General features: G+C 72.6%; 50 protein-coding genes (1 of these 50 only partly in view). 24 read left to right on the forward strand and 26 right to left on the reverse strand.

From position 1 onward, the window contains the following. Positions 1-339: 339 nt before the first annotated feature. Genes AC2EAQ_RS16230 through AC2EAQ_RS16245 form a run of 4 tightly spaced genes read right to left on the reverse strand, consistent with a single transcriptional unit; the run spans position 340 to position 4055 of the window. Positions 340-1143 (reverse strand): SDR family NAD(P)-dependent oxidoreductase, encoded by an 804-nt coding sequence (locus AC2EAQ_RS16230; RefSeq protein ID WP_484645390.1) that lies wholly within the window; start codon positions 1141-1143, stop codon positions 340-342. After that, complete coding sequence (locus AC2EAQ_RS16235) at positions 1140-1490, reverse strand: NIPSNAP family protein (RefSeq protein WP_484645391.1); 351 nt, start codon at positions 1488-1490, stop codon at positions 1140-1142. Before AC2EAQ_RS16235 ends, AC2EAQ_RS16230 begins: the two co-directional genes overlap by 4 nt. After that, a complete protein-coding gene (locus AC2EAQ_RS16240) occupies positions 1480-3207 on the reverse strand; it encodes an FAD-dependent oxidoreductase (protein WP_484645392.1) in 1728 nt (575 codons plus the stop codon). Before AC2EAQ_RS16240 ends, AC2EAQ_RS16235 begins: the two co-directional genes overlap by 11 nt. Further along, the gene (locus AC2EAQ_RS16245) at positions 3204-4055 is read right to left on the reverse strand and encodes an SDR family NAD(P)-dependent oxidoreductase (protein WP_484645393.1); all 852 of its coding nucleotides are present in this window, start codon (positions 4053-4055) and stop codon (positions 3204-3206) included. Before AC2EAQ_RS16245 ends, AC2EAQ_RS16240 begins: the two co-directional genes overlap by 4 nt. A gap of 117 nt (positions 4056-4172) precedes the next feature. Between AC2EAQ_RS16245 and AC2EAQ_RS16250 the strand changes: the two genes are divergently transcribed. Further along, positions 4173-5081 carry a helix-turn-helix domain-containing protein gene (locus tag AC2EAQ_RS16250; RefSeq protein ID WP_484645394.1) on the forward strand — a complete coding sequence of 303 codons (909 nt, stop codon included), beginning with the start codon at positions 4173-4175 and terminating at the stop codon, positions 5079-5081. A 10-nt stretch (positions 5082-5091) separates the two neighbouring features. On the opposite strand, the gene AC2EAQ_RS16255 is transcribed toward AC2EAQ_RS16250, so the two are convergent. The 4 genes from AC2EAQ_RS16255 to AC2EAQ_RS16270 are packed head-to-tail and all read right to left on the reverse strand — an operon-like array spanning position 5092 to position 8447. Further along, positions 5092-5841, reverse strand: a complete 750-nt coding sequence (locus tag AC2EAQ_RS16255; RefSeq protein WP_484645395.1) for an ABC transporter ATP-binding protein — start codon at positions 5839-5841, stop codon at positions 5092-5094. A gap of 4 nt (positions 5842-5845) precedes the next feature. Continuing rightward, positions 5846-6592: an ABC transporter ATP-binding protein gene (locus AC2EAQ_RS16260; RefSeq protein WP_484645396.1), complete on the reverse strand. Its 747-nt coding sequence runs from the start codon at positions 6590-6592 to the stop codon at positions 5846-5848. Further along, the gene (locus tag AC2EAQ_RS16265) at positions 6589-7575 is read right to left on the reverse strand and encodes a branched-chain amino acid ABC transporter permease (protein ID WP_484645397.1); all 987 of its coding nucleotides are present in this window, start codon (positions 7573-7575) and stop codon (positions 6589-6591) included. The genes AC2EAQ_RS16260 and AC2EAQ_RS16265 overlap by 4 nt, the downstream gene beginning before the upstream one ends. Further along, positions 7572-8447: a branched-chain amino acid ABC transporter permease gene (locus tag AC2EAQ_RS16270; RefSeq protein WP_484645398.1), complete on the reverse strand. Its 876-nt coding sequence runs from the start codon at positions 8445-8447 to the stop codon at positions 7572-7574. Before AC2EAQ_RS16270 ends, AC2EAQ_RS16265 begins: the two co-directional genes overlap by 4 nt. Positions 8448-8618: 171 nt before the next feature. Between AC2EAQ_RS16270 and AC2EAQ_RS16275 the strand changes: the two genes are divergently transcribed. Both AC2EAQ_RS16275 and AC2EAQ_RS16280 read left to right on the forward strand, forming a co-directional pair. Then, positions 8619-9410, forward strand: coding sequence for an IclR family transcriptional regulator domain-containing protein (locus AC2EAQ_RS16275; RefSeq protein WP_484645399.1), 792 nt, complete (start codon positions 8619-8621; stop codon positions 9408-9410). 72 nt (positions 9411-9482) lie between these two features. Continuing rightward, positions 9483-9926 (forward strand): universal stress protein, encoded by a 444-nt coding sequence (locus AC2EAQ_RS16280; RefSeq protein WP_484645400.1) that lies wholly within the window; start codon positions 9483-9485, stop codon positions 9924-9926. Between the two features lie 45 nt (positions 9927-9971). On the opposite strand, the gene AC2EAQ_RS16285 is transcribed toward AC2EAQ_RS16280, so the two are convergent. From AC2EAQ_RS16285 to AC2EAQ_RS16315, 7 genes are all read right to left on the reverse strand, one after another. Then, positions 9972-10424: a type II 3-dehydroquinate dehydratase gene (locus AC2EAQ_RS16285; RefSeq protein ID WP_484645401.1), complete on the reverse strand. Its 453-nt coding sequence runs from the start codon at positions 10422-10424 to the stop codon at positions 9972-9974. Between the two features lie 29 nt (positions 10425-10453). Further along, on the reverse strand, positions 10454-11278 hold the full coding sequence (gene aroE, locus AC2EAQ_RS16290) for a shikimate dehydrogenase (protein ID WP_484645402.1): 825 nt from the start codon (positions 11276-11278) through the stop codon (positions 10454-10456). A 46-nt stretch (positions 11279-11324) separates the two neighbouring features. Continuing rightward, the gene (locus AC2EAQ_RS16295) at positions 11325-12443 is read right to left on the reverse strand and encodes a PQQ-dependent sugar dehydrogenase (RefSeq protein WP_484645403.1); all 1119 of its coding nucleotides are present in this window, start codon (positions 12441-12443) and stop codon (positions 11325-11327) included. A gap of 45 nt (positions 12444-12488) precedes the next feature. Beyond that, entirely contained in the window at positions 12489-13703 is a 1215-nt protein-coding gene (locus AC2EAQ_RS16300) for a PQQ-dependent sugar dehydrogenase (RefSeq protein WP_484645404.1), read from the reverse strand. Positions 13704-13771: 68 nt separating this feature from the next. Next, on the reverse strand, positions 13772-15901 hold the full coding sequence (locus AC2EAQ_RS16305; RefSeq protein ID WP_484645405.1) for an acetyl-CoA hydrolase/transferase C-terminal domain-containing protein: 2130 nt from the start codon (positions 15899-15901) through the stop codon (positions 13772-13774). Between the two features lie 69 nt (positions 15902-15970). Further along, a complete protein-coding gene (locus AC2EAQ_RS16310) occupies positions 15971-17821 on the reverse strand; it encodes a hypothetical protein (protein WP_484645406.1) in 1851 nt (616 codons plus the stop codon). A 5-nt stretch (positions 17822-17826) separates the two neighbouring features. Then, positions 17827-19407, reverse strand: coding sequence for a phospholipase D-like domain-containing protein (locus tag AC2EAQ_RS16315; RefSeq protein WP_484645407.1), 1581 nt, complete (start codon positions 19405-19407; stop codon positions 17827-17829). Between the two features lie 149 nt (positions 19408-19556). Between AC2EAQ_RS16315 and AC2EAQ_RS16320 the strand changes: the two genes are divergently transcribed. Together AC2EAQ_RS16320 and AC2EAQ_RS16325 are read left to right on the forward strand one after the other, a co-directional pair. Further along, entirely contained in the window at positions 19557-20645 is a 1089-nt protein-coding gene (locus AC2EAQ_RS16320) for a hypothetical protein (protein ID WP_484645408.1), read from the forward strand. Positions 20646-20667: 22 nt separating this feature from the next. Continuing rightward, the gene (locus tag AC2EAQ_RS16325) at positions 20668-21402 is read left to right on the forward strand and encodes a hypothetical protein (protein WP_484645409.1); all 735 of its coding nucleotides are present in this window, start codon (positions 20668-20670) and stop codon (positions 21400-21402) included. A gap of 15 nt (positions 21403-21417) precedes the next feature. Here AC2EAQ_RS16325 and recJ read toward each other — a convergent pair whose 3' ends face one another. Next, positions 21418-23163 carry a single-stranded-DNA-specific exonuclease RecJ gene (gene recJ / locus AC2EAQ_RS16330; RefSeq protein WP_484645410.1) on the reverse strand — a complete coding sequence of 582 codons (1746 nt, stop codon included), beginning with the start codon at positions 23161-23163 and terminating at the stop codon, positions 21418-21420. Then, a complete protein-coding gene (locus AC2EAQ_RS16335; protein WP_484645411.1) occupies positions 23160-24074 on the reverse strand; it encodes a hypothetical protein in 915 nt (304 codons plus the stop codon). Before AC2EAQ_RS16335 ends, recJ begins: the two co-directional genes overlap by 4 nt. Before the next feature lie 70 nt (positions 24075-24144). Between AC2EAQ_RS16335 and AC2EAQ_RS16340 the strand changes: the two genes are divergently transcribed. Further along, positions 24145-25407, forward strand: a complete 1263-nt coding sequence (locus tag AC2EAQ_RS16340) for a lipoprotein-releasing ABC transporter permease subunit (protein WP_484645480.1) — start codon at positions 24145-24147, stop codon at positions 25405-25407. Continuing rightward, positions 25400-26089: an ABC transporter ATP-binding protein gene (locus tag AC2EAQ_RS16345; protein ID WP_484645412.1), complete on the forward strand. Its 690-nt coding sequence runs from the start codon at positions 25400-25402 to the stop codon at positions 26087-26089. Before AC2EAQ_RS16340 ends, AC2EAQ_RS16345 begins: the two co-directional genes overlap by 8 nt. A gap of 7 nt (positions 26090-26096) precedes the next feature. Here the strand turns inward: AC2EAQ_RS16345 and AC2EAQ_RS16350 are convergent, their stop codons facing one another. After that, positions 26097-26816: a phosphatase PAP2 family protein gene (locus AC2EAQ_RS16350; protein WP_484645413.1), complete on the reverse strand. Its 720-nt coding sequence runs from the start codon at positions 26814-26816 to the stop codon at positions 26097-26099. Continuing rightward, positions 26813-28483: a phosphoethanolamine transferase gene (locus tag AC2EAQ_RS16355; RefSeq protein ID WP_484645414.1), complete on the reverse strand. Its 1671-nt coding sequence runs from the start codon at positions 28481-28483 to the stop codon at positions 26813-26815. The genes AC2EAQ_RS16350 and AC2EAQ_RS16355 overlap by 4 nt, the downstream gene beginning before the upstream one ends. Positions 28484-28562: 79 nt before the next feature. Between AC2EAQ_RS16355 and AC2EAQ_RS16360 the strand changes: the two genes are divergently transcribed. From AC2EAQ_RS16360 to AC2EAQ_RS16375, 4 genes are read left to right on the forward strand one after another with little or no spacing between them, the layout of a single operon-like run. Beyond that, positions 28563-29225 carry a response regulator transcription factor gene (locus tag AC2EAQ_RS16360; RefSeq protein WP_484645415.1) on the forward strand — a complete coding sequence of 221 codons (663 nt, stop codon included), beginning with the start codon at positions 28563-28565 and terminating at the stop codon, positions 29223-29225. Further along, positions 29222-30499, forward strand: coding sequence for a sensor histidine kinase (locus tag AC2EAQ_RS16365; protein WP_484645416.1), 1278 nt, complete (start codon positions 29222-29224; stop codon positions 30497-30499). Before AC2EAQ_RS16360 ends, AC2EAQ_RS16365 begins: the two co-directional genes overlap by 4 nt. Before the next feature lie 23 nt (positions 30500-30522). Next, a complete protein-coding gene (locus tag AC2EAQ_RS16370; RefSeq protein ID WP_484645417.1) occupies positions 30523-31251 on the forward strand; it encodes an SDR family NAD(P)-dependent oxidoreductase in 729 nt (242 codons plus the stop codon). An 18-nt stretch (positions 31252-31269) separates the two neighbouring features. Beyond that, positions 31270-31779, forward strand: a complete 510-nt coding sequence (locus tag AC2EAQ_RS16375; RefSeq protein ID WP_484645418.1) for a 2,4'-dihydroxyacetophenone dioxygenase family protein — start codon at positions 31270-31272, stop codon at positions 31777-31779. Here the strand turns inward: AC2EAQ_RS16375 and AC2EAQ_RS16380 are convergent. Further along, positions 31776-33485, reverse strand: coding sequence for a cation:proton antiporter domain-containing protein (locus tag AC2EAQ_RS16380; RefSeq protein WP_484645419.1), 1710 nt, complete (start codon positions 33483-33485; stop codon positions 31776-31778). The two genes, AC2EAQ_RS16375 and AC2EAQ_RS16380, sit on opposite strands and share 4 nt — an antisense overlap. A gap of 254 nt (positions 33486-33739) precedes the next feature. Between AC2EAQ_RS16380 and AC2EAQ_RS16385 the strand changes: the two genes are divergently transcribed. Together AC2EAQ_RS16385 and AC2EAQ_RS16390 are read left to right on the forward strand one after the other, a co-directional pair. After that, entirely contained in the window at positions 33740-33895 is a 156-nt protein-coding gene (locus AC2EAQ_RS16385) for a hypothetical protein (RefSeq protein WP_484645420.1), read from the forward strand. A 58-nt stretch (positions 33896-33953) separates the two neighbouring features. After that, positions 33954-35060, forward strand: a complete 1107-nt coding sequence (locus AC2EAQ_RS16390) for an SGNH/GDSL hydrolase family protein (RefSeq protein WP_484645421.1) — start codon at positions 33954-33956, stop codon at positions 35058-35060. Between the two features lie 12 nt (positions 35061-35072). On the opposite strand, the gene AC2EAQ_RS16395 is transcribed toward AC2EAQ_RS16390, so the two are convergent. The 5 genes from AC2EAQ_RS16395 to AC2EAQ_RS16415 are packed head-to-tail and all read right to left on the reverse strand — an operon-like array spanning position 35073 to position 40935. After that, on the reverse strand, positions 35073-35993 hold the full coding sequence (locus AC2EAQ_RS16395; protein ID WP_484645422.1) for an ABC transporter permease: 921 nt from the start codon (positions 35991-35993) through the stop codon (positions 35073-35075). Beyond that, positions 35990-37081: an ABC transporter permease gene (locus AC2EAQ_RS16400; protein WP_484645423.1), complete on the reverse strand. Its 1092-nt coding sequence runs from the start codon at positions 37079-37081 to the stop codon at positions 35990-35992. The genes AC2EAQ_RS16395 and AC2EAQ_RS16400 overlap by 4 nt, the downstream gene beginning before the upstream one ends. After that, positions 37068-38621: an ABC transporter ATP-binding protein gene (locus AC2EAQ_RS16405; protein ID WP_484645424.1), complete on the reverse strand. Its 1554-nt coding sequence runs from the start codon at positions 38619-38621 to the stop codon at positions 37068-37070. Before AC2EAQ_RS16405 ends, AC2EAQ_RS16400 begins: the two co-directional genes overlap by 14 nt. Beyond that, entirely contained in the window at positions 38618-39946 is a 1329-nt protein-coding gene (gene guaD / locus AC2EAQ_RS16410) for a guanine deaminase (RefSeq protein ID WP_484645425.1), read from the reverse strand. The genes AC2EAQ_RS16405 and guaD overlap by 4 nt, the downstream gene beginning before the upstream one ends. Further along, positions 39943-40935 (reverse strand): LysR family transcriptional regulator, encoded by a 993-nt coding sequence (locus AC2EAQ_RS16415; RefSeq protein ID WP_484645427.1) that lies wholly within the window; start codon positions 40933-40935, stop codon positions 39943-39945. Before AC2EAQ_RS16415 ends, guaD begins: the two co-directional genes overlap by 4 nt. A 70-nt stretch (positions 40936-41005) precedes the next feature. On the opposite strand from AC2EAQ_RS16415, the gene xdhA reads away from it, so the two are divergent. From xdhA to AC2EAQ_RS16445, 6 genes are all read left to right on the forward strand, one after another. Then, positions 41006-42538, forward strand: a complete 1533-nt coding sequence (gene xdhA, locus AC2EAQ_RS16420; protein ID WP_484645428.1) for a xanthine dehydrogenase small subunit — start codon at positions 41006-41008, stop codon at positions 42536-42538. Then, a complete protein-coding gene (gene xdhB / locus AC2EAQ_RS16425; RefSeq protein WP_484645429.1) occupies positions 42535-44820 on the forward strand; it encodes a xanthine dehydrogenase molybdopterin binding subunit in 2286 nt (761 codons plus the stop codon). The genes xdhA and xdhB overlap by 4 nt, the downstream gene beginning before the upstream one ends. Next, positions 44820-45599, forward strand: coding sequence for a carbon-nitrogen hydrolase family protein (locus AC2EAQ_RS16430; protein WP_484645481.1), 780 nt, complete (start codon positions 44820-44822; stop codon positions 45597-45599). The genes xdhB and AC2EAQ_RS16430 overlap by 1 nt, the downstream gene beginning before the upstream one ends. Before the next feature lie 130 nt (positions 45600-45729). Beyond that, positions 45730-47523 (forward strand): ATP-binding response regulator, encoded by a 1794-nt coding sequence (locus AC2EAQ_RS16435; RefSeq protein ID WP_484645431.1) that lies wholly within the window; start codon positions 45730-45732, stop codon positions 47521-47523. A 234-nt stretch (positions 47524-47757) separates the two neighbouring features. Then, positions 47758-48432 carry a hypothetical protein gene (locus AC2EAQ_RS16440; protein WP_484645433.1) on the forward strand — a complete coding sequence of 225 codons (675 nt, stop codon included), beginning with the start codon at positions 47758-47760 and terminating at the stop codon, positions 48430-48432. A 53-nt stretch (positions 48433-48485) separates the two neighbouring features. Further along, positions 48486-49298: a hypothetical protein gene (locus AC2EAQ_RS16445; RefSeq protein WP_484645438.1), complete on the forward strand. Its 813-nt coding sequence runs from the start codon at positions 48486-48488 to the stop codon at positions 49296-49298. A gap of 12 nt (positions 49299-49310) precedes the next feature. Here the strand turns inward: AC2EAQ_RS16445 and AC2EAQ_RS16450 are convergent, their stop codons facing one another. Beyond that, positions 49311-49922 (reverse strand): phenylacetic acid degradation protein PaaY, encoded by a 612-nt coding sequence (locus tag AC2EAQ_RS16450; RefSeq protein WP_484645439.1) that lies wholly within the window; start codon positions 49920-49922, stop codon positions 49311-49313. Positions 49923-50112: 190 nt separating this feature from the next. Between AC2EAQ_RS16450 and AC2EAQ_RS16455 the strand changes: the two genes are divergently transcribed. The 5 genes from AC2EAQ_RS16455 to paaA all read left to right on the forward strand — a co-directional run. Continuing rightward, complete coding sequence (locus AC2EAQ_RS16455; RefSeq protein WP_484645440.1) at positions 50113-51783, forward strand: methyl-accepting chemotaxis protein; 1671 nt, start codon at positions 50113-50115, stop codon at positions 51781-51783. A 108-nt stretch (positions 51784-51891) separates the two neighbouring features. Beyond that, positions 51892-52710 carry an enoyl-CoA hydratase-related protein gene (locus AC2EAQ_RS16460; protein ID WP_484645441.1) on the forward strand — a complete coding sequence of 273 codons (819 nt, stop codon included), beginning with the start codon at positions 51892-51894 and terminating at the stop codon, positions 52708-52710. Between the two features lie 10 nt (positions 52711-52720). Further along, the gene (gene paaI / locus AC2EAQ_RS16465) at positions 52721-53173 is read left to right on the forward strand and encodes a hydroxyphenylacetyl-CoA thioesterase PaaI (protein ID WP_484645442.1); all 453 of its coding nucleotides are present in this window, start codon (positions 52721-52723) and stop codon (positions 53171-53173) included. After that, positions 53170-54489 carry a phenylacetate--CoA ligase PaaK gene (paaK, locus tag AC2EAQ_RS16470; protein WP_484645444.1) on the forward strand — a complete coding sequence of 440 codons (1320 nt, stop codon included), beginning with the start codon at positions 53170-53172 and terminating at the stop codon, positions 54487-54489. The genes paaI and paaK overlap by 4 nt, the downstream gene beginning before the upstream one ends. A gap of 18 nt (positions 54490-54507) precedes the next feature. Next, positions 54508-55367 carry the 5' portion of a 1,2-phenylacetyl-CoA epoxidase subunit PaaA gene (gene paaA, locus AC2EAQ_RS16475; protein ID WP_484645445.1) on the forward strand. It continues 133 nt past the right edge of the window, so the window shows 860 of its 993 coding nt (coding positions 1-860); its start codon is at positions 54508-54510; its stop codon lies beyond the right edge, outside the window.

Here is a 55367-nt window from a genome sequence, read left to right on the forward strand (position 1 = left end):
GCCCGGGCGGGCAGGCACGGGTTCGCGTGCGAGGGTGGCACGCCTCTTCGGTGCCTCGTGGTGGGCGGTGCGCGGCGGTGGCTCCCTGGGCCGCGGCGAGGCGCGCAGGGCCGGGGTCGGCGCGCGTGAGCGCGCTTCGTGAACTGACTCGCCGCGGCTGTCCGAGCGCAGCGAACGCAGTGAGCGAAGCGAGTTCGGCGGCGCGACCCCGGCCCGAGCACCGCAGCGAAGTCGTCGCGCAGCGACGACCGCGGACGCGGGAGCCGCCGCCGCGCACCGCCCACCACGACGCGCAGCACCACGCGCAGGCCCACAGGCCGGCAGATCCGCAGTCCTCGCTCAACCCCCCGACGCCACTACCGGCGGCACGGCCGGCAAGGCGCCGCCGAGCGCTGTCCAGCCGCCGTCCACCGCCAGCACGGTGCCGGTGATGTAGCTCGCGCGCGGCGACGCCAGGAACGCGATGGCTTCGGCGATCTCCTCGGGGCGGCCCATGCGGCCCATCGGCGTGCGGTGGTGGATCGACGTGGTGTTGAGCGCGCCCTTGGCTTCCAGCGCCTCCACCAGCGCGGTGCGCACGTAGCCCGGAGCCACCGCGTTGACGCGCACGCCCCGGTCGGCCCACTCGCAGGCCATCGACTTCGTCATCGCCACGATGCCGGCCTTGGCGGCACCGTAGGCGTTGCGCATCGGGATGCCCAGGGTCGACGCGATCGAGCCAAGGTTGACGATGGCACCGTCGCGCTGCGCCAGCATCGTGCGGCCGACCTCGCGGCTCATCAGGAAGGTGCCGCGCAGGTGCACGGCCAGCACGCGGTCAAAGGCGTCCACGCGCTGCTGCTCGGTCGTCGCGGCCTGGTCGCCGATGCCCGCGTTGTTGACCAGCACGTGCACCACGCCGCCGCTCCAGGCCAGCACCGCGCGCACGGCGTCGGCCACCGACGCCTCGCTGCTCACGTCGCAGGCCAGGCCCCGATGCTGCGGCCCGAGCGAGGCGGCACGCTGTGCTGCTGCGTCGCCGTCCAGGTCCGCGATGGCCACGCGCAGGCCGTCGGCGGCAAGGCGTTGCGCGGTGGCCCAGCCGATGCCGCTGGCACCGCCGGTGACGACGGCCACGCGGCCCGCGGTGCCTGCCGGGTTCAAGACCGCGACTCCACGCTCGGCATCGGCCGGCGACGAATCAGCCGCGTCTCCTGCGCCACGATCAGGTGGGCCGACGCCGAAAGGTAGGCCGGGAAGTCCGGGTGCGTGTCGCGCGCATGGCAGCGCTGCTCGTAGTCGGCCAGGCTGTCGTAGCCCCAGAGGTGCACGAACTGGTTCTGCGGCCCGACCAGGCTGGTCCAGAAGCCCAGCGGGGTGCCCAGCGTGCTCAGCAGGATCGGCATCGCCAGGCGGTCGAACACCTCGACGAACTCGGCCATCCGGCGCGGTGCGATCGTGTAGACGCGGTGGTCCACCAGCGCCTTGGTCAGCGACGCGTCAAGCGGCATGGCGCTGCTCCTCGGTGGTGCCGCGCGCCTGCGCGGCGATGGCACGGCCGGCGACCCAGCCGAAGGTCATGTTGGGGCCGAGCGTGATGCCCGCGCCGGGGTAGTTGCCGCCCATCATCGACGCGCGGTCGTTGCCCACCGCCCACAGGCCCGCGATCGGCGCGCCCCGCGTGTCGAGCACGCGGCCGTCGGGCGACGTGGCCAGCCCGTCGAAGGTGCCCAGGTCGCCCATCACCACCTTCACCGCGTAGTACGGGCCGGCGCCGATGGGCGCCACGCAGGGGTTCGGCCGGTTCGCCGGGTCGGCCAGGTAGCGGTTGAAGCTCGTGCGGCCGCGGCCGAACTGTCGGTCCTCGCCGTGCACCGCGCCCTCGTTGTACTCGGCCACCGTGCGCTCGAGCTGCGCGCCGTCGATGCCGCAGGCCGCGCCCAGCTCGGCCAGCGTGCGGCCCTTCATCAGGTAGCCGTTGCGCAGGAAGCGGCCCACCGGCATCGGCGCCGGCTTCACGTAGCCCAGGCCGTACTTCGACAGCGCGGCCTGGTCGCATACCAGCCACATCGCCGACTCGCGCTCGCCAGCGCAGGCCTCGATCATCGCGGCGCCCACGTCGTGGTAGCTCTCGCTCTCGTTGCAGAAGCGCCGGCCCTGGCGCGTGACGCCGATCACGCCGGGCTTGTAGCGGTCCAGCAGGTGCGGGAACACGCCCATGCGGCCGTCGCCCATCGGCACGCGCGACACCGGCATCCACGCCGACGTCGACTGGAAGCGGATGTCGAAGCGCGCGCCGGCCGCCTCGGCCAGCGCGATGCCGTCGCCGGTGTTGCCCTCGGGCACCGGCGAGTGGTGCTCGCCGCCGCGCGCCAGGTGCGGGTAGGCGCGGCCGATGCGCTGCCGGTCGTGCGGGAAGCCGCCGCAGGCCAGCACCACCGCGTGGCGCGCGCGCACGGTGACCGACTTGCCGTCGCGCAGCAGTTCGGCGCCGCGCACCGCGCCGCGCTCGGACACCAGGCGCTTCGCAGGCGACGAGGTCCAGATCGGCACGCCCAGGTCGAGTGCGGACTTGGCCAGCCGCGCCGCCAGCGCATTGCCGCTGGTGACCTGGATGCCGCGGCGGTACAGCGCCAGCTCCTTCAGGTGCGTGACGAGGCGCTTGCACACGTACCAGGCCGACGCCAGCGACTTCGTCGCATTGAAGAAGTGCTTCAGGTCGGCGTTGCTCGAGTTGAACATCATGCCGATGAAGGTGATGGTGGCCAGCGGCGGCCGCAGCCGCGCCATGTCGGCCCCGAGTTCGCGGATGTCGAACGGCGCGGCCAGGATCGATCGGCCGATGTCGACGCCGCCCGGCACCGTGGGGTGGTAGTCGGGATACAGCGTCGGCACGAACCTGACGCTGGTCTCGCGCTCGAACCATTCCACCATCGCCGGGGCGTGGTCGAGGAAGGTGTCCACCGCCGCCGCGTCGAAGAACGCGCCGCACTCGTGGCGCAGGTACTCGCGCGCCGCCTCGCGCGTGTCGGCGGCGTTCTGCCTGCGACCGTGCGACGAGCCCGGGATCCACAGCACGCCGCCGGAGAACGCCGTCGTGCCGCCAAACACCGGCTCCTTCTCGGCCACGATCACGTCCAGGCCGGCCTTGCGCGCGGTGATCGCGGTGGACAGGCCGCCGGCGCCGGAGCCGATCACCAGCACGTCGCAGTCGAGGGTTTCTTTCATCGGGGTACTCCGGTGCCGGCGTGGGCCGGGGTGGTGGTCTGGTTGAAGCCGGGGCGCGGCACCATGTCCATCAGCATGCATTGCAGGCCGCCGTCGACCAGCAGCTCGGTGCCGTTGACATACGCGGCGCGATCGGACAGCAGGAACAGCACCGGGTCCGCGATGTCCTGCGGCTCGCCGACGCGGCGGCAGGCGGTGACGGCGGCGCGCGCGGCCTCGAAGCCGGGCACCTCGTAGAACTTCGCCGACAGCGCGGTGCGGATCATGCCGGGGCACACCGCATTGCTGCGCACGCCGCGCGGTCCCCACTCGGCGGCCAGCTGCTTGTTCAGCAGCAGCACGCCCGCCTTGCTCGGGCTGTAGGCGCCGCTGCGCGTCTGCGGGTGCAGCGCGGCGATCGACGACACGTGGACGATGGCGCCGCGCCCCACGTGCAGCATGTCGCGCCCGAACTCGCGCGCGCACAGCCATTGACCGGTGAGGTTGGCCGCGAGCACGGCGTTCCAGTCGTCGAGGCTGCCCTCGTCGAGCGAGCCGGCGCGCAGGAAGCCGGCGTTGTTGACGAGGCCGAACACCGGGCCGAGGGTCTCGCGCACGCGCAGCGCGGTGTGGCGCACCGCCGCCTCGTCGGCGATGTCGCAGCCCACGCCCACCGTGGGCACGCCATGCGCGGCGGCGATGGCCTTCGCCACGTCCTGGGCCACGTCGGTCTTGCGGTCGATCACCGCCACGGCGGCACCGGCCGCGCCCAGCGCCTGGGCCGTGGCCAGGCCGATGCCGCTGGCCGCGCCGGTCACGGCACACACGCGCCCGGTCAGCCCGAGCCAGTGCCTGGAAGGGTCGCTCATCGTCGTAGTCTCCTCGGGGCGCATGGTGGGCGAGCCGGTGCGGCGGGGCAATCGACAGTTGCGGCCAATGACCGGACAATTCGTGCATCGCCGCGCCGTCGCGGCCGGGCCACGTCGATGCGAAGCATTCCCCATGTATCCCTCTACGGCGACCCGTCGCCAGCGGGCAGCGTCGACCTCGTCCACTGCGAGCGCATCCCGGAGCGATCGAGCCTGTTCAACTGGGAGATCGAGCCGCATGTGCACGACGCGATGCTGCAGGTGCTCTTCATCGAGAAGGGTGGCGGCGAGGCCGTGATCGGCGACCGGCGCTGGGTGCTGGAGCCACCGTGCCTGGTGGTGGTGCCGGCGCTGTGCGTGCACGGCTTCCGCTTCCGGCGCGACATCGACGGCCCGGTGGTCACCGCGGCGCAGCGACCGCTGGAGACCCTGCTCGACGCGCTGGCGCCCGAGCTGCGCCGACATGTGCGCGAACCGGCCGTGCTGGCGGTGGACCGGCGCGGACGCCACCGCGCCGCGCTGGTGCCGCTGTTCGACGCCATCGCGCGCGAGATGCGCACCACCGGCGTGGGCCAGGCGGCCGCCGGCGTGGCGCTGCTGGCGGCGCTGGTGGTGCAGATCGCCCGGGTGGCGGCCAGCGGCGTCGGCGTGGCCGGCGACCTGCGCTCTCGCAAGGCCGGGCACGTGGAGCGCTTCCGCGCGCTGCTCGACGCGCACTTCCGCGAGCGCTGGCCGGTGGCCCGCTATGCGCGCGAGATCGGGGTCACGCCGGGGCAGCTCGGCCGGCTGTGCCGCGACGGCATGGGCTGCTCGCCGCTGGACGCGGTCAACGCCCGCGTGCTGCAGGAGGCGCAGCGTTCGCTGGTGTACTCCACGCTCGGCATCAAGCAGGTGGCCGCCGAGCTGGGTTTCGACGACGAGGCCTACTTCGGCCGCTTCTTCCGCAAGCACGCCGGCATGCGGCCCACCGAGTTCCGCGTCGCGGGGCGGCGCCGGCTGGCCGGGCCCACCGGGCCGGGCGCCTAGCGCCCGCGCCTCAGGCCGAGGCGGGCGCTGGCGCGTGCGCGCCGCCGAGGAACAGGCGCTCGATGTTCGGGTCGGCCAGCAGCTCGCCGGCGGGCTTGTGCAGCACGAGGCGGCCCGACTCCAGCGCGATCGCATCGTCGGCCAGCTTCAGCGCGCTCTTGACGTTCTGCTCGACCATCAGCACGGTGACGCCCTGCTCGTCGGCGAGCCGGCGCAGCAGCCGGAACACGTCGGCCACCACCAGTGGCGACAGGCCGATGCTGGGCTCGTCGATCAGCAGCACCTTGGGACGCAGCAGCAGCGCGCGGCCCACTTCGAGCTGCTTCTGTTCGCCGCCCGACAGCGACGACGCGGCGCTGTGCAGCCGCTCCTTGACGCGCGGAAACAGGTCCAGCACCTCGGGGATGCGCTCGTGCGTGGTCTTCATGCCCAGCGTGATGCCGCCCAGTTCCAGGTTCTCGAACACGGAGAGCTGGCCGAACAGGTTGCGCCCCTGCGGCACGAAGGCCACGCCGTGCTCGGTGAGCAGCTGCTTGGCGGTGGCGCCGGTGATGTCGCGGCCTTCGAGCCGGACGCGGCCCTGGCGCACCTTGAGCAGGCCGAACAGGGTCTTGAGCACGGTGCTCTTGCCCGCGCCGTTGGGCCCGAGCAGTAGCGTGATCTTGCCGCGCTGCGCCTTGAAGCTCAGGTTGTTGAGGATCATGAACTCGCCGTAGCCGGCCAGCACGTCCTCGAACTCGATCGCGGTGGTGTCGGTCATGGGCTCAGTTCCCGAGGTAGGCGTCGAGCACCTGGCGGTTGGCACGGATCTCGGCCGGCGTGCCGACGGCCAGCACCTTGCCTTCGACCATCACCAGGATGCGGTGGCACAGGTCCATCACGAAGTCCATGTTGTGCTCGATCACGACGAAGCTGCCCTTGCGGGTCTGGTTCAGCTCCTTGAGCAGCGTGCTGATGCCGCCCACCAGGCTCGGGTTGACGCCGGCGCAGGGCTCGTCGAGCAGCACCAGGTCGGGGTCGCTCATGAAGGCCATCGCGATGTCCACCAGCTTCTGCTGGCCGTAGCTCAGCTCGCCGGCCTTCTTGTGCGCCACATGGCGGATGCGGAACTGGTCGATCAGCGCGTCGGCCTTGTCGCCCAGGCCCGAGTCGCCGGGCGCGAACATCCGGCTCCACATCGAGCCGTGATGCTCCTGTGCGGCCACCAGCAGGTTGTCGCGCACGGTCATCTTGCCGAACACCTGCAGGGTCTGGAAGGTGCGTCCCACGCCGCGCTGGTTGAGTTGCTGCGGGCTCAGGCCGGTGATGTCCTGGCCGTTGAGCTCGATGCGGCCTTCGTCCGGGTCGATCTGGCCGAGCACCGAATTGAACATCGTCGTCTTGCCCGAGCCGTTGGGCCCGATGACGCCGAAGATCTCGCCGGGCATGACCTCGAAGCTCACGCCGTCCACGGCCTTGATGGCGCCGTAGGCCTTCTTCAGGCCGCTCACCTTGAGCACGGGGCCGGTCATGGCTGGGCTCCGACCTTGGCGGCGGCCTCGGCGCGGGCCTGCGAGGCCTCGCGCGCCAGGCGCCGGGCGCGCAGCTTGTCGGGGATCGACAGCAGCCCGTCGGGCAGCCACAGCATCAGCAGCACGACGGCGGTGCCGAACACGAACAGGTACCAGCCCTGGGCGAAGCGCAGCCATTCGGGCAGGATCACGCCCACCGCCGAGCCGAGCAGCGGCCCGAAGAAGTAGCCGGCGCCGCCGACGACGACGATCAGGTACATCATGATCGACGCGCCCACGGTGAAGGGCGCGGGCTCGATGAACTCCACCAGCGGCGCGAACAGCGCGCCCGCCACGCCGGCATACACCGCGCCGATGGCGAAGCTGAGCAGCGTGTAGGCCTGGATGTTGACGCCCAGGCTCTCGGCGCGGATCGGGTTGTCGCGCAGCGCGGTGAACGCCTTGCCCCAGGGCGACGCCAGCAGCTTCCACAGCAGCGCGCACATGATCACGGTGACGCCGAGCACGAAGTAGTAGTACGACAGGTTGCTGTTCAGGCTCAGGCCGAACAGCTCGGGCCGCGCGATGTTGTTGATGCCGAAGGTGCCGCCCGTGAGCCATTCCTCGTTGCGCATCACCAGCCACAGCGCGGTGTTGAAGCCCAGCGTGGCGAAGGCGAGGTAGATCGTCTGCACGCGCAGCGCCGGGAAGCCCAGGCCCAGGCCGATGAGGAAGCAGCCCAGCATCGCCAGCGGCAGCCCGATCCAGAAGCTGATGCCCGCCTTGAGCAGGATCGCCACCGTGTAGGCGCCGATGCCGAAGAACGCGGCATGGCCCAGGCTCTTCTGGCCGGCGTAGCCGATGGTGAGGTTCAGGCCCATCGTCGCGATGACGAACACGAGCCAGTAGCTGAACAGGTAGACGCCGTAGTTCTTGAGGAAGGGCGGCACGAACAGCAGGACGGCGGCGAGCACGAGCCCGATTGCCAGGTGAAGCTTGTTCATACCTTTCGCTCCACCTTCTTGCCGAGCAGGCCCTGCGGCTTGAACAGGATCACGATCATGAAGATGATCAGCGCCACGGCGTCCTTGTAGGCCGGCGAGATGTAGGCCGCGGCGAGGTTCTCGCTCACGCCGACGATCACGCCGCCCAGCAGCGCACCGCGGCTGTTGTTGAAGCCGCCGATGATCGCGGCGAAGAACGCCTTGGTGCCCAGCGACTCGCCCATGTCGAACTTGGCGAGGTAGGTCGGCGTGACCAGCAGCGCGGCGGCGCAGGCCAGCACCGCGTTGATCGCGAAGGTGTAGAAGATCATGCGCGGCACGTTGATGCCCAGCACGGTGGCGCTCTCCGTGTTCTGGGCCACCGCCTGCATCGCGCGGCCGGTGACGGTGCGGGCCAGGAAGGCCTGCGTCGCCAGCACCAGGCCCAGCGCCAGCAGCAGCGTGCCGATGTCGGCCAGCGTCACGTTGATGCCCGCCACGGTGAACAGCTTGTTGGCGAACATCGACGGGAACGGATGCGCCTCGGCCGAGTAGCCGGCGCGGATGCCGTTGCGCGCCGCGATGGACAGGCCGATGGTGGCCACCACGATGGGCATCAGCCCGTAGCGCAGCAGCGGGTCGGCGATGCCGCGCTTGAAGGCCCAGCCCAGCACCACCACCGCCACGCAGCAGGTGGCCAGGAAGGCCATCGGCAGCGGGAAGCCCATGGCGCCGAAGGCCAGCATCATGAAGGCCGGCAGCATCACGAACTCGCCCTGGGCGAAGTTGATCGTGCCGCTGGCCTGCCACAGCAGGGTGAAGCCCAGCGCCGCCAGGGCGTAGATCGATCCGGTGGCCATGCCGGAGATCGTGAGTTGGAGGAAGTCGGTCATGTCAGCGGCGTCGGCGTCGCGGGGCGGTGTGGGGCATGGGTCGTTTCTCCTGCGGCGGGCGCGGAGCGCGACGATAGAAAGCCGGCCTGCCACTGGCAAGGCGTATCCACCCTGAACGCGCGATAATCGCGCACCTTGCGCGATAACCGTTCGCTTCACGGGTAAGTCCTTATGCCGCAACGCTCATCGCGGGCCACGCATGCGCCCATCGAGAAACGCGACCTGGTCGAAGGCCTGGGCAAGGGGCTGCGCCTGATCGAGGCCTTCGACGAGGACCATCCGCAGCTCAACGCGAGCGAGGCCGCCGAGCGCGCGGGGCTCACCCGCACCGCGGCGCGCCGCTACCTCCTGAGCCTGGTGCACTACGGCTACGCCGCCACCGACGGGCGCCAGTTCTGGCTCTCGCCCCGGGTGCTGCGCCTGGGCGAGAGCTACCTCGGCACGGCCCGCCTGCCGCGCATCGTGCAGCCCTTCATCCAGCGCGTGTCGGCGCAGATCGGCCACACCGTCAACGTCAGCGTGCTCGACGGCCACGAGATCGTGTACGTGGCGCGCTCGAGCCCGCCGCGCTGGGTGACCATCGGCTACAACGTGGGCGTGCGCATCCCTGCGCACGTGGTGACGCCGGGCTACATCGCGCTGTCGCGGCTGGACGATGCCGCGCTCGACGCCTGGATCGCCGAGCACGACTTCGTGCGCTTCACGCCGTGGACGACGGTCGACCCGGCCGAGTTCCGGGCCCAGGTGCTGCAGGCGCGCCAGCTCGAGTACTGGCACACCGAGTCGTCGCTCGACCCGGGCCTGCGCGGCATGTCGGTGGCGCTGCTCGACCGCAAGGGCCGCTGCGTCGGGGCGGTCGGCTCCACGATGCCGATGACGGCCTACCGCGACAGCGCGCACATGCTGGAGGTGGTGCTGCAGCCGCTGCAGGAAGCGGCGCGCTCGGTGCGGCCGCTGCTCTGACTTGAGGCTCCTCAAACGGCCCGGTGCCGGCGCGGCCTAGAGTGGCTGCGAGTCATGCAACGAGGAGCGAACATGATCAAGAACCTGCTCGTGCCGCTGGACGGCACCGAACTGTCCGAGCGCGCCATGACCGAGAGCATCGGCCTGGCGCGCCAGCTCGGCGCGTCGATCGTCGGCTTCATCGCCGAGCCGGAGATGCCGCTGCCGGACATGAGCACGAACCTGCGCAACTACCAGCGCCGCACGGCGCGGCACGAGGTGGCCACCGACACCCACGCGCACGACCTGCTGGCCACCTTCGGCGAGCGGGCACAGAACGCGGGCGTCACGTTCTCCGGTCGCCACCAGCGCACCGACCGCATCGACGCGGCGATCGCCGACCTGGCCGACGAGCTGGACGCCGGCATGATCGTGATGGTCACGCATGGCCGCGGCGCTTTCGGCGGCCTGCTGTTCGGGTCGCACACGCGCAACGTGCTGGCGCGCACCAAGGTGCCGGTGCTGGTGCTGCACTGACCGGGGCCCGCCCGCTCGCCGGGGGCGGGCGCGTGGCCGCTGCGCCTAGGCGCGCGCTGCCTCGACCGCCGACACCGCCGCGCGCAGCGCGAGCAGATAGCTGTCGACGCCGAAGCCGCAGATCTGTCCCTTGACGATCTCGGCGAACACCGACACGTGGCGGAACGGCTCGCGCGCGTGGATGTTGCTCATGTGCAGTTCGACGATCGGGCAGGTCAGGATCGCCAGCGCGTCGCGGATGCCGTAGCTGTAGTGGGTCCAGGCGCCGGCATTGATCAGCACCGCGTCCTTGCCCTCGGTGTAGGCCTGATGGATGCGGCGGCACATGTCGCCTTCGCTGTCGGTCTGGAAGCTTTCCACGTCGGCGCCCAGCTCGCGCCCCAGGGCCTGCAGCTGCGCGTCGATCTGGGCCAGCGTGATGGTGCCGTACTGCTTCGGGTCGCGCTTGCCGAACATGCCGTGGTTGATGCCGTGCAGCATCAGGATCTTGTGTGCCATCGCGGGCTCCGGGAGGAAGGGGTAAGGGGTCAGACCAGCGGGATTGTCAGCGCATCGATGGCTGCCCGCGTGGGCGGACGCACGCCGCGCCACCACAGCCAGGCCTCGGCCGCCTGCTCGACGAGCATGCCCACGCCGTCGACCAGGCGTGCCGCGCCGCCCTCGCGCGCGGCGCGCAGGAAGGGCGTCAGGCCCTTGCCGTAGGCCAGCTCGTAGGCCAGCGCCGCGCCGGCGAACACCGACGGCGGCACGGCCAGCGCCTGCCCGGCCAGCGTGGCGCTGGTGGCATTGAGCACGATGTCGAAGCGCTCGCCGCCCAGGTCGTCGAGGCCGCAGCCGGCCACCGGGCCGTGCGCGGCGAACAGCGCCGCCAGCTCGTGCGCCTTGGCCGCCGTGCGGTTGGCCACGACCAGGGCCGCGGGCTGCGCCGCCAGGAAGGGCTCCAGCATGCCGCGCACCGTGCCGCCGGCGCCCAGCACCAGCACGCGCTTGCCGCGCATCGGCAGGCCAAGGTTGTGTTCCACGTCGTGCGCCAGGCCGATGCCGTCGAACATCTCGGCCAGGATACGGCCGTCGGGCTCGAACTTCAGGCAGTTGGCCGACCCCGCCGCCTCGGCGCGCGGCAGCCGCTGCGTGGCCAGCGCGAACGCGTCGAGCTTGAACGGCGTGGTGATGTTGCAGCCTTTGGCGCCGCCGTCGCGGAAGGCGAGGGCCGCCGGCGCGAAGCCGCCCAGCGGCGCCTCGACCAGGCCGTAATGGACGTCGTGGCCCAGGGCCACGGCGAAGCCGTTGTGGATCAGCGGAGACTTGCTGTGGCCGAGGGGATGGCCGAAGAGGGCGTAGCGGTCGGTCATGGCAGGGTGCGTCGGACCCTGCCATTCTGGGGCCACGCGCGACGCCTCAGGGGCGTTCCAGGCGCAGGATCTGTCCGTCCTCGCTGTCGGTCAGCACGTAGAGCCAGCCGTCGGGCCCCTGGCGCACGTCGCGCAGGCGGGCGCGACGGTCGACCAGCAGCGCATGCTCGGCCAGCACGCGGCGGCCGTCGAGTTCGAGCCGCACCAGCTTCTCGGCGCGCAGCGTGCCCATGAACAGCTGCCCCTTCCAGGCCGGGCCGTAGCGGTCGCTGGTCAGGAAGGCCAGGCCCGACGGCGCCACCGACACCGGCACCCAGTGGCGCAGCGGCGGCACCACGTCGGCGCGCTCCGTGCCTTCGCCGATGCGCGTGCCGCTGCCGTAGTTGCGCCCATAGGTGACGACCGGCCAGCCATGGTTGGCGCCGGCGGCCACCACGTTCAGTTCGTCGCCGCCCTGCGGGCCGTGCTCGGTGGTCCACAGCTCGCCGGTGACCGGATGCAGCGCCCCGCCCTGCACATTGCGGTGGCCGTAGCTCCAGATCTCCGGCCGCGCGCCGGCGCGGCCGACGAACGGGTTGTCGGCCGGCACGCGGCCGTCGTCCTCGATGCGCACGATCTTGCCGAAGTGGTTGTCCAGCGTCTGCGCGTCGTCCTTGCGGTGGAAGCGGTCGCCGAGCGTGACGAACAGGCGGCCGTCGCGCGCGAACACCAGGCGCGACCCGAAGTGGTTGCCGCCGCCGACCTTGGAGATCTGTCGGAACACCACCTGCACGTCGGCCAGCCTCCCGCCGTCGAGGCGGGCCCGCGCCACCGCGGTGCCGGCGCCGCCCTCGCCGGGCTCGGCAAAGCTCCAGTAGACGAGCCGGTTGTCCGCGAACTTCGGATGCAGCACCACGTCGAGCAGGCCGCCCTGGCTGCTGGTGAACACCTTTGGCAGCCCGGCGAGCGGGGCGCCCAGGCGGCCGTCGCGCTCGACGATGCGCATGCGGCCGGGCCGCTCGGTCACGAGCAGGCGGTCGTCGGGCAGGAAGGCCAGACCCCAGGGGTGGTCCAGGCCGCGCGCCACCATCACGGGCTTGAGGTCGGGTTCGCGGGCGCGGGCGGGCGCCAGCGGGCCCAGTGCGGCGCCGGTGGCCAGCAGGGTCGAGAAGGTGCGTCGTTTCATGGGCCCGATGGTGCCCAGTCCGGCAAGACCCCACCCGCCCGCAGGCTAGCGCGCCAGCCGCGCGATGCGCCCGTCGTCGGTGAGCAGGTAGAGCCAGCCGTCCGGCCCCTGGCGCACATGGCGGATGCGGCGGTTCAGCGCCTTGGCCGCAGCCACCTCCTCGCGCAGCGTGACGGTGTTGCCGGCGTCGATCACCAGGCGCCACAGGGTCTGGGTCGCCAGCGCGCTGACGAACAGGTGGCCCTGCCACTCGGGGAAGCCGTTGCCGGTGTAGAACGCGATGCCGCCCGGCGCGATCGAGGTCGGCACCCAGAACGACTTCGGTTCCTCGTAGGTGGGTGCGTGCGTGCCGCCGCCGACGCGGCAGGCGTCGCCCACCGGCGCGCCGTAGGGGCAGCCGTAGCTCACCAGCGGCCAGCCGTAGTTGCGCCCGGGCAGCACGCGGTTGACCTCGTCGCCGCCCTGCGGCCCGTGCTCGGTGAGCCACAGGTCGCTGGTGCCCGGCCGCACCGCCGCGCCCTGCGGGTTGCGGTGCCCGCGGCTCCACAGGCCCGGCAGTGCCCCGGCGCCGAAGGACGGGTTGTCCGTCGGGATGCTGCCGTCGCGGTTCAGGCGCACCACCTTGCCCTGGGTGCGCGCGACGTTCTGCGCCCACTGCGTGCCCGGCACGGACGGGTCGTCCTGGCCGCGGTCGCCGGCGGTGACGAACAGCGTGCCGTCGGGGCGGAAGGCGATGCGCGAACCGTAATGGTTGCCGCCGCTCACCTTGGGCGCCTGGCGCCATAGCACCGACACGTTCTGCAGCGCATTGCCCACGAGGCGCCCGCGCGCCAGTGCGGTGCCCGAGCCGCCAGTGCCGTCCTCGGCGTAGGTGAAGTACACCCACGGGTCGGTGGCGAAGTCGGGGTCGAGCTGCACGTCGAGCAGGCCGCCCTGGCCGCCGCTGTTCACGGCGGGCACGCCGCTCACCGTGGCCAGCACCGACGCGCCGTCGGCCGACACGATCACCATCGATCCGGCGCGCTGGGTGACCAGCATGCGCCCGTCGGGCAGGAACGCCAGGCCCCAGGGGCTGGTCAGCGTCACGCCCAGCAGCGTGGCCGTCGGCGGGCCGGCCGGCGGTGGCGGCGGAGGAGGAGGGGGTGGGGGCGCGGGCGAGCCGGGGTCACCGCCCCCGCCACCGCAGCCGGTGCCGCCGGCCGCGGCCAGGGTGAAGGCGGCCCCCAGGGCCAGCAGGCGTCGACGCGAGGGATCGTCCATCGGCGCGAGCGTACGGTGCTTCGGCGACCGGCCTGCAACCAACTGCAAGCGGCGCCGGCGACCGCGCGCTACAGGTTGCCGGCGAACAGGCGGCGCACGAACAGGTCCTTGAAGCTGTGCGCGTCGTCCAGGCCCAGGCGCTCCAGGTAGGCGTGGGGCGCCTCCTTGCCCTCCCACAGGCTGCGCACCGCCATCTGCACCAGCTCCATCGGGTGCTGGCTGGCGTGCTTGAGCTTCTTCAGGGCGCGCACGATGTGCAGCTCGTCGTCGGTGAGGTCGGTGCCGAAGGGGAAGTCCGGCAGCAGGCCGGCCTCGGCCCAGGGGTGCAGCGTCGCCTGCAGCACGTCTGGCAGGTTGCGCCGGTAGCGCTCGGGCACCGCGTAGCCGGCCGGCAGCTTGCCGTGGCGCTTGGCCGCGCGCACGAGGTCGTCCTGGAAGCGCGAGTCGGCCACCGCGATCAGGCGCTGGATCACTTCCGAGTCGGGCTGGCCGCGCAGGTCGGCCACGCCGTACTCGGTGACCACGATGTCGCGCAGGTGCCGCGGGATCGTCACATGACCGTAGTTCCAGACGATCGACGAGCGCGGCCCGTCGCGGTGTTCGTGGGTGGCGCGCAGCATCATCACGAGCCGCGCGTCGGGCAGCGCATGCGCCATCGCCACGAAGTTGTACTGCCCGCCCACGCCGCTGACCACCTCGCCGGTGTCGAGCGCGTCGCTCACCGCGGCGCCCAGCGCGGTGACCATCATCGTGGTGTTCATGAAGCGCGCCTTGGTGCGCTGCGCGCGCTTGAGCTCGCCCTGGCCGTAGAGCTGGTTGATGAAGTCGATGCGCGTCATGTCGATGCGGGCCAGGTCCGCCGGCGCCATGCTGCGCAGGCGCTCGTAGAAGTCCTGCGGGCCGAGGAAGAAGCCGCCGGTCATGAACACGCCGTGCATCAGGCGCGGGCCGAGCAGCCGCGCGGCGACGGCGTCGAAGGCGGCCGGGTCGCGCAGGTCGGCGCTGAAGCGCTCGGCGCCAGCCACCAGCACCGCGCCGTCCAGGCGCACGTCGGCGCGCAGCACGCCGTAGTGCTGCAGGAAGGCCAGGTCGTCGGCCGTCAGCGGGCCGTGGACGCGGCCGGCCTCGAGCAGCGCGCGCAGCGTGTCTGGGGTGACGGTCTCGTCGACGATGCGGCCGCTGTTGACCAGCCGCTGCAGCACCACGTCGCCGAACACCTCGCGCCGGATGATGCCGGCCTCGATCAGGCGCAGGAAGCCGTTGACGAACATCTCCGAGCAGCCGTACAGGCCGCGGTCGAAGCGCCCGGTGAGGCGGCCGTCCAGGCCGTCCGGGCACAGAGACTCGAGCAGGCGCCGGTACTCGGCGCCGTGGCGGTCGCGCACGATCAGCGCCTGCGCGATCGCGTCCCCCAGCGAGCCGATGCCGATCTGCAGCGTGCCGCCGTCTTCCACCAGGCTGGCCGCATGCAGGCCAATGGCGTAGTCGGCCGCGCTGACCTTGTTGTTGGGCGCGCCGAACAGCGTGTGCGTGGCCTGCGGGTCGGTCACGACCACGTCGAACATCGATGGCGCCACCTCGGCGCCGTTGGGCATGAAGGGCATCCTGCGGTTGATCACGCCCACCTTGAGCAGCGGCTTGCCGAGTTCGGCATAGCGCTCGATCACCTCGAAGGTGACGTCAGGGTTGCTCGACAGCGACAGGCGCAGGTCGTCGCCGTCGCCTCGCGCGGCCACCGCCTGCGCGATCACGTTCATGCCCTGGACGCCCATGTCGCGCGCGACGAAGGTGTAGTTGGTGGAGATGTAGCCCTGCTGGGCCACGGCGTTGCCGAGCCAGTCGCCGGTCTTCATGAAGAACTCGCGCACCTCCACGTTGGGCGGCAGCGCGTTGGCCCGCAGGTCGCGCACGTAGTCGAGGTCCGGGTAGTCGCCGAACAGGCGCTCGACCAGGGGCTCGAGGAAGTGCTGCTCCAGCTCGCTCTTGCCTACCGGCCTGGCCAGCGACAGCGCGGTCACGATGCGCAGCCGGCGCGCCGGGTTGGCCTTGATGCGGCGGTACAGCGCATTGGCGAACGGGTTGGGCTTGCCGATGCCCAGCGGCAGGCCGAGCACGATATCGCCCTGCACGGTGTCGAGCACATGATCGACCGCGGCGTCGATGCGGTCGATGAACAGGGGCTTGGCGTCGGCGGTCATGGTGCTTTCCGGTGGAAGAGGAACGTCTTCCACTGTGAGCCGCCGCCGCGCGCTCGGGTTTGCGCTGCGTCAGTCCATGCCGACGCTGGCCTCGACGCGGAAGAACTGCTCGGCGCGGCGGTTGGCCTCGCCGCGGTGGTTGTTGCGGCCCTCGGGTGTCAGGTCGAAGTCGACCCGCGCGGCCTGCACGGCCCGGCAGGTCATGTACGACGAGGCCTGGGGCGAGCGCAGGTCGTCGAGCCGGCTGCCCAGCAGGTCGCTCAGCGTGGCCTTGCGCCGGAACAGCGCCACGTGGCTGGCGAAGTCGGTGTAGCGGGTGGCCTGCAGCGAGCGCGCGCAGTCGAAGAAGTCGGTGTCGCCGCAGAAGCCCGGCAGCGCCGCGTCGTACAGGCCGTGGGCGCGCTGCCCGAGGTGCGTGGCCAGCTGCAGGATCGCGTCGAGCATCGCGTTCTGGTAGGCATGCGCGTGGGCGTAGAGCAGGTCCTCGCAGCTCTCGCACACCGGCGCCAGCGTGGACACCAGCCACTCCAGCAGGCTGCCGCGCTGGTCGCGCTGGCGCTGCACGAGGCCGCGGTCGAACGCGCTGAACGCGGCCGGGTCGGGGCCGATGCGGCTGCAGGCCTCGTCCTCCCAGGCCGCCATCAGCTCGGCGTCCGAGCGCACGGCGCGGCCGGCGTTGGGCATCAGTTCGCCGCGCACGAGCAGCCGGCGCGCCTGGTCGTCCCAGGCGAAGGCGATGCGGCGGTAGGCGATCGGCCAGTCCGACAGCGAGCTCACGTTGAGCTCCAGCAGCGGGCGGCGGTCGATCGCCGTGTGCAGCGCCCAGAAGCCGCGGTGGGTATGGGCCGACAGGTACACCAGCGGATGGTCCAGCGTGTACATCAGGTGGCGCAGCAGCAGGCGCGACGGCAGGCCGAGCGACTGCCAGTTGTGGTGCCCGGCGAACACCACGATGTCGCCGCGCCGCGCCGCCGCCTCCACCCAGGGGCGCACGGCGTCGACCTGGTCGTTGTGCACGTGGCCGACGCTGCCGGGGCTGCGGCCCATCACGGTGTCCCAGGCGCTGACCAGCGGCCCGGCCTGGTTGGTGTCGAGCCCGACGATGACCACGCCGCGCGGGGCGCCGGGCGCCCGCGGCAGGCGCAGCAGCTGTGCCAGGAACGAGTCGGCATAGCGGTAGCCGTCGAGCAGCCGGGCTTCGACCGCCGCCAGGAATGCGTCGGGCGCCGGGTTGCGCCAGCTCACGCGATGCTCGCCGCGGTCCGGCGGCACGGTCAGCCCGGGCGCGTCGCGCATCCGCTGCGCGTGCTCGCGGAGGTAGAGCTGGATGAAGCCGCGCTTGCTCAGCGCCTCGTCGGCGCCGCGGTGCCGGCTGTCGTCGGGGGCGGCGCCGCGCCGGCAGGCGCGGTTCCAGCGCTGCGCGTCGGTGTCGAGCACCGCGTCGAGGATGTTGTAGCCGTAGATGCCGAACATCAGCCCGTCGTGGTTGCCCGGCAGGATCGCGCCGGGGCGTCCGGCGTCGCGGAAGATGCGCGTCATGCGCTCGGCTTCCGAGCGGCACGACAGGTCCATCACGTCGCCCAGGTGCACGTAGGGCTCGCCCGGATGCCGCTGCAGCGCCCACTCCAGGATGCGGCGCCCGAACAGGGGCTGCTCCGGCGGGCGCTGCGCCACCTCGACGAAGGCGTCCACCGCGCTGTCGTTGTCGTGCAGCGGATAGCCGGTGGACTCGTGCTCCTGCGTGTCGCCCACCGCGATGAACGGCCGCGTCAGGTCGCGGTAGGTGCCCGGCGGTTCGGCACCGGGGCCTTTCTGCGGCACGAAGCCGGCGCAGGCGCCCAGCAGCAGCGCGAGGCCGGCGACGGCCAGTCGCGCCGCGCGGCTCGGCAAGCTCGGTTGGGCGGGGGCAGGGCGTTCCATGTCGGTCAGTACAGGCTGGGCGGGAACAGCTTGAACACCAGGTTCTCCACCCGCTGCCAGGCGGTCCGCGCCGGCTGCCGCGTCAGCGTGCCGGCGTCGCTGTGCCACTGCAGCGAACCGTCGCCGCGAAGCTCGACGCGCCAGCTGTTCGCGCCCTGGAAGTCGCGCTCCATGGCGTCGGCCAGGGCCCGCGCCAGCGGCGTGCCGTCGACCCGCACGCCCATCTCGGCATTGATCACCTCCGAGCGCGGGTCGAGGTTCATCGAGCCGACGAAGGCCCGCTCGCGGTCGATCACCATCGCCTTGGTGTGCAGCCCGACGAAGCGCGACCGCACCGGCGCGGTGTCCACCAGGGTGGCCTTGACGGCCGGGTCCGGGCGCAGCTCGTGCAGTGCCACGCCGGCCTGCAGGATCGGCCGGCGCCAGGTCTCGTAGTGGCTGTTCACCGCCGGCACGTCGTGCGAGGCGAGCGAATTGGTCAGGATGCGCACCGACACGCCGCGGGCCGTCAGGCGGCGCAGGTCGTCCAGGAAGCGCGCGTCGGGAATGATGTAGGCGTTGGTGATCAGCACCTCGCGCCGCGCACTGAGCAGCAGTTCGCGGAACGCGTCGGGCATGTGGTTGCGCGTGGCGGGATCGCGCGACGGCGAGTCGGTATGCACCGCGCTGCGGCCCGGATGCAGCGACGCTGCCAGTCCGGCCATCTCGCCGGCCCAGGACCGCTGACCCGCCAGTTCCAGGCGGGCGCGGGCGTCGGTCTGCAGGGCCTGCATTGCCGCGCGCGCGGCGGCCGACGGCGCCGGCGCCGCGCTGCCCGGGGCCGCGCGCGGGATGCGCCGCACCCAGTCGCTGTTCCAGTAGCGGTCGAACACCGCGCTGGCCTGCCGCGCCACCGGGCCCACGCCGAGCACGTCGAGGTCGTGGAAATTGAACTGCGCGTTCAGGCCGAAGTACTCGTCGCCGATGTTGCGCCCGCCGAGGATCGCGGTGCGGTTGTCGGCCACCATCTGCTTGTTGTGCATGCGCCGGTTCAGGCGCTCGAAGTCCCACACCGACTCTGCGGCCCGGCCGATGAGCCCGCGCTCGCGCCAGGCATTGAAGACGCGGATCTCGATGTTGGGGTGGCGGTCCAGCTGCGCCAGCGCCTCGTCGCGCAGCTCCACGCTGCCCATGTCGTGCAGCAGCGTGTTCAGGTCGTCGAACAGCAGCCGCACCCTCACGCCGCGTTCGGCGGCGGCCACCACGCGTGCCAGCAGCAGCTGCCCGACCTTGTCGCCGAACCACACGTAGTACTGCAGGTCCAGCGACTGGCGGGCCGAGTCCACCACGGCCAGGCGCCACGCCAGGGCGTCCTGGTTGGCCAGCAGCAGTCGAAATCCCGAGGCCGCTTCGCCGTGGCGCGCGGCAAACGCGCGTTCCACGTCGGCCAGCGGGCCGTCCGACGCCGGGGCCAGCGCCTGGCCGGGCGGCGGCCGCGGCAGCGGCGGCGCCGTGGCGCAGCCGGCGGCCGACAGCACCAGCAGGCCGGCGGCCAACGCTCGCAGCGCAGCGTTCCAGAAGGGCACGAGCGTCGGAATTCGAACCATGGGATGTGCCGGCACTGTATCGGGCGCCGCCTTGCGGCACCATGCGGGGGTTGCCCGGCCGCGACGCGCGGCCGGGCCCAGGACGGGAGGAACCGATGACGGAAGGTGCGGGCAGGACGCCGGTGCGACCCGGGGCGGCGGGCCGCGCCGTGGCCGCGACCGCACTCGCCGTGGTGCTGGCCGCCTGCTCGTCCGCGCCGCTGCTGGCCTACCAGCCGCAGGACCCGCCCGCGGTGAGCCTGCCGCTGGCGGCGGCGGGCGTCACCGACGCCCGGCCGGCGTTCGGTGCCCTGTTCCTCCGCGAGCTGCGGCGTCGCACCCCCGACGCGACCAGCGACGACTGGCTGCACGGGCCGGCCGGCGCGCACGCCGAACCGGCGCTGGAACGGATCGAGCGACGCTTTGCCGCGCGCCGCGCCGGCACGGCCGTGCTGGTGGTGCCCGGCCTGTTCGGCGACTGCGTCGACGACCAGTCGGTGCCCTTCGGCGATGGCGTGCGCCGTGCGCGCGAGGACGAGGCCGAGGCGGCCTATGCGCAGTACGCCGACCTGGGCCTGCATTCGGTACGGCTGGCCAACCTGCCCGGCCGCGGCTCGCCGCAGCGCAACGGCGAGCGCCTGGCGGAGGCGGTTCGGGCCCTGGCACGCCAGGCCGGGGTGCAGCGCATCGTGCTGCTGACGTATTCCAAGGGCACCACCGACGCGCTGCATGCCGTGACCGAGCTGGCGCGCGACGGCGCGGGCGTGCCGCTGGCCCTGGTGTCGGTGGCCGGCGTGGTGATGGGCACCCCGCTGGCCGACCGCTACGAGGCGCTCTACGGCGCCGTGGCCGGCCGCATCTCGCCCTTCGACTGTTCGCCGTCCGAGGGCGGCGAGGTGGCCGGCATCACGCGCCGCGAACGCCTGCGCTGGATGGCCGTCAACCCGCTGCCCGCCGGCCTGGCCCGGTTCTCGGTGGTCGCCCATGCGACGCCACAGGAGACGGCGCCGCTGCTGCAGGCCACGCAGCGCCTGCTGGCGCAGGTGGATCCGCGCAACGACGGGCAGATGATCGCCGCCGATGCCGTGCTGCCGGGCGGTGCGCTGCTGGCCGAGGCGCGCGCCGACCACTGGGACGTGGCGCTGCCGCGCAACCGGCATCCGAACCCGATCGTGCGCGCCACCGCGTCGGGCCGCGACTATCCGCGCGAGGCGCTGTTTCGCGCGATGATGCGCTGGACCGTGGCCGAGATGCCCTGACCCGCTACCAGGAGACCCCACGATGAAGCTTCGCATCGACCCGGCGGCCAGAGCCGCGCTGCTGGCGCTTGCCTTCGCCCTGGGCACGGCGCCGGCCGGCGCCGCCGACCGCAGCCAGGACGTGAACTTCGCCAAGGGCCAGAGCAGCCGCCAGCTGACCGGCTCGCTGGCCGGCAGCGACACGGTGGTCTACCGCGTTCGCGCGGCAGCCGGCCAGACGCTGAAGGTGACGATGAGCGGCTCCAACGCGTCGGCCTACTTCAACGTCGGCCTGGCCGGGGCGCCCTGGGCCATGTTCGTCGGCAGCACCAGCGGCAACGAGGCGACGCTGCGGCTGCCCACCGACGGCACCTATGCGGTCAGCGTGTACCTGATGCGCAATGCGGCGCGGCGCGGCGAGACCGCGCGCTACACGATCGACGTGGCCGTGACCGGCGCACCGCTGGCCGCGCTGCCCGGCGCGCGCGACGCGAAGATCAAGGGCACCCAGTACCACGCGCAGGCCAGCGTGCCCTGCCACGCCGCGGGGGGCCGCTGCGACGCCTACGTGGTGCGCCGCGGCAATGACGCCACGGCCACGGTGGAACTGCGCGCCGCTGCCGGCCTGGTGCGGCGCGTGCTGTTCGTGAAGGGCCAGCCGGTGGCGGCCGACACCTTCGACGCGGTGAGCGGCGAGCGCAGCGGCGACGTCACCCTGGTGCGCGTGGGCAGCGACGAGCGCTACGAGATCCCCGACGCGCTGCTCACCGGCGGCTGAGCCGCCACGCCGCCCCTAGGCCGGCACGGCGGCCTCGACCACCATCTGCACGCGCTGCTGGCCCTGCCATTCGTCGAGCGACAGGCGGTAGGCCAGCCGCACGCGCTCGCCCAGCGGCTCGGTGCGGCCGAACCAGATCGCCTCGCGCACCTGCCCGAGATGGCGCACGCGCAGCTTGAGGTGCTTGTCGGCCACCAGTCGCTGGCCGACCACGTCCACCACGTCGCAGAACAGCGGCGGTTCGAAGGCCTGGCCCCATACCTGGGCCTCCAGCGTGCCCACCGTCTCGGCGTTGTAGTACTCGGCCGCCAGCGGCCCGTCGGTCAGCAGCCGGCGCGTCAGCGTGGCCGCGTCGAGCCACTCCCGCGCCACCTGCTGCAGCGCGGTGTCGAAGGTGTCGAAGTGCTCCTCGTCGAGCGTGCAGCCGGCGGCCATCGCATGCCCGCCGAAGCGCTTGAGCACGCCCGGGTGCCGCTTGGCCACGAGGTCCAGCGCGTCGCGCAGGTGAAAGCCGGGGATCGACCGGCCCGAGCCCTTGAGCGAGCCGTCCTGTGCCAGCGCGAACACGAAGGTCGGTCGGTGCAGGCGGTCCTTCAGGCGACCGGCCACGATGCCGACGACGCCCTCGTGGAAGTCGGGGTCGAACAGGGCCACGGCGGGCGGCGCGCCGTCGTCGCCCTCCTCGGGCACCAGGTGCTCCAGCGCGGCCTCGGCCTGCTCGCGCATGCCCGCCTCCACCTCGCGCCGCTCCCGGTTGATGGCGTCGAGCTGCTGCGCCAGTTCGGCGGCGCGGCCGGGGTCGTCGGTGCTCAAGCACTCGATGCCCAGCGTCATGTCGGCCAGCCGGCCCGCGGCATTGACGCGCGGCCCGAGCAGAAAGCCGAAGTCGAAGGCCGCGGCGCGCGCCGGCTCGCGCCGCGCCACCGCATACAGCGCCGCCAGACCCGGCACCATGCGCCCGGCGCGGATGCGGCGCAGCCCCTGCGCCACGAGGCGGCGGTTGTTCGCGTCGAGCTTCACCACGTCGGCCACGGTGCCCAGCGCCACCAGGTCGAGCAGCGCGTCCAGCCGGGGCTGCGATGCGGCGTCGAAGCGCCCGCGCGCGCGCAGCTCGGCGCGCGTGGCCAGCAGCACGTAGAACATCACGCCCACGCCGGCCAGCGCCTTGCTCTCGAACGGGCAGCCCGGCTGGTTCGGGTTGACGATGCAGCTGGCGTCGGGCAGGCGCACCCGGCCGTCCACCAGCGCGGGCAGGTGGTGGTCGGTCACCAGCACGGCCAGCCCCTGCGCGCGCGCGTGCGCCACGCCGTCGAAGCTGGCGATGCCGTTGTCCACCGTGACCAGCAGGTCCGGCCGGCCGTGGCGGTGTGCGAGGGCCAGGTCCACGATGGCCGGCGTGAGGCCGTAGCCGTGGACCGTGCGGTCGGGCACCACGTAGCCCACCGTGCCCGGCGCGGCGCCCAGCATGGCCAGGCCGCGCAGGGCCACGGCGCAGGCGGTGGCGCCGTCGCAGTCGTAGTCGGCCACGATGCAGAGGCGCTTGCGCGCGTCGATGGCGTCGGCCAGCAGGCGCGCCGCGTCGTCGATGCCCGCCAGCGTGGCGGGCGGCAGCAGTCGCGCCAGGCCGTCGTCGAGCTCGTCGGCGCTCTTCACGCCGCGTGCGGCGAACAGGCGCGCCAGCAGCGGATGCACGCCGGCGCCTTCCAGGGCATGGGCGGTGCGAGGGGGGACGTCGCGGGTGTCGAGCAGCGGTTCGGTCACAGGGTGGCGAGCAGGTCGCGCACGGGGCGCGCGGGTTGGAAGGGGCGGACGAGACGCTGCCAGAGCGTCGGCGCGGCGGGCGCCAGCGTCACCGACGAGCGCTCGCCGCATAGCGTGATGCGCGTCGGTTTGCGCTCGCCGATCGTCGCGTCGAGCGCGGCCCAGGCCTCGGCCCAGCCCGGCCCGTCGCCGGCCAGGGCGGGTGCGACGAGGCGCTCGTCGAGCACGGCGTCGTGTGCGGCCTCGTCGCGGCGCACGCCGCAGCCTGACAGCCAGAACGAGTTCAGCGCCAGCGCGCCGGCCGCCTCGCGCGCGGCGTTGAGCGGGTGCGCATGCAGCAGCATCTGCACCTCGTTCTGCAGCCGGCGCACGAGGCGGGCCTCGCGCTGGGCCGGCAGCCAGCGGTCCACGTTGCGGCCCACCGCGCGCTCGATCGACGCGGTGGACAGCGTGGCCAGCATCGGGTGCGACGCATACCAGCGCAGCGGCGCGCCCCAGGCCATCGTGAAGCCCTCGCTGTCGAACAGCGGGCGCACCGCGTCGAACGCGGCGCGTGAGGCGGCCGCGTCGAGCGCCAGCTCGCGCGGGTCGGCCAGGTGCACCGCGTCGGTGCCCACGCGCCAGTGCACCGGCGTCAGCAGGCCCCACGGGCGCGTGCCCACGTCCACGCCGTCGGCGGCGGCCAGCCTTGCCGCCCAGGGCAGCGGCGCATCCACGGGCCAGCCCAGCGCGCGCGCCAGGGCGCGCTCGTGCGGCAGCGACGGCGTGTCGTCGTCGCCGTCGTCGCGCCCGGTCACGGCCGCGCGGTCGCACCAGGCCTGCAGATGGGGCAGGCTCAGTCCCGCGAGCGCTTCGCGCTGCGCCTCGGGCGACGCCGCGGCGCGCGCGGCAAAGGGAACGATCAGGTGCACCGGCGGATTATCCGAGCCCCCTTCGCCGTGGGTGATCCGGCCCCTCCGGTAGGATGCCGGCCGGATGAACCTGGGCACCCCCTTCGAGTGGCAGATCGGCTGGCGCTACGTGCGCGCCGGCCGCAGCGGTCGCCGCAACGGCTTCATCTCGTTCATCTCGCTGATCTCGATGCTGGGCATCGCGCTCGGCGTCGCGGCGCTGATCGTGGTGCTGTCGGTGATGAACGGCTTCCAGAAGGAGGTGCGCGACCGCATGCTCAGCGTGATCGCGCACGTGGAGCTGTTCGACCCGTCGGGCACCGCGCTGGCCGACTGGCGTGCCACCGCCGACGCGGCGCGACGCGCGGCCGCGGGCCAGGTGCAGGGCGCCGCGCCCTACGTGTCGGCGCAGGTGCTGGTGGCGCGAGGCGACGAGATGCGCGGCGCGCTGCTGCGCGGCATCGTGCCCGCCGAGGAGGCCTCGGTCACGCCGCTGGGCGCGCAGATGAAGGACGGCGCCTTCGCCCAGCTGCAGCCCGGCGCCTGGCGCATCGTGCTCGGCGTGGAGCTGGCGCGCTCGCTGGGCGTGCGCGCGGGCGACAGCGTCACCGTGGTCACGCCGTCGGGCCAGGTCACGCCGGCGGGCGTGGCGCCGCGCCTGAAGGCCTTCACCGTGGCCGGCACCTTCGACAGCGGCCACTACGACTACGACAGCGCCTATGCGCTGGTGCACCTGGACGACGCGGCCACGCTGCTGCGCACCGGCGGCGCCACCGGCGTGCAGCTGCGCCTGACCGACCTGCATGCCGCGCGCACCGTGGCCTCGCAGATCGCCGTCGCGCTGCCGCCCGGCCTGGCGGTGCGCGACTGGACCCGCACCAACCGCAACTGGTTCGACGCGGTGCAGCTCGAGAAGCGCCTGATGTTCATCATCCTGACGCTGATCGTCGCGGTGGCGGCGTTCAACCTCGTCAGCACGCTGGTGATGACGGTGACCGATAAGCGCGCCGACATCGCGATCCTGCGCACGCTGGGCGCCAGCCCGCGCTCGGTGATGGCGATCTTCGTCGTGCAGGGCGCGCTGGCGGGCATCGTCGGCACGGCGGCGGGCGTCGCGCTGGGCCTGGCCATCGCGTTCAACGTCGACGTGATCGTGCCGGCGCTGGAACGGCTGCTGTCCACCAGCTTCCTGCCGGCGAGCATCTACGTCATCAGCCGCATGCCGAGCCTGCCGCTGGCCAGCGACATCGTGCCGATCGCGCTGATCTCTCTGGCGCTGGCCTTCGTGGCCACGCTGTACCCGAGCTGGCGCGCCAGCCGCGTCAACCCGGCCGAGGCGCTGCGCTATGAGTGAACCTTCGGCGCCGGGCCCGGTGCTGGCCTGCCAGGGGCTGGCCAAGCGCTTCCACGACGGCGAACTGGACGTGCAGGTGCTGCGCGGCGTGGACCTGGACGTCGGCCGCGGCCAGACGCTGGCCATCGTCGGCGCCTCGGGCTCGGGCAAGAGCACGCTGCTGCACCTGCTGGGCGGGCTGGACGCGCCGAGTGCCGGCCGGGTGCAGCTGGCCGGCCGCGACTTCTCCGCGATGGACGCCGCCGCGCAAGGCGCCTGGCGCAACCGCCACCTGGGCTTCGTCTACCAGTTCCACCACCTGCTGCCGGAGTTCACCGCGCTCGACAACGTGGCGATGCCGCTGCGCATCCGCCGCATGGGGCTGGCGGAGGCGCGCGTCGCGGCGGCGGACACGTTGGCCAAGGTGGGCCTGGCCGCGCGCGGGCAGCACCGCCCGTCCGAGCTGTCCGGCGGCGAGCGTCAGCGCGTGGCGATCGCGCGCGCGCTGGTCACGCGGCCGGCCTGCGTGCTGGCCGACGAGCCCACCGGCAACCTCGACCGCGAGACCGCCGACGGCGTGTTCCGCCTGATGCTTGACCTGGCCGCGGCCGACGGCACGGCCTTCGTGCTGGTCACGCACGACGAGCAGCTGGCCGCGCGCTGCGGCGCGGTGCGGCGGCTGGTGCGCGGCGTGCTGGGCTGAGCCAGGCTCAGGCGCCGGCGCTCACCGACTCGGCCCAGGTCGACGCGCCGGCGTTCCGGTCGGCAACAGGCGGCTGCTCGCCGTCCATCCAGCGCGCCGCGGCGGCGCCGATGGCCCAGCAGATCCACGCCGACCAGAGCGTGTGGCTCGGGAAGTGCGCGCCACGGGCGAGCTGGGCCCAGCCGAACACGGCGCCGGCCGACAGCACCGTCGCCAGCAGCAGCCAGGCCGCGCGCGGATGCGGGCCGCGCCACTGAAAGTACAGCGGCAGGAAGGCGAACGCTGCCACGGCGTGACCCGAGGGGAAGCAATGCCCCGGGCCACCGTCCAGCACCGTGAGCAGCCAGTGGGGCACGTAGGCCACGCTGCCGCCGAACAGGCTCAGGTCCCAGGGGCAGCTGGTTCCGCTCAGGCGTTTGAGCGCCGGCACCGCGATCAGGCAGGCCAGCACGACACCGACCCAGGCCAGGCGGCGGGCGCGGCCGCGGCGTCCGCCCCGCCACGCGGCCACGATGCACACCACGAGCGCAACACCGGCGAGCTGGCGCCCGCCGTCGTGCAGCAGGTCGCGCGTGAGCCAGGCCTCGCGCAGCGGGAAGCCCTGCGCGGTGCCGTACCAGCCGGCGACCACGAGGTCGAGCCCCGACGCCTCCCAGCACAGCAGCAGCGCCAGCAGGGCCAGCACCAGAGCCAGGTCCTTCGGCAGGGGTCGGACGGTCGGGTTCATGGTGCGGTCCGGGTCTGGCGGCAGCCGTGGGTCAGGTCGAGCGTGGCTTCGTGCAGCGCGGTGCGCGTGTCCAGCAGGCCCAGCAGGGTGTGGAAAAGATGGTCGTGCTGCACCGGCGCGCGGGCCTTGGCCAGCAGGCAGTCGGACGTGACGCCCGTGCTGCCGGCAAACCCCGCGCTGACCCACATCACCATCGGCACCTGCAGCTGCTCGCGCGGCGCGATGGCGTAGGGCACGCCGTGCAGGAACAGGTTCTTCTCGCCCAGCGACTCGCCGTGATCGGACACGAACAGCATCGCCGAGTCCACCTTGTCGGCCGACGCGTCGAGCGTGCGCACCAGCGTGGCCAGCACGTGGTCGGTGTAGAGCAGGGCGTTGTCGTAGGCGTTGACGATCTCCTCGCGCGTGCAGCGCGACAGGTCGTCGTTCTGGCAGACGGGTCGGAAGCGCTCGAACGCCGCCGGATAGCGCCGGTAGTACGACGGCCCGTGGTTGCCCAGCATGTGCAGCACCAGCAGCTGGGTCGAGCGGCCCTGCGCCAGCGCGTCCAGCCGCTCGTCCAGGCCGCGCAGCAGCCCTTCGTCCCAGCAGCGGTCGCCCTGGCACAGGCCAGGTGCCAGCGACGCGTTGACCGTGTCGCGCGACAGACCCTCGCACACGCCCTTGCAGCCGCTCTGGTTGTCGCGCCAGTGCACGGCGACGCCGGCACGCGCCACCACGTGCAGCAGCGACTCGCTGCCGCGGATGCGGGCCTCGTCGTAGCTGCGGCGGCCGACCGGCGCGAACATGCACGGCAGCGACACCTCGGTGCTGGTGCCGCAGGCGGTGACGTCGGCGAAATTGACCACCGGCAGCGTGGCCAGCTGCGGCGTCGTCTGCCGCATGTAGCCGGACAGGCCCCAGTTGGCGGCGCGCGCGGTCTCGCCGACCACCAGCACCACCAGGCGCGGCCGCGTCTGGGTGGCCCGCTGCGGCCCCGGCACGGCGTCCAGCCCCATCGGCTGGCGCGGGCGCGCCGCGCCGCGCGCATCGGCGGCCACCACGGTGCCGAGCGACCACACCGAGTTGGCCGGCGTGACCAGGTAGCGCACCTCCTTGTGGTTGCGCATCAGCGACGCCAGCGGCTGGTACTGCCACAGCAGCGCGCCCACCAGTGCAGCCAGCGAGCCCGCCAGCAACAGGGCGCGCGCGCGCAGGGTGCGGCTCCAGGGCCGCGGCTCGATCTGCGCCGACAGCAGCAGGGCGATCGGCAGCACGCCGTACAACAGCAGGTCGAGCGCGAGGCTCCAGCTCAGCAGCTCGCGCGTCTCGGCGACGTCGGTGTTGAGCGCGTTGCGCACCATCGACGGGTCGATCACCACGCCGTACATGTCCATGTAGTGCATGGCGAAGGCGCCCACCAGGGTCAGCAGCGCCAGCAGCGGCTTGATCAGCCGGCGCGCCGCCACCAGACCCAGCAGCAGCGCATGCAGCGCCACCACGCCCAGCACCAGCGCCAGGGCCAGCGACCAGGACGTCGGGTCCGAGCCGCTCTGGCCGCGCAGGGCGGCCGAGAAGAAGGGGCGGTTCAGCGCCACCGCCCAGAACAGGCTGGCGGCCAGCACCAGCTGCTCGACGCTCAGCGTGTAGCGAGGAAACGGCAGGAAGAGCGCGCGGCGGTCCGACATCGGACGCAGTGGGCGGGCGGCGGCTGAAGCGGGCCTGAAGCGGCGGCAGTGCGGCAGTGATACCGTTCGCGCCACTGCCATGCGCCTGCTGCTGATCGAAGACGACCCCACCCTCGGCGAGGGCCTGCGCGACTTCCTGCGCTCCGACGGCCACCGCGTCGACTGGTGCGCCCGGCTGGCCGATACCGAGGCCCTGCGCGGCGAGCCCTACGACGCCTGGCTGGTGGACTGGCAGCTGCCCGATGGCTCCGGGCTGGATTGGCTGGGCGCGCGCCGCGCCCGCGGCGACCGCACGCCGGCCCTGGTGCTCACCGCCCGCGACCGCCTGACCGACCGGGTGCATGGCCTGGACGCGGGTGCCGACGACTATCTGGTCAAGCCCTTCGCGCCGGAGGAGCTGGCCGCGCGGCTGCGCGCCGTCAGCCGGCGCCACGGGGCCGGCGCGGCGCAATCGCGCGCCGGCTTCGGGCCGGTGTCGGTGGACCTGGCGGCGCGCGCCGCCTTCGTCGACGGCCAGCGCGCCGACCTGACCGCGCGCGAGTGGGCGGTGCTGGAGGCGCTGGTGCTGCGCGCCGGCCGCATCGTGCCCAAGCCGGACCTGGAGAAGATCGTGCTCGGCTTCGAGAGCGAGCTGGCGAGCAATGCGCTGGAGGTGCATGTGTCGTCGCTGCGGCGCAAGCTCGGGCGCGAGCTGATCGAGACCGTGCGCGGCATGGGCTATCGCGTGGGCGGCACGCCGTGACGCTGCCGTCGATCCGGTCGCGCCTGGCCAACGCGCTGCTGCTGTGGGTGGCGGCCTGGGGCCTGGGCGTGGCGGTGGCGGTGGGCCTGGCGGCGCAGCACGAGGTGGACGAGTTGCTGGACGAGTCGCTGCAGGCGTCCGCGGTGGTGCTGTCGCGCGCCCTCGACCGGGTGGACCTGACGGCCATCGACACCAGCCCCTGGCCTGCCAGCGAGGAGGGCGAGTACGCATGGCAGCTGGTCAACGGCGGCGACCGGCTGCTCGCCCGCTCGACCAACGCGCCGGACAAGGCTTTCCAGCGCGTGCACACGCCGGGCTTCAGCAGCGTGGCCGGCTGGCGCGTGTTCGGCGTGGCCACCGGCACCGAGGGCCGCATGGTCTACGTGGCCCACACCGCGGCCGAGCGGCGCGAGGCGCGCGGCGAGGTGATCCAGAGCGCGGTGCTGGCGGCGTTGTCGATCGGCCTGATCGGGCAGGTGTGGCTGCGGCTGCGCGTGCGGCGCGAACTGCAGGTGCTGGACACCCTGAGCGGCCGGCTGGCCACGCACGACCCGCTGGCCGGCTCGCTCGGCCCCGCCGAGCGGGCCGAGCTGGCGCCGGTGCACCGGGCCCTCGACGACCTGGGCCAGCGCCTGGCGCGGCGCGTGGCGCACGAGCGCGCCTTCGCGTCGCATGCGGCGCACGCGCTGCGCACGCCGCTGGCCGGCATGGACGCCCAGCTCGCGGTGGCGCTGCGAGAGAGCCCGCAGGAGCTGCAGCCGCGGCTGCAGCGCGTGCGCGACGCCTCGGGCCGGCTGCAGCGGGTGGTGCGCTCGCTGCTCGACCTGTTCCGCGTCGGCGCCGAGGTGCATCGGGCGCCGGTCGAGCTCAAGGCGCTGATCGCCCACCTGCCGGTGGAAGGCCTGGAGGTGACGGTGCCCGACGCGGCGGTCGTCGACGTGGACGCCGATCTGGTGGCTGCCGCGCTGGCCAACCTGCTCGACAACGCACTGCGCTACGGCGCGCGCCACGTGCGCGTCGACGTGCCCCAGCCGGGGGTGGTGCGGCTGGACGACGACGGTCGCGGCTGCACGCCCGAGCGCCGGCAGGCGCTGCGCGACGCGCTCGCCGCGCAGGACTACGACGGCGGCACCGGCCTGGGCCTGATGCTGGCCGACCTGGTGGCCCGTGCGCACGGCGGCTCGGTCGCGCTGCCCGACGTGGCGCAGGGCTTCTCGGTGCTGCTGACGCTGGGGGGCGGCGCCCCCGCCGCTGCGCCGCCGGGCGCGCGCTAGCGGCGTCGCGTTACGCTCGGCGCATGAACACTGCACCGACCTCCGGACGCCGCGTGCTCGTCACCGGCGCCACCAGCGGCCTGGGCGAAGCCATCGCCCGCGCCTTCCTGCACAACGGCGACACCGTGCGCGTCACGGGCCTGAGCAGCGCCGAGGTGGACGCCGCGCGGGCGGCCGGCCTCGACGCCGCGGTGCTCGACGTGCGCGACGCCACCGCGGTGGCCGCGTTCGTGGGCGGGCTGGGGCGGCTGGACGTGCTGGTCAACTGCGCCGGCACCATCCGCCGCGGCGGCACCGAGCTCGACCCGGCCGTGTTCGACGAGGTGGTGGACGTGAACCTGTCCGGCACGATGCGCGTGTGCGCCGCGGCGCGGCCGCTGCTGGCCGCGGCCGCGGGCGGCGGCTGCATCGTCAACACGGCCTCGATGCTGAGCTTCTTCGGCGGCGGGCTCGTGCCCGGCTACAGCGCCAGCAAGGGCGGCGTGGCGCAGCTGACCAAGAGCCTGGCCATCGCCTGGGCGCCGCAGCGCATCCGCGTCAACGCGGTGGCGCCGGGCTGGATCGCCACGCCGCTGACGCAGCCGCTGCAGGACGACCCGGTGCGCTCGCAGGCCATCGTCGGCCGCACGCCGATGGGCCGCTGGGGCCTCCCGGAGGACGTCGCCGGCCCGGTGCTGTTCCTGGCCAGCCCGGCCGCGGCCTTCGTCACCGGCGCGGTGCTGCCGGTGGACGGTGGCTATCTCGTCAACTGAACCCGCGAAGGCCTTGCCATGAGCAATCCCCCGGTGATCGTCCAGCAGACCGGCATCCAGCCCGAACTGGCGCTGCAGGCGCTGCCCGACGACGAACGTGTCTGGGTGCCGCAGGCGCCGCAGGTGTGGTTCCGGCCGCTGCTGCTCAACACGGTGACGGGTAGCTGGTGCAACCTGCTGCGCGTTCGACGCGGCGGCGTGCTGTCGCGCCACATCCATCCGTCGTGGGTCACCGGCTACGTGATCAAGGGTGCCTGGCGCTATCTCGAGCACGACTGGGTCGCGCGCGAGGGCGCGTTCGTCTACGAGCCGCCGGGCGAAATCCACACCCTGGTGGTCGATGAGGCGGTGGGCGGCGGCGCCACCGAGATGATCACCTTCTTCAACATCCACGGCGCGATGGTCTACGTGGACGACGCCGGCCGCACCACCGGCTACGAGGACGTGTTCACCAAGATCGCGATGTGCCGCAGCCACTACCAGGCCGTGGGCCTGGGCGCGGACTACGTGGACCAGTTCGTGCGTTAGGTCGGGTCCGTCGCGGCGCCCGTCGGCCGGCCCAGGCGCTGCGTGACCTCGCGCACGAGGGCGTCGGCCACCGCCTGCTTCGGATGCACCACGCTCGACGCGCCGGCCCCCGCGAGCAGCGCGGCTTCTTCGGCATTCGGTGCACGCACGACGATCGGGATGCCGGGGTTGAGCGTGCGGGCGGTCTCGATCATCGGCTGGATGTCGGTGCTCTCGGCCACCGCCACCACCAGCATGCCGGCTTCCGCGATGTGGGCCTGCACCAGCACCACGGGCTCGCGCGCGTCGCCCGACACCGCCGGAACGCCGTGCTCGCGCAGCGACTCGACGCGGGAGCGGTTCTGCTCGACGACGACGAAGGGGGTGCCGGCCTCGGTCATCGCCGCGGCCACCTGGCGCCCGACCGCGCCGTAGCCCACCAGCACGACCTGGCGCGCGAGGTACTTGCGGTCGGTGCTGGTCGGCAGCTCGGCCAGCGGGTCGTCGCGCGCCTCGAACCGCCGCGTCATCGCCGACTTGGCGAGGATCCACTGGCGCGCCGGCTCGACGAGCGAGAACAGCAGTGGGTTGAGGGCGATGGACAGCAGCGCTCCGGCGACGATCAGGCTCTGGGCCTCGACCGGCAGCACGCCCAGGCTGAGACCCAGGCCGGCGAGGATGAACGAGAACTCTCCGATCTGGGCCAGGCTGGCCGACACCGTGAGCGCGGTGTTCAGCGGGTAGCGCAGCGCCAGCACCAGGGCCGCGGCGGCCAGCGACTTGCCGATCATGACGATGGCCGCCACGGCCAGCACCTGCAGCGGGCGCTCGACCAGCACGCGGGGGTCGAACAGCATGCCCACCGAGACGAAGAACAGCACCGCGAAGGCGTCGCGGAAGGGCAGCGACTCCTCGGCGGCCCGGTGCGCGAACTCGCTCTCGCGCAGCACCAGGCCGGCGAAGAACGCACCCAGGGCCACGGACACGCCGAACAGCGCCGCCGCGCCGTAGGCGATGCTCACGGCGGCGGCCATCACGCAGAGCGTGAACAGCTCGCGCGAGCCGGTCTTGGAGATCTGCCACAGTACCCAGGGCAGCACCCTGCGTCCCCCGATCAGCATCAGGGCGACGAAGGCTCCGACGGCCAGCAGCGTCTGCATCAGCGTGACCCACAGGTCCTGCGGTCGGCCACCCCCCGCACTGGCCAGCTCGACGAGGGGCGGCAGGAGCACGAGCACCAGCACCATCGCCAGGTCCTCGACCACCAGCCAGCCCACCGCGATCCGGCCGTTCGTGGACTCGAGCAGGCCCCGGGATTCGAGCGCGCGCAGCAGCACCACCGTGCTGGCCACCGACAGCGAGATGCCGAAGACCAGCGCGCCCGCGGGTGACCAGCCCCAGGCCAGCGCCAACCCGCCGCCCATCGCCGTGGCCACCGCCATCTGGACCACGGCGCCGGGGACCGCGATCCTGCGCACGGCCAGCAGGTCACCGACGGAGAAGTGCAGGCCGACGCCGAACATCAGCAGCATCACGCCGATCTCGGCCAACTGGGTGGCCAGCGGCACGTCGGCGACGAAGCCGGGCGTGTGCGGGCCGATCAGGACCCCGGCGAGCAGGTAGCCCACCAGCGCCGGCAGCCGCAGCCGGCTGGCGATGAAGCCGAAGACCAGTGCCAGGCCGAGGGCCACGGCCAGGGTCACGATCAGGGGCATCGGCGCGTGCATCGATCCGGCCCTACAACGGGCTGGCGCCCTGCATCGGGTGCGCCGTCCGGCCCGGGAGCCGCCCGCCCGCCCGCACGCGCGGCCCGGTCACGCCGCAGCGGCGGGGATCCCACGGGGAAAGGTCATGCGGACGCGTCGGCATCGGCCGATTTTCTCCGGACACCCCGGAATCAGGGGATGTCCGCATTCGCCTGCGGGATTGTCCAGTCCTTGACCGCGGCGCGACCATGGGCCATGGACACAGGGAGAAGCCGATGACCCCAGACACCCCGATGCCCGGCGCGCCCTTGGACAAGCCGGTGTCGCTGCAGGAGCGGGCGCGTCAGCTGCAGGCGCTGAACGATCAGCTGCGCGAGCTGAACGCCCAACTCGAGTACCTGAGGCTGATCCTCAAGCTGGGCGTGCGCTGAGTTCGATGACGGCATGGCGCGGGCAGGTACCCGCGCCGGCCGCGAGAGGAGACGACGGATGCCGGTCGAGACGCCGCAACGGTCGAGGAGTGCCGAGTGGGCCGGTCGCGGCGTCGCGATCGCTGTGGGCCTGCTGGTCGCCCTGGCGCTGGCCGAAGGCGGCCTGCGTCTGCTGGTGCCTGACGGCGCCTTCGCGCCGCCGAGTCAGGACGCGTTCTGGCTGAGGCGGATGCAATTGCATCCCGGTGCAGGGCTGGCGGCCGACGACCTGGTGGCCGACCCGCAACTGGGCTGGCGCATGAAGCCGGCCTATGCCGCGCCTGGCGTGCACCACGGCCCGCAGGGCTTCCGGGACACCGGCCGGCGCGAGACAGACGTGGCGCTGCGCATCCTCGCCATCGGCGATTCGTTCGCCTACGGGCTGGGGGTGCGCGACGACGAGACCTTCGAGGCCCTGCTGGAGGCGAACCCCGGCGTGGAAGTCGTCAATGCCGGCGTCAACGGCTATGGCACGGACCAGGCGGTGCTGATGTGGGAGCTGCATGGACGCCGCCTCGCCCCGAAGGCGGTGGTGCTCACCTATTACGTCGACGATTTCTTCCGCAATGGGCTGGCCGTGCGCGAGGGCCCGAAGCCGCGGTTCGTGCATGAACCGGTGTCCGGCCGGTTCGAGCTGCTGGACCCGCAGGAGTCGCTGCGCCGGGCTCTCGAAGCCCAGGCGGCCTCGGCGTCGCGTCTGCGACTGGCCCAGCTGGCCGGCCTGGCCTGGGACCGCCTGAGCCATCGGCTGGGACATGTGGACGAGGAGTCCCTGCGCGCCCTGGCCCGCACCCACCGCTACCTGCTGCAGCGGCTGCAGCGCTCGGTGACCGAGTCCGGCGCTCGGCTGCTGGTGGTGTTCATCGGCCACGTGCACGGCGGTGCGCCCGAACACCGCTGGGCGGAGGCCGAGGTGATGGCTTCGTGCCGCGACCTGGGCATCGACTGCCTGAACATGGTGCAGGAGATGGCCGGTCCGAACTGGCGCGACCACTACCTGCCCAACGCCCATTGGTCGGCGCAGGGCCATCGCGTCGCCGCTTCGGCCATGGCGCGCAGCCTGTCGGCCCGCGGCGAACCCGAGTTCGCCGCGCTGGCGCCGCCGCCCACGGCGTCGGCGCGCTGACGCGGCTACGGCCTAACCCCCCGGCGCGAACGGCTTGCCCAGCGACGCGGGCATGTTGGCGCGGATCCATGCCGCGTTGCTCGAGATCAGCACCAGCACGACGATGGTGGCGAGGTAGGGCAGCATCACGAGGAACTGGCTCGGCACCTGCACGCCCTGGCCCTGCAGGTGGAACTGCAGCATCGTCACGCCGCCGAACAGGTAGGCGCCGAGCAGCACGCGCACCGGGCGCCACGTGGCGAAGGTGGTCAGCGCCAGCGCGATCCAGCCGCGCCCGGCCACCATGCCTTCCACCCACAGCGGCGTGTACACGGTGGACAGGTAGGCACCCGCCACGCCGCACAGCGCGCCACCGGCCACCACCGCGCCCAGCCGGATCAGCCGCACCGGGTAGCCCAGCGCATGCGCCGATTCCGGCGACTCGCCGATGGCACGCAGCACCAGGCCGCTGCGGCTGCGCTGCAGCCACCACATCAGGAACACCGTGAGCGCGATGGCCACCCACACCATCGGGTGCTGCTTGAACAGCGCCGGCCCGAAGAAGGGGATCTCCGACAGCACCGGGATGTCGAACTGCGCGCGCTCGGACAGGCGCTCGCGCGTGTAGGGCTGGCCGATGAAGGCCGAGAAGCCCACGCCGAACAGGCTGAGCGCCAGGCCGGTGGCGTACTGGTTGGTGTTGAGCCAGATGACGAGCAGGCCGAACACCGCGGCCAGCAGCGCGCCGGCCAGCGCGCCGGCGCCGAAGGCCGCGAGGTCGCTGCCGGTGTGCACCGCGGCGGCATAGCCGACCACGGCGGCCACGAGCATCATGCCCTCGGCGCCCAGGTTGACAACGCCGGCGCGCTCGTTGACGAGCAGGCCGAGCGCGGCGATGGCCAGCACGGTGCCCGCGTTCAGCGTGGCGGCGATGAGCAGGGCGATCTCGTTCATGCCGTGGCTCCCGTGGCCTTGGTGGCCGCTGCGGCGCGCTTCCAGCGCACGCGGTAGTGGATCAGCGTGTCCGACGCCAGCAGCGAGAACAGCAGCAGGCCCTGGAACACGCCGGTGATGGACTTGGGCAGCTGCATGCGCGACTGCGCCAGCTCGCCGCCGATGTAGAACATGCTCATCAGCACCGCCGAGAACACGATGCCCAGCGGATTGAGCCGGCCGACGAAGGCGACGATGATGGCCGCGAAGCCGTAGCCCACCGGCACGTAGGGCGTGAGCTGGCCCAGCGGCCCGGTGGCTTCGAGCGCGCCGGCCAGCCCGGCCAGGCCGCCGGACGCCAGCAGCGCGGTCCACAGCGCGGTGCGCGACGAGAAGCCGGCGTAGCGCGCCGCGGCCCCGGCCTGCCCGCCCACCAGGGCCTGGAAGCCGCGGAACAGGCGGAACAGGAACACCGACATGCCGACCACGGCCAGCAGCGCGATCACCAGGCCGAGGTTGACGCGCAGCCCGTCGAACAGCCGCGGCACCTGCGTCGGCTTGGCGAAGGTCACGGTCTGCGGGAAGTTGTAGCCCGCCGGGTCCTTCCAGGGGCCGTACACCAGATACGACAGCACCATCTCGGCCACGTACACCAGCATCAGGCTGACGAGAATCTCGTTGGCGTTGAAGCGGTCGCGCAGCAAGGCGGTGATGGCCGCCCACAGCATGCCGCCGACGATGCCGGCCGCGAGGATCGCCACCACGATCGCACGCGGCGAGTCGGGCGTGGCGTGCATCGCGATGCCGCCGGCGAACACCGCGCCGAGGATGTACTGGCCCTCGGCGCCGATGTTCCACACGTTGGCGCGGAAGCACAGCGACAGGCCGAGCGCGATCAGGATCAGCGGCGTGGCCTTGATGCCGATCTCGCTCCAGGCGTAGCCGCTCTTGATCGGCTCCCAGAAGAACATGCGCAGGCCCATCAGCGGGTCCTTGCCGAGCAGCACGAAAAGCGCCACGCCCACCAGCACGGTGACCGCCAGCGCGATCAGCGGCGAGGCCAGCACGAAGGCGCGCGACGGCGCCGGACGGGTCTCAAGCCGCAGCATGGTCGGCCTCCTTGGGGGTGTCGGCAGCAGCGCCCGAGGGTGGGTCGAACAGCCCGGCCATCCACTGGCCGATCTGTTCCACGGTGGCGTCGCGCGTGGCGATCGACGGCGACAGGCGGCCGCGCGCGATCACCACCAGCCGGTCGGACAGCTCGAACAGCTCGTCCAGTTCCTCGCTGACCACCAGCACGGCGCAGCCGGCGTCGCGCAGCGCAAGCAGCTCGCCGCGGATCTGCGCTGCCGCGCCCACGTCCACGCCCCAGGTGGGCTGCGCCACCACCAGCACGCGCGGCTTCGCGTCGATCTCGCGCCCGACGATGAACTTCTGCAGGTTGCCGCCGGACAGGCTCTTGGCGTGCGCGTCGGGGCCGCCAGCCTTGACCTTGAAGCGCTCGATCAGGCGCGCCGCCAGCGTGCGCGTGGCGCCGACGTCGATCCACCCCAGCCGGCCGACGGTCTCGCGCCGCGTGAGCAGGGTGTTGGACGCCAGCGAAGCCATCGGCACCGCGCCGCGGCCCAGGCGTTCCTCGGGCACGAAGTACAGGCCCTGCACGCGGCGCCGGTGCGGGCTGGCGCGCGCGATGTCGGTGCCGAACAGCGACAGCGTGCCGGCCGCCGCGCGGCGGTCCTCGCCCGACAGCGCGGCCAGCAGTTCCTGTTGGCCGTTGCCCGACACGCCGGCCACGCCGAGCACCTCGCCGGCGCGCAGCTGCAGGCAGATGTCCTGCAGCGGCACGCCGTAGGCGCTGTCCGGCGGCAGGCTGAGGTGGCGCACTTCCAGCGCCACGTCGCCGACGGTGGCCTCGCGGTGCACCAGCTGCGGCGGCTCGGCACCGATCATCAGGCGCGACAGCGACGCGTTGCTCTCCTGCCGCGGGTCCACCACGCCGGTGACGCGGCCGCCGCGCATCACGGTGCAGGCGTGGCACAGCTCGCGGATCTCGTCGAGCTTGTGGCTGATGTAGAGGATGGAGCAGCCCTCGGCGGCCAACTGGCGCAGCGTGAGGAACAGCGTCTGCACCGCCTGCGGCGTGAGCACCGAGGTGGGTTCGTCCAGGATGAGGATCTTCGGGTTGGCCAGCAGCGCGCGGACGATCTCCACGCGCTGGCGCTCGCCCACCGACAGGCTGTGCACCGGGCGCGTCGGGTCCACCGGCAGGCCGTACTCGCCGGCCTTGGCCACGATGCGTTCGGTGACCTGCGCCAGCGACTCGCCGCTGTCCAGGCCGAGCCAGACGTTTTCCGCCGCGGTGAGGGTGTCGAACAGGCTGAAATGCTGGAACACCATCGCGATGCCGTGCGCCTTGGCCTCGTGCGGGTTGCGGATCGTCACCGGCTGCCCGTCGATGGCGATCGTGCCGCTGTCGGGCTGCACGGCCCCGAACACGATCTTCATCAGCGTGCTCTTGCCGGCGCCGTTCTCGCCGAGGATGGCGTGGATCTCGCCCGGCTGCACCGTCAGGCTCACGTCGTCGTTGGCCTTCACGGCGGGGTACTGCTTGCTGATGTGCTGGAGCTCGAGTCTCGGGGGCGCATTCATGCGGCGGTCTCCGTCGTGGTGCGGTGTCGTTCGGTGCCGGCCACCCAGGTGGCCACCAGGTTGCGTTCGTCGGCCAGGGTCATCCAGGCGAACACGCGTTCATGCAAGCTCCGGGCCGCGGCGTCGCGCACCGCGGCCACCGGTCCGGCGGCCCAGCGCCACAGCGCCAGGTCGGCCACGCAGCCGGTGTCGAAGGAGCCGATCTCGTGCGCCAGCCCCAGCGCCTGCGCCGCGCCGCGGGTGGCGGTGTGCAGGGCCTTCCAGGCCGGCAGGCGCTGGTGCTGCATCGCCTGCACCTTGTAGGCGTCGGCCATCGTGCGCAGCATCGACAGGCTGGTGCCGCCGCCCACGTCGCTGGCCAGCGTGACGGGCACGCCGGCGTCTTCCAGCGTGCGCCAGGGCATCAGGCCCGAGCCGAGGAAGAGGTTGCTGCTCGGGCTGTGGGCGATCTGCGCGCGCTCGCGCGCCAGCAGCGCCCGGTCGGCGGCGTCGAGCCAGATGCCGTGCGCCAGCACCGAGCGCACGCCCACGAGGCCGTGCTGCGCATACACGTCGAGGTAGCTGCGTGCGCTGGGAAACAGCTGCGCCACCCAGTCCAGTTCGGCGCGGTTCTCGGCCACGTGGGTCTGCAGGTACAGGCCCGGATGGCGCGCGAGCAGGCGGCCGGTCATCGCCAGCTGGGCATCGGTGGACGTGGGCGCGAAGCGCACGGTGGCGGCATAGGCGAGCCGGCCGCGGCCGTGCCAGCGGGCAATCAGCGCCTCGCTGTCGCGTTCGCTCGCATCCACCGCCACCGTCAGGTCGGGCGGCGCATGGCGGTCCATCAGGCACTGGCCGGCGATGACGCGCATGCCGCGCTGCTGCGCAGCGGCGAACAGGGCGTCGGCCGAGCCCGCATGCACGGTCGGGAACACCACCGCCGACGTGGTGCCATGGGCCAGCAGCGCGTTGAGGAAGGTGGCCGCGCCGGCCGCGCACACCGCCGGGTCGGCCCAGCGCCGCTCGGCGGGGAAGGTGTAGGTGTTGAGCCAGTCCAGCAGCTCGGTGCCGTAGCTGGCGATGACCTCGAGCTGCGGCAGGTGCACATGCGTGTCGACGAAGCCGGGCGTCAGCAGCCGGCCGCTGCAGTCGATGCGTTGCCACGACGCGTCGGGCGCGTCGGCCTGCACGCCGGCGACGCGGCCCTGGGCGTCCACCAGCAGCCAGTGGTCGGGCCGGAAGCGCACGCCGGGGGCGTCGTCGGCCGCGCTCCAGCCGGGGTCGGCCGCGAAGTCGAGCAGGTCGGCGCGCAGCGCGAACGGGCGCAAGCCGGTCGTGGCTGTCACGTCGCGGCCCCCCCGGTGCGGCGCGCCGCGCGTGCGGGCAGGGCCTGCGACGCGAGCGAGCGTGCCACGTCGCGCACCTGGTCGCGCAGCCACCGTGCCGCGGCACTGGCGTGGGTCACGTCGTGCCAGAGCTGGTAGTAGGTGAGCGGCGGGAAGGCGATCGGGCAGCGCACGATGCGCACCGGCAGCGCGTCGACATAGCGGTTGCAGAACAGGCGTCCGGTGGTCAGCACCAGATGCGTGCGGGCCAGCATCAGCGGGATCAGCCCGAAGTGGGGGCTGCGCACCGCGATGCGGCGTGCATGGCCCAGGCCGGCCAGGTGCTCGTCGATCACGCCGCGCACGCCGGGCGCAAAGAAGCTCGGCGCCACGTGCTCGGCGGCGAGGTAGCGCGCTTCGGTCCAGCCGCGCGGGTTGCGCACGGCGGGGTGGTCCTCGCCCACCAGGCAGACGATCTCGTCGGTGAACAGGCGGCCCAGGTGCAGTTCGCCCGGCGGTTCGAGCCAGTTGCCGACCACGAGGTCCACTTCGCCGCGGGCCAGGCTGCGGCGGTAGTCGAAGTCGGACGACAGCGCATGCAGGTCGACCCGCACGCCGGGGGCCTGCTGGCCGATGCGCGCCACCAGCTCGGGCAGGAACAGCGGGTCGAGGTAGTCGCTGGCGGCGATGGTGAAGGTGTGCTCGCTGGTCGCCGGGTCGAACGGGCGGCCGCCGCGGCGTTGGCCGAACAGCACGGCGGCCTCGCGCAGCAGGTTGGCCGCCGGTTCCACCAGCGCCAGCGCGGTGCTGGTGGGCGCCATGCCGGTGCCCGAGCGCACCAGCAAGGGGTCGCCCGTCAGCGCGCGCAGCCGCTTGAGCTGGGCGCTGACGGCCGGCTGGCTGCTGGCAAGCTTGAGCGCGGCGCGCGAGACGCTGCCTTCGGTGACCACGGTGTGCAGGACCTTCACGAGATGGAGGTCGATCTTGCTGAATGGCGCCCGCTCGGACATACGCTCCCCCGCATATCTGGCATCAGGGGCATCGTATGCCGACGACAGCGTCCGGGCGTATGGTTCGGGTATGTCCCAGGGCCCGACCGACACCCCGTCCCCCGACCCCCGGCTCGCTGGCTGCGTCGAGCGCCCGGTGCGCTTCGTCCACCGCGGGCGCATCGTCGAGGTCGATGCTGCCGACACCACGCGCACCGTGCTCGACTGGCTGCGCGAGGACGTGCGCTGCACCGGCACCAAGGAAGGCTGCGCCGAGGGCGACTGCGGCGCCTGCACCGTGCTGGTGGGCGAGCGTCGCGGCGACGGCGTGGCCTGGCGCAACGTCAATGCCTGCATCCAGTTCCTGCCGATGCTCGACGGCAAGGCGCTGCTCACGGTGGAAGACCTCAAGCCCGCCTGCGGCGGCGCGCCGCACCCGGCGCAGCAGGCGCTGGTGGACAGCCATGGCTCGCAGTGCGGCTTCTGCACCCCGGGCTTCGTGATGTCGATGGTGCAGGTGTACGAGCGCGACACCGCGCGCGGCGCCGTGCCCTCGAGGCAGCAGCTGGCCGACGACCTGGCCGGCAACCTGTGCCGCTGCACCGGCTATCGCCCCATCCTCGACGCGGCCGAGCGCATGTTCGAGCTGCCGGCCTGCAAGCTGGAAACGGCGCCGGTGGCCGCCGCACTGGCCACGTTGGCGGCCGACCCGCCGCTGGCCTTCACCGACGCACAGGGCGCGCGCGCCTTCGTGCCGCATACCGTGGACCAGCTCGCCGCGCTGCGCGAGGCCTGGCCCGATGCGCGGCTGCTGGGCGGCGCCACCGACATCGGCCTGTGGGTCAACAAGCAGCACAAGGCCCTGCCGGTGCTGCTGGCCACCGCCGGCGTGGCTGCGATGCGGCGCGTGGAGACGGCCGCCGACGGCACGCTGGTCATCGGTGCGGCCGCGTCGCTGGAAGACGCCTGGGCGGCGCTGGCCGCGCGCCACCCCGAGCTGGACGAGATGTGGCGCCGCTTCGCGTCGCCGCCGGTGCGCCACGCCGGCACGCTGGGCGGCAACCTCGCCAACGGCTCGCCCATCGGCGACGGCGCCCCGGTGCTGATGGCGCTGGACGCGACCCTGGTGCTGCGCCGCGGTGCCACCGAGCGCCGCGTGCGCCTGGACGCCTTCTACCTGGACTACATGAAGAACGCGCTGCAACCCGGCGAGTTCGTGCGCGCTGTCGAGGTGCCACCACCGGCGCACACCCGGCTGCGCGCCTACAAGCTGAGCAAGCGCTACGACAGCGACATCTCGGGCCTGGCGGCGGGCCTGGCGATCGCGCTCGACGGCACCACGGTGCGCGATGCGCGCTTTGCCTTCGGCGGCATGGCCGCCGTGGTGAAGCGGGCCGCGTCGGCCGAGGCGGCGGTGCGTGGCCAGCCCTGGAACGAGGCCACGGCCGAAGCCGCCGCGGCCGCGCTGGCGCTGGACTTCGCGCCGATCAGCGACCTGCGCGCCAGCGCCGACTACCGCCGCCGCGCGGCCGCCAACCTGCTGCGGCGCTTCTGGCTCGAGACCCGCACCGACGCGCCGCTGGCCGCCGCGCAGGTGAACGTGTTCGCGAGGCCCACCGCATGAACCGGCGCGACGACACCCTGGCCGCCGCGGCCGCGCCCCAGGTGGGCGTGGACCGTGCCCACGAGTCCGCGCACCTGCACGTGGCCGGCGAGGCCACCTACACCGACGACATCCGCGAACTGCAGGGCACGCTGCACTGCGCGCTCGGCCTGTCGCCGGTGGCACACGGGCGGCTCGTGGCCGTGGACGTGGCGCGCCTGCGCGCCGAGCCCGGCGTGGTGGCGGTGCTGACGGCCGACGACATCCCCGGCACCAACGACTGCGCGCCGATCGTCAAGGGCGACGACCCGATCCTGGCGCACGGCACGCTGCACTACCTGGGCCAGCCGGTGTTCGCCGTGGTGGCCGAGGACCGTCGCGTGGCGCGCCGCGTGGCCGCGCGCGCGAAGGAGTTCCTGACCATCGAGCCGCTGCCTGCGCTGCTGACCGCGCGCGAGGCGCATGCCGCGCAACGCTACGTGGTGCCGCCGATGCACCTGGCGCGCGGCGACGCGGCGGCGGCGCTGGCCGCCGCGCCGCACCGGCTGCGCGACAGCCTGAGCGTGGGCGGGCAGGAGCAGTTCTACCTGGAAGGGCAGATCAGCTACGCCGTGCCGCTGGAAGACGACACGCTGCTGCTGCACTGTTCCACCCAGCACCCGACCGAGATGCAGCACCTGGTGGCGCATGCGCTCGGCCGCGACGCCAACCAGGTGCAGGTGCAGTGCCGGCGCATGGGCGGCGGCTTCGGCGGCAAGGAATCGCAGAGCGCGCTGCCGGCCTGCGTGGCCTCGGTGCTGGCCGCGCGCCTGCGCCGCCCGGTCAAGCTGCGCCTGGACCGCGACGACGACTTCATGGTCACCGGCCGGCGCCACGGCTTCGAGTTCGACTTCGACGTCGGCTACGACGACGCCGGCCGCGTGCTCGGCGCACGGATCGACCTGATCGCCAACGCCGGCTTCTCGGCCGACCTGAGCCCGCCGGTGATGACGCGGGCGATGTGCCACTTCGACAACGCCTACTGGCTGCCCGCGGTGTCGATGCACGGCTACTGCGCGCGCACCAACACGCAGAGCAACACCGCCTTCCGCGGCTTCGGCGGGCCGCAGGGCGCGATCGCCATCGAGTTCATCCTCGACAGCATCGCGCGCAGGCTGGGCCTGGACCCTCTCGACGTGCGGCGTGCCAACTACTACGGAGTGGGCCAGCGCGATGTGACGCCCTACCAGCAGCGGGTGGAAGACAACATCCTCGAGCCGCTGACCGAGCAGCTGGTGCGCACCAGCCGCTACCGCGAGCGGCGCGCCGAGATCGCGGCCTGGAACGCGGCCAGCCCGGTGCTCAAGCGCGGCATCGCGTTCACGCCGGTCAAGTTCGGCATCTCGTTCAACGTGAACCACTTCAACCAGGCCGGTGCGCTGGTGCACGTTTACACCGACGGCTCGGTGCTGGTGAACCACGGCGGCACCGAGATGGGCCAGGGCGTCAACACCAAGGTGGCGCAGGTGGTGGCGCACGAGCTGCGCATCCCGCTGCAGCGCGTGCGCTGCACCGCCACCGACACGGCCAAGGTCGCCAACACCAGCGCCACCGCTGCATCCACCGGGGCCGACCTCAACGGCAAGGCGGCGCAGGACGCGGCGCGCAGGATCCGCGCGCGGCTGGACGCCTTCGCCGCCACGGCGGGGCTGGCCGAGGCGCCGTTCGACCAGCTCGTGGCCGCCGCCTACACCGCACGCGTGCAGCTGTGGAGCGACGGCTTCTACGCCACGCCCGGCCTGAGCTGGGACCGCGCCACGATGACCGGCAAGCCCTTCTTCTACTTCGCCTACGGTGCGGCGGTCAGCGAGGTAGTCGTGGACACGCTGACCGGCGAGCACCGCCTGCTGGCGGCCGACATCCTGCACGACGTGGGCACGAGCCTGAACCCGGCGCTGGACATCGGCCAGGTCGAGGGCGCCTACATCCAGGGCTACGGCTGGCTCGCGATGGAAGAGCTGGTGTGGCACCCGAAGACCGGCGCGCTGCTCACGCACGCGCCCAGCACCTACAAGATCCCCACCGCCAACGACATCCCGTCGGCGCGCTTCCACACTGCGCTGTTCGACGCGCCGAACCCGGCCGACACCATCCACCGCAGCAAGGCCGTGGGCGAGCCGCCGCTGCTGCTGCCGTTCTCGGCGCTGCTGGCGATCCGCGACGCGGTGTCGTCGGTGGGAGGGCACCGGGTGGACCCGAAGCTGCGCGCGCCGGCCACGCCGGAGGCGGTGCTGGACGCGGTGGAGAGCGTGCGCCGGTCGTGATGACGGCGCCGGGCCTGCCCCGCGTGGCCATCGCGCAGATCGCGATGCACTGGACCACGGACGACAACGCCCGGGCCATCGAGCAGGCGCTCGGGCTGGCGCACGGGCAGGGCGCCCGGCTGTGCGGCTTCTCCGAGCTGGCGGTCACCGGCTTTCATCGCCAGATCGGGCGCGAGGCGCGGCCCGAGGTCGTGGAGCCCGTGGTGCGGCGCCTGCGGCAGCGCGCGACCGACCTCGCGATGGGCATTGCCGTCGGAGCGCCCACCTTCGGTGCGGACGGTGCCCGCTACGACTCGCATCTGCTGATCGACGAAGCCGGCCGCGAGGCGGCGGTGGTGTCCAAGCGCGGGCTCACCGACCCCGAGGCGACCTTCTTCGCCCGGGGCACCGGTCGTCCGGTGGGCGTGCTGCAGGGCTTGCGGTGCTCGGCGGTGATCTGTCGCGAGGTGGAGGACCATGAACCGGTCCTGGCCGACCTGCCGCCGGGCGCCGTGGACCTGATCTTCGTGCCCGGCGCGCTGCGCCAGGACCCCGACAAGCCCCGCACGGACCCACCGCAGTACGTCCGCGACATCCAGCGTCTGGCGCTCGCCACGGGCGCCTTCGTCGTCCACACCAATTGGCCCAATGCGCTCAATCGGCCGGAGGAAGGTGTCGATGCCGGCGGCAGCGTGGTGGCCAGCCCGCAGGGCGAGGTGCTGTTGCGGCTGCCGATGCGGCAGTCCGGCGTCGGCGTGTTTCGGCTCGGCGAGCGCCGTTTCGACTGGTTCCCGATGTAGAGGCGTCTCTACGTTCCAGCCAACAGCTGTTCTGTTCCAGCTAGTCGGCGTTTGGTTCCTGCGGCAGAAGTGTTCCCCTTGGCGCGCCAAAGATCGGCCGCGAAACCGGCACCTGCCGGAGGGGGCGCCGATGAATCTTCCATTGCTCACGCGTACCGCCGACGTGCGGAGCCTGCTGTTCCAGGAGGAGGTGCGCCACTTCCTGCAAGGCTCGGCGTTGCGGCTGGCGCTGCCGCCGTGGGTGGCGCTGACGGCGGGGGTGATGGTCGGCGTGGGCGAGGTGGCACCTGGCCTCGTCGCGCTGCTGCTGCTGCTCGGCGCGGCCTACGCGCTGGACCGTTATCTGCTGGCCACGCGGCTGCGCCGCGCGGTGCCGGGCGGTTTCACTCGGGGGCAGGTGCGCGGGTGGCGGCGCCAGCTCGGGCGCCATCTGGCGCTGCAGGGGGCGCTGTGGGGCACGGTGGCCCTGCTGACCCTGCCGCGGCTGTCGGAGCCGCTGGTGCTGCTGTTCCTGTGCGTGATGATCACGGTGCTGGGTGTGGTGTGTTCGCTGCTGCCGGCACCGGCCCACGGGCTGAGGCTGATGTGCGTGCTGGCGGTGGGCGCGGGTGTCGGCGCCACCGTGCTGGTGGACCTGGGCGCCAGCCTGCAGCGCGGCATCCTGGTGTGCTGCCTTCTCGGCCTGTGCGCACAGGAGCTGATCATCCAGCGCAACGTGCGCGCCATCCGCGCCAATCTGCGCGACGTGTGCCGGCGCGAGCTGCTGCGCAAGCGGCTTCTGGCCAGCAACGCGCAGCTGGCCGAGTCGATCCGCTCGAAGACGCTGCTGCTGGCCACCGCCAGTCACGACCTGCGCCAGCCGGTGCATGCACTGTCGCTGCTGGCGGACCGCCTGGGGTCGGACGCCGACTCGCAGGCCGCCCGGCACCGCTTCAGCACCATCCGCTCCACGGCCGACTACCTGCAGGAGCTGCTCAACAAGCTGATGGACTACTCGCGCATCGAGCTGGGCAAGCAGCCGGTGACGCTGGCCGACGTGGAGATCGGCACCCTGGTGGCCGAGACGCTGTCGTCGGTGCGCGAGGTGGCCGCGCGCAAGGGCCTGTACCTGCGCGCACCGGCCGCGGCTGCGAGCCGCCATCTCGTGCGCACGGACCCGGCCCTGCTGCGGCGCGTGCTGCACAACGTGCTCGACAACGCCGTCAAGTTCACCCACAGCGGCGGCATCGAGTGCCGCGTTGAGATCGCCGGCGGCCAGGCCAGCGTCGCGGTCACGGACACCGGCCCGGGCATTCCCGCCGACGTGATCGACGCCGCGGGCGGCCCCTACATCCGGCGGTCGGACGACTCCCTCGGCGGGCTCGGCCTCGGCCTGGGCGTCGTGCGGGGCCTGTGCCAGCTGATGGGCTGCAACCTGGGCATCGAGTCCAAGCCCGGTGGCGGCACGCGCATCGTGCTGTCCATGCCGCACGTGCGCAGCGAGGCCGTGGCCGTGCCGGCGGCCGAGGCGCCAATGGCCAGCGTGGCCGGCGTGCGCGTGCTGCTGGTCGACAACCACGCCGTCATCCTGCAGGAGATGGAGCGCCTGCTCGGCGAGATGGGCCTGGTGGTGCGCGGCTTCGACTCGTTCGACGCCGCGCTCGCGGCGGGTGCGCGGGAGCGCTTCGACCTCGTCATCAGCGACCTGCACCTGGGCGCCGAGCACAACGGCCTGGACCTGGTGCGCCGCATCCGACAGGGCCTCGGACATCGCGACGTGCCGGCCCTGCTGGTCACCGGCGACATCGGCTTCGGCGTGCCGGACGACGACGCACAGACGCGCATCGTGGTGCTGTACAAACCGGTGCGCCCGAACAAGCTGCGGCGCACGGTGCAGATGCTGGCCGGCCGGGTGCCAGCTCCCGAAGCGCTGGCGCTGGCGTAGCTACCGCTTCGTCGCCACCCGCGGCTTGACGTCCAGGCCGCAGGCGTGCGCCGTGAGCCTGGAGTGCAACGGGTCGGCGGGCCGGAAGTACCCGCTCAACCATCATCCCCGACGCAGGTCAAGCCCCAGGGTATCCCGCCGGGCTAATCGTTAGCGATCATCAGTCCGCCGCCGCCGGCCAAGAAAATCCGGGCCTTTCGACAACGATCAGGAGGGAGCATGGGTTGGAGATCGGTGGTATCCACGGTGGTGCTGGCCGTTGCGTTGGGGGGCTGCGCCACGCCGCCGCAGGCGCCCGTGCCGCTGGGCAAGGACTTCTACACGGGACGGACCGACCGCATCGGCGTCGTGATGGCCGAGTTGCCTGCCCCGGACACTGCGTTTCCCGGGGCCGACTGCCTGTTGTGTCTTGGGGTGGCCTCCTTGGCCAACAGTTCACTGACGACGGTGGTGAAGGCCTGGCCGGTCGACGACCTCAAGGCGCTTCCGGACGAACTGGCCGCCCTGCTGCGGGCGCGGCAGCAGAAGGTCGTCATGGCCCCCACACCGATCAAGCTGTCCGAACTGCCGGATCGCAAGCCTGAGGCCGGATTCGCCCGCAAGGACTTCTCCGCGCTCAAGGCCCGCCTCGACGTGGACCGCCTGCTCGTGGTCAACGTGGTCGCCCTCGGTGCCTGGCGCAACTACGCGTCGTACGTGCCCACCGGCGCGCCGAGAGCGGTGGTCAAGGGCGAGGCCTTCATCGTCAACCTGGCCGACCACAAGTACGACTGGTACGAGGTCCTCGACTTGTCGGCGCTGGCCGAGGGTGCATGGGACGAGCCCCCAAAGTTCCCCGGCATGACGAACGCCTACTTCCAGACCGTCGAGATGACCAGGGATCGCGTCAGGAAGGCCATCGCCCCGTGAGGCCGCACGGCGCCCTGCGGACCGCCGCCTGCATTGCAGTGTGGCTGTGCTGCATGCAGGCAGCGGCCGCCCAGGTGAGCGTGGTGCCCACCGGAGGCAATGGCTTCAAGTGGCAGGGCATACCCGCCGGAGAATCGGCCGGCAACCTGGGCGCCGGTCTGCTCTATCCGGCGCCCAACGCCGCGGGTCTGCTGGTGGCCGTCCTCACCCACATGGCGCTGGTCAAGGGCGGGCAGGCCGCGGAGAGAAGCGCGCGGCAGGAGGTGGCCGACAAGGCCCTCGATCCCCTGCGCCCGCACCTGGCGGGACTGCAGCCGCTGGAGGTACTGCAAGGCGCCGTGGCGAAGTCGCGGCCGCGTTCGGCCGTTCAGGTGGTGCCAAGCGCGGCGGACGTGACGACCGGGCTCGTGGTGGAAGTCGATCCAACCTTTTTTGTCACTCAGGACCAAGGCCACATCGTGCTCGACGGTCTGGTCAGCCTCTATCCGGCCGGTCGTCTGAAGGAGGAGGGAACCACCCAGTTGGTTCGGGTCGTGTCACCCATGCTCGACACCCAGGGGACAACGCTGGCAGGGGTGGACGACCCGGGTCCGGCACTGCGGCGCCAGGTCGAGTCCCTGCTGGCGCACAGCCTGGACGTTGCGCTGCTGGAGCGTGACGGGCTCGCGCTCGTCGACGAACCGCCGCGCACGCACCGGTACTCGTTCGCTGGCGGCGAGAAGATGGAGCGGGGCCAGGCTGTGGCCCGGGGCTGCGCTCGCGTGGTGATCCGCACGCTGCGCAACTGGCTGATGTCCGTGCCGGTGCCGCGCACCGAAGGCGCGCCGTCATGCCCCGATCCCTACGCCCTGCAGGCGCGGCCGTGACGGCCCGCGCCGCTACCGCTTCGTCGCCACCAGCGGCTTGACGTCCAGGCCGCAGGCCTGCGCCGTCAGCCGCGGCCGGGCCGGGTCGGCCGACGCCAGCGGCGCGGTCTCCACCAGCGACGCATGGCAGCGGCCCACGAGGTGCTGATAGACGAGCGTGCCGTCGTGCTTCCAGGCCATCTCGGCCTCGGTCAGCTCGCGCACCACCTTGCCAGGCACGCCGGCCACCAGCGTGCGCGGGGGGATCTTCATGCCGGCGCGCACGAAGGCGCTGGCCGCCACGATGGCGTACTCGCCCACCTCGGCCTCGTCCATCACCACCGCGTTCATGCCGATCAGCACGCCTCGACGCACGACGCAGCCGTGCAGCACGGCGCCGTGGCCGATGTGGCCGTCCACCTCCACCACGGTGTCGCTGCCGGGAAACCCGTGCAGCGTGCAGTTGTCCTGCACGTTGCTGCCGGCCTGCAGCACGAGACGGCCGAAGTCGCCGCGCAGGCTGGCGCACGGGCCGACATACACGCCGGGGCCCACCCACACGTCGCCGATCAGCACCGCCTGCGGATGCACGTGGGCCGTGGGGTCGACCACCGGCACGAGGCCGTCGATGGCGTAGCAGGTCATGGGGTGCTGGGTCCGGGGTATGAGGCGCCGCATCGTAGGAGCGGCATTGCGACCGGTCAACGCCGTCGATCGCAGCCGCTTGGTCCGCCGGGGCCATCCATGGGGTCGGTGCCGGCACCGAAAGCGGGGCAGGCAGTTGATGCCGCCCGGGGCCCGCGACCGCGGCTCCGCACACCCGAAGGACATCGCCATGACACTGAACCTCAAGCTTTTCCGCACGCCCATCACCGCCATCGGCGCGGGCATGCTGCTGCTGGCCGCCAGCGTGGTCGGCCTCGCGCTGGCCGACGCCCAGGTGGGCCGCGCCATCCAGGCGCGCTACGACAGCTACCTGCTCGCCGACGAACTGCGGCAGAGCTCGGACGACCTCACCCGCCTGGCCCGCACCTATGTCGCCACCGGCGACCCCAAGTGGGAGCAGCAGTACTTCGAGGTGCTGGACATCCGCAACGGCAAGCGCCCGCGGCCGGCCCACTACGAGCGCATCTACTGGGACTTCCGTGCCGCCGACGCCACGCCGCCCGGCGGCGACGGCGAGACCCTGTCGCTCAGCGATCGCATGCGCCGCGCCGGCTTCACCGAGCAGGAGTTCGCCAAGCTCAAGCAGGCGCAGGACAACTCCAACGACCTCGTCACCACCGAGACGGTCGCGATGAACATGGTCAAAGGCCTGTACGACGACGGACAGGGCCGGTTCACGCGCCAGGCGCCGCCCGACCGCGCCCGCGCGCTGCAGATGATGAACGACGCCGACTACCACCGCTTCAAGGCCCGGATCATGGGGCCCGTCAATGAGTTCATGGTGCTGCTCGACGAGCGCACGCAGACGGCGGTGCTGGCGGCCCAGGCGCGCCAGGCGCGCTGGGCCTGGGCCGTGGCGGCGCTCACGCTGCTGGTGACGCTGTGCTCGGGCTGGGCGCTGCGCCAGTGGTGGTGGATCAACCGCCGCCTGGGCGGCGCGCCGGACGACGTGGTGCAGCTGGTGCGCCGCCTCGGCGACGGTGACCTGAGCCCGTGCGCCACGCCGCCGGGCTGCGCCCCGGACAGCGTGCTGGCGCGGCTGCTGGAACTGCGCCAGCGCCTGGCCGGCATCATCGACAGCGTGCGCGGCAATGCCGAGAGCGTGGCCACCGCCAGCCGCGAGATCGCGCAGGGCAATCTGGACCTGTCGGCCCGCACCGAGCAGCAGGCCAGCGCGCTGGAGCAGACCTCGGCCACGATGGGCCAGCTCGGCAGCGCGGCCGGCGACAGCGCGCAGCACGCCGAGAAGGCGCGCGACCTGGCCCGCCACGCCAGCACCGTGGTCGAGGAGGGCGGCGCGGCGATGAACCAGGTGGTGCAGACGATGAAGGGCATCGACGCGTCGTCCAAGCAGATCTCCGACATCGTCTCGGTGATCGACGGCATCGCTTTCCAGACCAACATCCTGGCGCTCAACGCTGCGGTGGAAGCGGCGCGCGCCGGCGAACAGGGGCGCGGCTTCGCGGTCGTGGCCTCCGAGGTGCGCAGCCTGGCGCAGCGCTCGGCGGCGTCGGCGCGCGAGATCAAGGCATTGATCGCCGCCAATGTGTCGCGTGTGGAAGGCGGGGCGCAGCTGGTGGACGAGGCCGGCCGCAAGATGGAGCAGATCGTGCTGTCGATCCGCCGCGTCAACGAGATCGTGGCGCAGATCCAGCAGGCCAGCGCCGAGCAGAGCGTGAGCGTGCAGCAGGTCGGCCGCATCGTCGGCGAACTCGACCGCGGCACCCAGCAGAACGCGGCCCTGGTGGAGCAGAGCGCTGCCGCCGCCGAGGCGCTCAAGCGGCAGGCGGCCGGGCTGGTGGACGCGGTGGCGGTGTTCCGCGTCGCGCAGCCGGCTTAGGCGGGCGCGCGCTGGACGCCCCGGGTTTGTCCCGGGGCGTCGCCTTTCCGGTCGCCGGGCGCCTGCCCTTATGATCGACCGACCGGTCGGTCAATGAATGGAAGGCGCATGACCTCGAAGCCCGATCTCCCCGCCGCAGCCCCGGCATCCGTGCTGACGGCCACGCACGGTGCCGTGCGCGTGATCACGCTCAACCGCCCGGCGCAGCTCAACAGCTTCAACGCCGAGATGCACGGCCGCCTGCGCGCCGCGCTCGACGAGGCGGCCGACGACGGCGCCGTGCGCGCGGTGGTGCTCACGGGCGCCGGCCGCGGCTTCTGCGCCGGGCAGGACCTGAACGATCCCGGCCTCGGCATGGTCGGGGGCGTGCCCGACGTCGGCGGCGTGGTGGAAACGCTCTACAAGCCGCTGGCGCTGCGCGTGCGGTCGATGCCGGTGCCGGTGGTCGCTGCGGTCAACGGCGTGGCCGCGGGTGCGGGCGCCAATTTCGCGCTGGGCTGCGACCTCGTGGTGGCGGCGCGGTCGGCCAGCTTCATCCAGGCGTTCTCGAAGATCGGCCTCGTGCCCGACTGCGGCGGCACCTGGCTGCTGCCGCGCCTGGTGGGCCGGGCGCGCGCGATCGGCCTCGCGATGACGGGCGACAAGCTGCCGGCCGAGGAGGCCGCGCGCATCGGCCTGATCTGGCAGTGCGTGGAGGACTCGGCGCTGATGGACGCCGCGCTCGCACTGGCCACCCGACTGGCCGCGATGCCCACGCGGGCGCTCGCCGAGACGCGCCACGCCATCGACGACGCGATGGCGCTGGACTATGCCGCAGCGCTGTCGGCCGAGGCGCGCCGGCAAGGCGAGCTGGGCCGTGCCGCCGACGCCCGCGAGGGCATCGCCGCCTTCGTCGAGAAGCGCGCGCCGAAGTTCACCGACCGTTGACGGGACCGCCATGACGCCACAGCAGATTGCCGAAGCCTCGCGCGACGCGATGTGGAAGGACGACCGCGCCTCGCAGGGCCTGGGCATGGTCATCGTGGCCGTCGGCCCGGGCAGCGCCACGGTGACGATGACCGTGCGGCCCGACATGCTCAACGGGTTCGACATCTGCCACGGCGGCCTGATCGCCACGCTGGCCGACACCGCGTTCGCCTTTGCCTGCAATGCCTACAACGAGCTCACCGTGGCGGCGGGATTCGACGTCAACATCGTTGCGGCGGCGCGCGGCGGCGACCAGCTCACCGCTACCGCGAGCGAGGTGTCGCGCACCGGCCGCACCGGGGTCTACGACATCGCCGTCACCAACCAGCGCGGCGAGACTGTGGCGGCCTTCCGGGGCCGCTCGTTCACGATGAAGGGCAAGCCCGTGGTCGAGGGCCTGCCGGTGGGAAAGGCCAGGGCATGAGAAAGCACCCGGAACCGCACGAGCTGGAACCGATCGAGCGCGCCAGCGCCGACGAACTGCAGGCGCTGCAGCTCGAGCGCCTGCGCTGGACACTGCAGCACGCCTACGACCACGTGCCGCACTACCGCCAGGCCTTCGACGCCAGGGGCGTGCACCCGTCTGACTGCCGCTCGCTGGCCGACATCGCGAAGTTCCCGTTCACGACCAAGGCCGACCTGCGCAACCACTATCCGTTCGGCATGTTCGCGGTGCCGCGCGAGCAGGTGGTGCGGGTGCATGCCAGCAGCGGCACCACCGGCAAGCCCACGGTGGTGGGCTACACGCGCGGCGACATCGACCGCTGGGCCGACCTCGTGGCGCGCTCGATCCGCGCCTCGGGCGGGCGCGCCGGCGACATCGTCCACGTGGCCTACGGCTACGGCCTGTTCACCGGCGGCCTGGGTGCGCACTACGGCGCCGAGCGCCTGGGCTGCACCGTGGTGCCGATGGGCGGCGGCCAGACGGAAAAGCAGGTGCAGCTGATCCGCGACTTCCAGCCCGACATCATCATGGTCACGCCGAGCTACATGCAGGTGATCATCGAGGAGTTCGAGCGCCAGGGGATCGACCCGCGCACGATGAGCGTCAAGGTCGGCATCTTCGGCGCCGAGCCCTGGACCGAGGCGATGCGGCACGACATCGAGGTGCGCGCCGGCATCGACGCGGTGGACATCTACGGCCTGTCCGAGGTGATGGGCCCGGGCGTGGCCAACGAGTGCATCGAGACCAAGGACGGCCCGGTGATCTGGGAGGACCACTTCTATCCCGAGATCATCGACCCCGACACCGGCGAGGTGCGGCCCTACGACCCGGCCACGGGCACGCAGGAGGGCGAGCTGGTGTTCACCACGCTCACCAAGGAGGCGCTGCCGGTGGTGCGCTACCGCACGCGCGACCTGACGCGCCTGCTGCCGCCCACCGCGCGCAGCATGCGGCGCATGGGCAAGATCGTCGGCCGCAGCGACGACATGCTGATCATCCGCGGCGTCAACGTCTTCCCGTCGCAGGTGGAGGAGCTGGTGCTGCAGCATGGCCAGCTCGGCGGCCAGTATCAGCTCGTCGTCACGCGCCAGGGCCCGCTGGACGAGCTTCAGGTGCTGTGCGAGCTGCTGCCCGCGCATGCCGGCGCCGACCGCGCGGCCGTGGGCCATGCGTTGCGCGAGCGCATCAAGACGCTGATCGGCGTCACCGCCAGCGTCAGCGTCGGCGCGCCCGACAGCATCGAGCGCACGCTGGTGGGCAAGGCCCGCCGCGTGATCGACAAGCGCCCGAAGTAGCCGGGCAGGGGAGCCGCCATGTACACGCAAGCCATGGACACCGCGCCGCGCGAGGAGCGCTCGGCGCTCGAGGACGCCGCGCTGCAGCAGCGCTTCGACGCCCGCATCGACGCCGGCGAGTTCATCGAGGCCAAGGACTGGATGCCCGAGCACTACCGCAAGACGCTGGTGCGGCAGATCAGCCAGCACGCGCACTCGGAGATCGTCGGCATGCTGCCCGAGGGCAACTGGATCACCCGCGCGCCGACGCTCAAGCGCAAGGCGATCCTGCTGGCCAAGGTGCAGGACGAGGGCGGCCACGGCCTGTACCTCTACGCCGCCGCCGAGACCCTGGGCACCAGTCGCGACCAGCTGCTCCACGCGCTGCACACCGGGCGCGCCAAGTACAGCAGCATCTTCAACTACCCCACGCTGACCTGGGCCGACGTCGGCGTGATCGGCTGGCTGGTGGACGGCGCGGCGATCATGAACCAGGTGCCGCTGTGCCGTTGCTCCTATGCGCCGTACGCGCGCGCCATGGTGCGCATCTGCCGCGAGGAGAGCTTCCACCAGCGCCAGGGCTTCGACGCGCTGCACGTGATGATGACGCGCGGCACCGACGCCCAGCGCGCGATGGTGCAGGACGCGGTGGACCGCTGGTGGTGGCCGAGCCTGATGATGTTCGGCCCGCCCGACGCCGCGAGCACGCACAGCGAGCAGAGCATGCGCTGGGGCATCAAGCGCATCAGCAACGACGACCTGCGCCAGAAGTTTGTCGACGCCACCGCCGAGCAGGCCCGGGTGCTGGGTGTCACGCTGCCCGACCCCGAGCTGAAATGGAACGAGCAGCGCGGCCACCATGACTTCGGCGCGATCGACTGGGACGAGTTCTGGCGCGT

The sequence above is a fragment of the Aquabacterium sp. T101 genome (genome assembly GCF_057219775.1).

Coding starts and splice junctions, on each gene's coding strand:
- AC2EAQ_RS16235 (WP_484645391.1), bottom strand. CDS start 1,490: ATGCCGCTTGACGCGTCGCTGACCAAGGCGCTGGTGGACCACCGCGTC.
- AC2EAQ_RS16240 (WP_484645392.1), bottom strand. CDS start 3,207: ATGAAAGAAACCCTCGACTGCGACGTGCTGGTGATCGGCTCCGGCGCC.
- AC2EAQ_RS16245 (WP_484645393.1), bottom strand. CDS start 4,055: ATGAGCGACCCTTCCAGGCACTGGCTCGGGCTGACCGGGCGCGTGTGT.
- AC2EAQ_RS16250 (WP_484645394.1), top strand. CDS start 4,173: ATGCGAAGCATTCCCCATGTATCCCTCTACGGCGACCCGTCGCCAGCG.
- AC2EAQ_RS16255 (WP_484645395.1), bottom strand. CDS start 5,841: ATGACCGACACCACCGCGATCGAGTTCGAGGACGTGCTGGCCGGCTAC.
- AC2EAQ_RS16260 (WP_484645396.1), bottom strand. CDS start 6,592: ATGACCGGCCCCGTGCTCAAGGTGAGCGGCCTGAAGAAGGCCTACGGC.
- AC2EAQ_RS16265 (WP_484645397.1), bottom strand. CDS start 7,575: ATGAACAAGCTTCACCTGGCAATCGGGCTCGTGCTCGCCGCCGTCCTG.
- AC2EAQ_RS16270 (WP_484645398.1), bottom strand. CDS start 8,447: ATGACCGACTTCCTCCAACTCACGATCTCCGGCATGGCCACCGGATCG.
- AC2EAQ_RS16275 (WP_484645399.1), top strand. CDS start 8,619: ATGCCGCAACGCTCATCGCGGGCCACGCATGCGCCCATCGAGAAACGC.
- AC2EAQ_RS16280 (WP_484645400.1), top strand. CDS start 9,483: ATGATCAAGAACCTGCTCGTGCCGCTGGACGGCACCGAACTGTCCGAG.
- AC2EAQ_RS16285 (WP_484645401.1), bottom strand. CDS start 10,424: ATGGCACACAAGATCCTGATGCTGCACGGCATCAACCACGGCATGTTC.
- aroE (WP_484645402.1), bottom strand. CDS start 11,278: ATGACCGACCGCTACGCCCTCTTCGGCCATCCCCTCGGCCACAGCAAG.
- AC2EAQ_RS16295 (WP_484645403.1), bottom strand. CDS start 12,443: ATGAAACGACGCACCTTCTCGACCCTGCTGGCCACCGGCGCCGCACTG.
- AC2EAQ_RS16300 (WP_484645404.1), bottom strand. CDS start 13,703: ATGGACGATCCCTCGCGTCGACGCCTGCTGGCCCTGGGGGCCGCCTTC.
- AC2EAQ_RS16305 (WP_484645405.1), bottom strand. CDS start 15,901: ATGACCGCCGACGCCAAGCCCCTGTTCATCGACCGCATCGACGCCGCG.
- AC2EAQ_RS16310 (WP_484645406.1), bottom strand. CDS start 17,821: ATGGAACGCCCTGCCCCCGCCCAACCGAGCTTGCCGAGCCGCGCGGCG.
- AC2EAQ_RS16315 (WP_484645407.1), bottom strand. CDS start 19,407: ATGGTTCGAATTCCGACGCTCGTGCCCTTCTGGAACGCTGCGCTGCGA.
- AC2EAQ_RS16325 (WP_484645409.1), top strand. CDS start 20,668: ATGAAGCTTCGCATCGACCCGGCGGCCAGAGCCGCGCTGCTGGCGCTT.
- AC2EAQ_RS16345 (WP_484645412.1), top strand. CDS start 25,400: ATGAGTGAACCTTCGGCGCCGGGCCCGGTGCTGGCCTGCCAGGGGCTG.
- AC2EAQ_RS16350 (WP_484645413.1), bottom strand. CDS start 26,816: ATGAACCCGACCGTCCGACCCCTGCCGAAGGACCTGGCTCTGGTGCTG.
- AC2EAQ_RS16355 (WP_484645414.1), bottom strand. CDS start 28,483: ATGTCGGACCGCCGCGCGCTCTTCCTGCCGTTTCCTCGCTACACGCTG.
- AC2EAQ_RS16360 (WP_484645415.1), top strand. CDS start 28,563: ATGCGCCTGCTGCTGATCGAAGACGACCCCACCCTCGGCGAGGGCCTG.
- AC2EAQ_RS16370 (WP_484645417.1), top strand. CDS start 30,523: ATGAACACTGCACCGACCTCCGGACGCCGCGTGCTCGTCACCGGCGCC.
- AC2EAQ_RS16375 (WP_484645418.1), top strand. CDS start 31,270: ATGAGCAATCCCCCGGTGATCGTCCAGCAGACCGGCATCCAGCCCGAA.
- AC2EAQ_RS16380 (WP_484645419.1), bottom strand. CDS start 33,485: ATGCACGCGCCGATGCCCCTGATCGTGACCCTGGCCGTGGCCCTCGGC.
- AC2EAQ_RS16385 (WP_484645420.1), top strand. CDS start 33,740: ATGACCCCAGACACCCCGATGCCCGGCGCGCCCTTGGACAAGCCGGTG.
- AC2EAQ_RS16390 (WP_484645421.1), top strand. CDS start 33,954: ATGCCGGTCGAGACGCCGCAACGGTCGAGGAGTGCCGAGTGGGCCGGT.
- AC2EAQ_RS16395 (WP_484645422.1), bottom strand. CDS start 35,993: ATGAACGAGATCGCCCTGCTCATCGCCGCCACGCTGAACGCGGGCACC.
- AC2EAQ_RS16400 (WP_484645423.1), bottom strand. CDS start 37,081: ATGCTGCGGCTTGAGACCCGTCCGGCGCCGTCGCGCGCCTTCGTGCTG.
- AC2EAQ_RS16405 (WP_484645424.1), bottom strand. CDS start 38,621: ATGAATGCGCCCCCGAGACTCGAGCTCCAGCACATCAGCAAGCAGTAC.
- AC2EAQ_RS16415 (WP_484645427.1), bottom strand. CDS start 40,935: ATGTCCGAGCGGGCGCCATTCAGCAAGATCGACCTCCATCTCGTGAAG.
- xdhA (WP_484645428.1), top strand. CDS start 41,006: ATGTCCCAGGGCCCGACCGACACCCCGTCCCCCGACCCCCGGCTCGCT.
- xdhB (WP_484645429.1), top strand. CDS start 42,535: ATGAACCGGCGCGACGACACCCTGGCCGCCGCGGCCGCGCCCCAGGTG.
- AC2EAQ_RS16430 (WP_484645481.1), top strand. CDS start 44,820: ATGACGGCGCCGGGCCTGCCCCGCGTGGCCATCGCGCAGATCGCGATG.
- AC2EAQ_RS16435 (WP_484645431.1), top strand. CDS start 45,730: ATGAATCTTCCATTGCTCACGCGTACCGCCGACGTGCGGAGCCTGCTG.
- AC2EAQ_RS16445 (WP_484645438.1), top strand. CDS start 48,486: ATGCAGGCAGCGGCCGCCCAGGTGAGCGTGGTGCCCACCGGAGGCAAT.
- AC2EAQ_RS16450 (WP_484645439.1), bottom strand. CDS start 49,922: ATGACCTGCTACGCCATCGACGGCCTCGTGCCGGTGGTCGACCCCACG.
- AC2EAQ_RS16455 (WP_484645440.1), top strand. CDS start 50,113: ATGACACTGAACCTCAAGCTTTTCCGCACGCCCATCACCGCCATCGGC.
- AC2EAQ_RS16460 (WP_484645441.1), top strand. CDS start 51,892: ATGACCTCGAAGCCCGATCTCCCCGCCGCAGCCCCGGCATCCGTGCTG.
- paaI (WP_484645442.1), top strand. CDS start 52,721: ATGACGCCACAGCAGATTGCCGAAGCCTCGCGCGACGCGATGTGGAAG.
- paaK (WP_484645444.1), top strand. CDS start 53,170: ATGAGAAAGCACCCGGAACCGCACGAGCTGGAACCGATCGAGCGCGCC.